Source organism: Halalkalibacter urbisdiaboli (assembly GCF_002156385.1).
GTDB classification, from domain to species: Bacteria; Bacillota; Bacilli; order Bacillales; family Bacillaceae_D; genus Halalkalibacter_A; species Halalkalibacter_A urbisdiaboli.
This window is the reverse complement of sequence record NZ_MVJM01000001.1, coordinates 1,238,491-1,296,161: the sequence shown is the minus strand read 5'-3', so window position 1 is coordinate 1,296,161 and position 57,671 is coordinate 1,238,491. Positions and strand designations below refer to the sequence as shown.

Genomic DNA, 57,671 nt, shown 5'->3' with positions numbered 1-57,671 from the left:
TAATAAAAAGGCTATCAGTAACGGCATTTCCCCGTACTGCTATATATTTGCGTAGCTGTTCTTTCATACGGCTTTGTATAGGTACTAGGCGTTCACGGCAACTATTAACGGAGCAATATTTAGGATAACGTGTATAAGTGCCTTTTGAGTATATTTGTCTTACAGAACCCGATTCCAACATCATTCGAAGACAATTGATTGCGTCGATATTAAGACAGCTAAATTTCATTGATGCTCGGATTATCACCGAAAAAGATTAAACACTTCACAAAAAAGTAAAATAATCCCTATTATATTTGTAGCAACAATCTTTCCGAAAACAGCCTTTTATTTAAACAATTTCCGTAGAGCTTTTCCGGTAGCTTTCCCCGCAATACGACGGCCAACACGCTTACCTACGCGTCCTTTTCGCACCGCGTCAACGTCATTCCATATACGTAAGATTTTATATATTGTTGATTTTAAAGACATAATATCAAGCTCCTTTTACTAAGTTTATTTATTATTATAGCGTCATTCTCCTTGGTTATCACAAGAATTACCGTAACAAATGTCTAAATATTACGTAGGAGGCGATAATATGTGCGGAAGATTCACGCTAGCAACTCCGAAAGAACAAATCGAGGAACAGCTCCAGCTCGAACTGACCGAATATGAACCACGCTATAATATTGCACCAAGTCAGCCGATACTTAGCGTCATATCTGACGGCACTCAAAGAAGAGCCGGCTATTTGCAAGGGCAGTGAAAAAGGGTGGGTTTCCCTTTTTCACTGCCCTTTAAGTAATGTGCGGAGCCGTTGCCAGGTTTTGAAAGCCTTGCTATGAGTGGGTTTCTCATAGCAAGGCGCGCAACGTGCGAAGCCATTACTTCTTCTTTGAGTTACAAGAAGGAGTTTTTCACTGCCCTTCTATTTGCGGTGGGGTTTAGTTCCGTCCTGGGCGAAAGACCCGAAGATTGGCTATAAGATGATTAATGCACGTGGTGAGACGGTAGACGAAAAGCCGGCATTCAAACGCCTATTAGCTCGCCGACGCTGCCTGATTGTAGCGGATGGATTTTACGAATGGAAGCACGTGGACGACAAGAAAATGCCGTACCGAATAACGGTTAATGACGGTATCTTTACTTTTGCGGGGCTATGGGACCGTTGGCAACGTGACGACGAGGAAATCGTGTCATGTACGATAATAACGACCGAGCCGAATGCCCTTATGAGCGACATTCACGACCGGATGCCTGTTATTGTTGGCGAGGAAGACAGAGATACGTGGCTGGACCCGACTATTGCGGATAAGCATATATTAAAGTCGCTAATAAAACCGTATACGGACGAGGAAATGCATGCGTATGAGGTGTCGACGTTAGTGAATAGTCCGCGAAATGATGGGGCGGAGTGTATACAGTCGTTGATATAATTAAGCGGAAATCTGATTCATGGAGAAAAGCGGATCTGTGTCGCACTGAAATTAGAATTTATTTTTGCAAATTTAGAAGTTTAGGTTAACTAGAGTTTTTGACAAACGTATCTTAATTATAATTAAAATAAAACTATATTAAATTAATTCATTAATAGAAATTTGATGGGATAAAATATAACGATATTCATAAGTATAATATATGGTCTTAAAATATAGATCGGAGTTTGTCCTAATCCATATCCAATTTTTTTGAATTATCTTTTTTATTCAATATAATTCTGTATAATTGTAATAACATACTTAAAGGAGGAGATTGACATGCAAAAAAACCTAACATTTTTTTCAAACCAACAAGCAGGGGTGAAAAAATCTGGGTAGGTAGATAAACAAATATTCATAATTATTCACTTCTGCTTGTTTATTAAACATAATAAACATCAAGCAGGAGGAAATAAGTTGAAAAAAGGTACATTAGCTTCACAAAATATTCGTGTTTTATTTTGGGCGGAATTATTTGGGAGTGTTCGATTTTTACAACCCGTACTCGCTTTGTTTTATTTCTCACGTGGACTAGATGAAGCATACATTCTTTGGGTATTGCTCTTTTGGAGTACTGGTGTATTAATTGGAGAAGTCCCGACAGGTATGTTTGCTGATCGTTATGGTGCAAAACTATCATTTATGATTGGCTCTATATTAAGTATCGTTAGTCATGGAATGCTCATCTGGGCGTATGAACCTTGGATGTTCTTCGCAAGCAGCCTCTTGAGTGGATTTGCTGTAACATTTTTTAGTGGGGCAGATGAGGCATTAATCTATGAATCACTAAAAGAATCAAATGAAGAAAATATGTTGGATAGAGCACTGGGAATTATCCAGTCAGCTCAATTTGTTGTAATGGTATTTGTATTGATTTTAGGCGCCATTATTGCAAAGGATTTAACCGATGAACAGTTTATATTGCTTATTGTGTTGGGTGTTGTTTTCCAATCCATTCAAATTGTTCTACTATTTTTTGTTAAGAATCCAACAGGACAAGGAAATTACCGTGAAAATCCTTTTAAGCAAGTAAAAGAAGGAATGCTAGCGATAAAAAGAGCCCCACAAGTGTTATGGATGTTTTTAAATATTACGCTCGTATTTATTCCAACAGCAGCGATATTTGATAATTTTAATGACAAATTACTCAGTGATGCTGGTTTACCAGTCTATTTAATTGGGGGTGTCCTTGCAGGACTTTCCATTCTAAGCTTTTTTGTTTCACGGTCAATTGGATGGATAACATCTCGAATCTCTCGGATTACGGTTTTATATGTAACTGGGGGAATGGGGGTGTTCGGATTATTATTCGTTGCTTTCTATCGAGAAACACTTTGGATTTTACTATTCATAATGGTACTCCTTCGATTTGTGCGAACGGTGCGCTATCCAGTATACGCTCAATTAGCCAATGATATCATTCCATCAAATGTAAGAGCGACAACAATTTCGTTGCTATCTATTATTGATTCCGTTTGTGATTTAGTTATTTTCAGCAGTGTGGCAGGAATTGCGGTATTCGGTTTTGAAAAAATGTTTCTAGCTGCCGCAGCTATTGCATTAATAGGAAGCTTACTGCCAATACGTCCAGTGACGAGATAGTAAACTAGTTATTGTTGCATAAATTGTAAGATTAAAACGGAAAATCTTACTAAATTTCACCCCCATCCAAAACGGATGGGGGTATGCATGTTAGAAGTATTAAACTTATTGCGGGTGGTGACAGCTTCGCTGGTACTACCCCTACTAAGGATACGCTAGATGCATAGGCTACAACTTTGTTTTAGTAAGAATTCCTTTTATCACTGGAACGGATAGAAAAATCTACTTTATGAAGATTGTTATAAACGCGTCTACACGTTCCTTTGGTTATAGACTTCTATCTTGAACAAAAGAAAAATAGCTGAACAAGTTACTGTGCAGTTAATGACTATCTTTTGTAAATTATCCTTCTTCAAGATAAGCAGTCTCTAGTTAAAACGAGAGAATATTAACAAAATTTCATACTGTATTTCACAAATCTAAAATTTGACAAAAAAAGTTATTTATGCTATAATTTACAATTGAACTTTCTGCGTTTATAATAAGATTCTCCTGGCCAGGGGAATCTTATTTTTTTACGGAGGGATAATGGAATGAAGCAAAATGAATCTAGTGTAACTTCCTTAGTATCCGCTTTCGCTCGGGCCTATCATAGTCAATACGATAGCCCAATAATTTTCGATGATTTTATTGCAAAAGATCTTATTTCTCAAGAAGAGTTTTCTATGATTAGAGAAAATATGATTCAAGGAGTATCTTTTTTCAACCATGATATCGGTCGAAGGTTTCGAGATCATCCAGATCAAATTTTAAAATGGATTACACAAATACAACTTTCTCCAACACCTATAGCCCGTGCTGCATTTTGTGAAAAAGTACTACTTAATGAGGTGATGTTAAGAGCAAAACAATACGTGATTCTCGGAGCTGGCTTAGATACTTTTTGCTTCAGACATCCCGAATTAGAAAACAGCTTAGAAATATTTGAAATCGATCATCCAGCTACACAGGAATTTAAAAAGGAAAGATTAGCTAATAAAAACTTTCGAATTCCAAGTAATCTTCATTTTATTTCAATGGACTTCAAGAATAAGTTTTCAAATCAAATCTTAATAGATGAAGGATTTGATGATAACAAAAAAACATTCTTTAGCCTTTTAGGTGTATCTTATTATTTAACGAAAGAGGAAATTTCAAGCTTATTTAATTATTTATTTGCCAAAGTCCCACCAGGAAGCTCAATTGTTTTTGATTATGCAGACGAAGAACTTTTTAAAGAAAAAGGAATGTCAAATCGAGTTGAAAATATGTTGAAAATGGCTTCAGTAGGTGGAGAAACAATGCATTCGTGTTTCTCTTTTGATGAAATGGAGACTATGTTAGAAGATGCAGGTTTACTCATCTATGAACATTTATCCCCAACCTCGATTAATGAGCGTTTCTTTAGCAATCGGACGGATTACTTGACTGCATTTGAAACGATTCATTATATTCATGCTGTAAAGAAATAATTTTCTATTTTCATGCCGCTCAATGCTTAACAAGATTGAGCGGTTTTCCATTATTTAATTTGGCATTTCAGATTATACATCTAATCTTTAAACTACATCTTTCACAAAGACTTCTACAAATAATAATCTTGATACACTGTATTTAGTCTACTACACAGTAGAAGGAAATGATGGTCTTCTTATTCCACATTCCTGCCCTTTAGTTTAACATTAATTTCCTTTTTATTAACATAAAAAAAGCATTCCTGTTAAAGGAACGCTACCTTTTAATGGAAGATCATTATAGCTTTACTTTAGATAGTTTAGTTAACAACGAAAATGAACTTATCTTTTGTTCAAAACTCAACAATATCATTGTATGTAAGTCTCCACTAAATAAATCTAATGCACTTCCTAACAATACGAATAGCCCGAAACACGTTTGTTTCAGGCTAAAGCTGTTTTTTAACACGTATTATCGAAAAATATTCAATGCTTCGTTGCTTTGACAGAAAACAACAACGGCAAATGCTCGTTCTCTTTCATTCGCCATCTCCCCAATTCGTCCTGAAACATGAGACCTGGAAACATATTGTATACGGTGAACGGAAATTCATGTAAAAACTCCAGTTTCAATCCTGATCCAGCGAGTGCACTCACGATTTCTCCAAGGGTATGTTGCCATTGATAGGTGACGGAATGCTCTAGCTTATCATTATCCCCGGTATATGTAGTAGAAGATTCATAGCGTCGTACCTTGTTATCAAAATAAGGATATTTGCTCTTCAGCTGGTTATCCTCTACTTCATACATAAAAGTAAGAGGATGGAGTTCAGCCATATAAAACGTTCCTCCTGGCTTTAGAGATGTGCTAATCAACTCTGCCCATCGGGTTAAATCCTGAAGCCAGCACAGAACTCCATAGGACGTATAGACGATGTCGAACAGCTCTCCTTGAAGCTCCTTCGCAACGTCATAGATATCCGAGCACAGGAAACGAGCGTCAAGCCCCAGTCGTTCGTTCAACGATTTAGCCAAAGCAATCGCATTCTCGGAAAAATCCACCCCCAGCACGTGAGCCCCCATTCTGGCCCAAGATAACGAATCCTTTCCAAAATGACATTGCAAATGTAGCATAGAGAGTCCAGCTACATCGCCAAGTTCGGTCTTATCCAGCCCCGACAAAGAACTTTTTTCTGCTAAAAAATCGTCTATATTGTAGAAATCTGACTTGGCATGAATAGCTGTCCGCTCATTCCAATTCAATCGGTTCATGTTGATGTAATTGGTCACAGTTACCCCTTCTTCCCATTTTTTAGTACCACTTTACTTTATTGTTACTGTTGTGAAGTATTGTACAATTTTTATAAAAAAGTTTGAGCATTCTCTTGACCGTTCTTCAACAAAAGCACCCTTTAGTTTAATTATTTTTGTGTTCACTGATTGTGAAAAAGTCTCCCTCACTTGACCCATGAATAGTCATACCTATAAACTGTCCGTCTTTTTTAAATACATAGTAGCTACCCATTTGTAAATCTTCTTGTATCTTCCATCCCCAACTTTCGATTATTTCATAATAATCTTCCCTAATACCTCCGTTATTGCCTATCGCATTATATAGATATTTTTCATACCCATCTTCTCTACTCTCAGCAAGTTCAGCTTCAACAGGTATAGGAAACTCAGGAAAAGATGAAGAACCTTCAAAATCACTTTCATTACTATTACTACAACCTACAATAGCTATAAGAATTAAAAATAATAGTAGTGTCTTTACTTTTTTCATTTTTTTCACCTCTCTCAAAGGATAACATTATTAAACCAATATTTGGTTATTCAATTATCCTGCCTCGTTACTTTAAGTGTAACATTTCACAATTAGAAAAGTCCTTTGAGGTTCCTCAAAGGACTATTTATAACATTACTTTCATGGTAGTTTAAGAAGAAATTATGAAAGTTTTAGTTAGTTTCTTTATCACTTTGTGAATCTTTATCATACCAAATCTGAAAAACATATATTAAAAGGGCTACTCCGATCATCATTAAATATGTAATATGTGGTGACAATTCGCCTGAAGCTAATTCAAGTTTTCGTTGGATTGGATACCATAAATATATATATACACCATCCAATATTAGGTTTGTTATTAAATAAACAATAAATTTTCCGTAGGTAAACTTAAAAATCCATATTGTTGCTATTAAATAAGCACTGTATACCCAAGGAATATTTGCGACTTTGTCCCAGTCAAACAGCCCAGGTTCTCTCCACCAATTATAATGATATGCAGCTTGGTAAATAAGAGTGTTGACTACCGTAACAAACAATGCAACTGGAAGAAATCTTCTAAGAGTTTTATTTCCAATTAGTACCAGTGATGCAATAGGAATTAGAAACAATAGCCATTGTATTACTTGTTTCACATAAATTCTCCTTATCAATTAATAATTCAATTTATCTAAATATTCCCCACATGTTTAGATTAAATGTATTAATTGGAAAATATATTAAAAAATTCTTATTAAACATAATGCACCGTTACTTTAAGTGTAACATTTCACAATTGGAATAGTCCTTTGAGGTTCCTCAAAGGACTATTTAAAACATTAGCAAAACGGTACATCAATAAAATAAACAGTATGACTTTATTTCAAAGCCACAACAAACCGAATCCGATTTTTAGATAACTGGCTTTATTATCTAAAAATCGGATTTTTGTTGATTGTGTTAGAACGTTCTCGGAGACGGCTTCTTTATCACTTTTTATACCGAAGTCGGAATAGTGTAATTCCAAGTATACTAAGTGTAAGGAAACTGCTAATGAAAGCAGCGCTTATAATTAGAATTGTAATTATCCAATCTAAAGGAGTGAAAGACATGCAGAAGATGGCAATATGCAATCAGTCAGTTGTTGGTATGCTTTACAGGTAATCGGAGAACGGATACGAAGCGACCAATAGGAGGATAGAAGAGATGACGAGATTAAGAGACGAACTGAAATTAAGTGAGCAGCTAAAAGAGCTCAGTTATAAACAGAAAGTCGATCACCTATGGGGATATTACAAATGGCATATGATTGGTACGATTGTGGCACTAATTGTCGTGCTAACCTTTGCCCAGGCACTGATAGGGAAAGAAAAAAGCTTCGATATAACGATAATAGATGGAGAACAGGCAAGGATTGACCCGTTTACCTTAGCAGCTAACTTAACGAACCACTTCAGCGATTTCCATATTTCAGTTGATGTCATACATTCAGGTGAGACGTTCTCAACGATTTCCTCTGATGAATCACAGAAAATGCTAGTCCGAGCCGCTGCAGGTAATATTGACTTATTATTGGTCGATGACAAGATATTTCAAGAATTAATGCAACAAAACGCGTTTGCGCCACTTGAAGATTTTATCGAGCTAGAGACTCTTAATGTAGCAAACGATTCCTATTATTACAATGAATCAAATGATGTTGTTTACGGCATCCACACCTCAAGCATTCAAGCTTTTGAGCCGTTTAGCCCTCTGAGAAATAAGGTATTATGTGTTTTTGAACGAGCAAGTGACGTAAAGGAGATTGAACGATTTTTAACAGTTGTGCTGGAGTGAAGCAAGGGGGGGATCCTCTTGCTTCTTTTTTTCGTAAAATAACGGAAGCGTAAGAACCGTCCCTGTTTCGAAGACAATTAATTGCGTCAATTTTAAGACAGCAACGTCAACGGACGATATATCGCCTCAATGGAATAACAGTACCAAAACCGACCAAAACGCTATCAAATGGAGAAAATGATTATTACAAACGAAAAGAAGTAGCCAAACGTTAGGCGTAAGTGATTAAATGGTTCGACGTATGTGTGATAGAGGAAAATTCCCTGGTGCCTATCAAACCGACGGGGGACACTGGAATATCCCAAAAAATGTCCTCATTACAACAGAGGAGCAAGAGCGGAAAGCAGAACAACTATTCCAACAAATAGATACTAAAAATAAGGAGGCGGGGGATGTAAATGAATTTGCTCTATGATGCCCCAAAATCCCCCGAAAATTTTTATTGAGGTGGTATCATTTTTCATTGCGCAGCAGGTAAAGACCGAACTGGTATCTTAGCCAGGCTGCTATTATGCCTAGCTGGTGTTGAGAAAAAGGATATCTTATCAAATTATGAAATATTGATAGGCATGACTCATGTATTTTTAGTAGATTATTAAATTAATTCTTGTTATGACTCTGGTTGTAGGTTACTATTGTAGTGGTAACTTATGAAAAGGGGTTAGAATATGGATAAACGTGTTTACTTATTAACGATCGTTTCGTTTGTTGTTGGATTGGTTGAATTGATTATTGGTGGAATATTAGATTTGATCTCGAACGATTTAGGAGTAAGCCTTGGACAGGCAGGGTTTCTAATAACGGTGTTTTCACTTGTATTTGCTATTGCAGCTCCCATTTTGTTGAACTTTACGACAGGAGTGGAGCGAAAGCGTTTAACATTGATTTCCTTATTTATATTCTTATTAGGAAACGGTGTTGCGGTAATAAGTTCATCCTATAGTATGTTATTAATCGCCCGTATTATCTCTGCTGCCAGTGGTTCTTTACTTGTGTTTTTATGTGTAACTATAGCTTCGAGTATTGTGGCAGAAGGTTATCGTGCACGGGCAATTGGTGTAGTGTTTATGGGAATCAGTGCTTCTTTAGTGTTGGGAGTTCCAATTGGGTTAATGTTGGGAAATGCATTTGGTTGGCGTGCTCCTTTTATCATGATTGCAGTACTAACACTACTTTCAATCGTCGGTGTGTTTCTCTTTATGGATAAAATTAATCCGAAGCCTTCCATTCCAATAGGTGTACAATTACGTGCGTTGAAGGATAGGAAAGTATTATTTGCCCAATTGACTTCATTTCTATTTTTAGCGGGACACTTAACGTTATATGGATATTTAACACCATTCTTAAAAATACAGTTGGGGCTGGATGGAATGTGGGTTAGTATTGTGTATTTAATCTTCGGAGTTGCTGCTGTAGCGGGTGGAGGGTTTGGAGGTATGTTAGCTGATCGATTTGGTACAAAACCTACAATTCTCTCTGTGATTGTTGTCTTTGGGGTAACGATTTTCTCAATTCCTTACACAACTTTTGCTTTTCCGCTATTTATAGCCGTAATGGTTATCTGGAGTATGTTAAGCTGGGCGATTACTCCAGCGATGCAAAGTTATCTGATCGAGTCGTCTCCTGAAACCTCTGACATACAGCAAAGCTTAAACAATTCTGCCCTTCATTTTGGTATTGCTTTTGGTTCTTTAATCGGAGGAATTGTTATCGAAAAGGCAACCGTTGAATTAAATGCTACAGTGGGTGGTTTATTTATCATCATAGCTTTAGGAGCAGCCTTTATTTCGATGACTAAAGAAAAAGTGCATTCTGGTCATTCTTTCGAAATAGAGAAATAAAACTCTTAGACTATAAATTTTTGTTTTGATGGAGCCATTATCAATCGGTGAAAGGAGGGATTTTAACGAGAGTTTTAATCTAGTTATGGTTTCCTTTGGAAAACGATAAGTATGTGTTTTAATGAAATTTATTTAAGGAGGTGAAAATCATTGCAATTGACTAGCTTTCTCAATTGTAATGATAGATTATGAGTATTCATATTAACGCTAAACAAGGTGAAATTGCAGAAAATATCCTATTACCCGGTGACCCGCTTCGTGCCAAGTATATTGCAGAGACGTTTTTGGAAAATGTAAATTGCTATAACAATGTAAGAGGGATGTTAGGGTTTACTGGCACCTTTAATGGGAAACGTGTCTCAGTACAAGGAACTGGTATGGGGGTTCCGTCCATTTCTATCTATGTCAATGAGCTAATTCGTGACTATGATGTAAAAAACTTAATTCGTGTAGGTACATGTGGGGCGATCCAAAAGGATGTTAACGTCCGTGATGTAATTTTAGCGATGACGGCTTGTACTGATTCAAACATAAACCGTTTTACATTTCCGGGGATAGATTTTGCTCCTTGTACTAACTTCGATTTATTAAGGAAAGCGTATGATGCTGGAGTTGAAAAAGGTTTGTCTGTAAGAGCTGGAAATGTACTAACAGCTGATATTTTTTATCGCGATAGCATGGAAATAATAGAGAAATTAGGGGATTACGGAGTCCTAGCTGTTGAAATGGAAACAACAGCACTATATACTCTTGCTGCAAAATATAGTGTTAACGCTTTGTCCATTTTAACGGTAAGTGATCACATCTTCACTGGTGAAGAAACTACTGCAGATGAACGCCAAACAACATTTAATGACATGGTTATTATGGCATTGGAAACAGTAAATTCCTAATGTGAAATCCTATTAAAAGCGAGGTTGGCCCAAAAGTAATTATGTAACGACCTTTTGAGTCAGCCTCCTTTTCGTATTATTTCATCGCTTCTAATTATAACTAAAAGACTTTTGGGGGAAATGACATGTAAATGTACTAATATCGCAGCCTCATAAGGATATTTCTTATTTCTTCATCATTCATTAATAAATCAAAATGCTTTTCATTAATTTTTGCTAGTGCAACATCATGATAGAAAAACTCGGTGAAAACCTTTATAAATGGCTTGGACATTGTTTTTAAAGCTTGCCAAGATTGCTCTTCCATACCTGCAAAAATGACTTCTCTATCGTCAACTATAATTAATCGAAATCGTTCTAATACCTGATGCTCTGTTGCAGGAATAAGAGTATGAATGTTTGATAAATTCGACTCCAATTTACCTACTACAAGAACTTCGACATCTACTCCATGTTTTTCTTTGTCAATTAACAATGGCAAATATTCAATGAGGTCATCTTTCCAAGCGGAAATTCGGATCGATTTTTTCGCTTCTTGAACAAGCTGTTTACTTTGTGCCTGAATGGATGAATCAACTTTTAAACTCCAAACATGTTCATCGTAATAGGATTTTTTTTTGAAGTTTGTGTTTTTTAATTGTTTAACATTGTTCTGAAATTCAGTGGTAAGTTTTTCAATTGCAAGAGGCAGTGGCAACCCAGTATAAAGCTTTTTATTTTCAGATATAGAATCTAATACCATACCTTTTTCAATCATGCGTGATATAACTTCATATATTTTTGCTTTTGGAACTCCTGAATACTTTACAATGTTTGTTGCGTCCAGTGGTTCCTCACTAGACACAAGGACTTCGTAAACTCTACTTTCATATTGAGAAAACCCGAACTTTTGTAACATAGTTCCTCCTATATGTTTTTATTTGTGAATAGATAAAAGATTCCACTACTGTTATTTCCCCTTATAAATAAAAGGGGGGCTCTATCACTAATCATGATAAAGGAAAACTAAAACCAATTCCACATAATTTACTGGTTTGAATTCATATGACATTCTCCGTGTGTTCATACGATAGGTGCTAATTTATACTTCTATATTATTATAAATTTTTGATTTTTTTTATTGACAAATAGGAACGCTCTGAAGTACGATTATTTTGGTTACTCTATTAGTGGTAACCTTTTATTGGGATTCGATTGAAAGTGATATCAAAGTAAGCAGGTCTAATGAAAAAGGGAGAAGAGGAGAGATGTCGATGCAGTTTGCATACCGGAAATCTTTTTAGAGTATTTCTTGAATATTGTAGTTAATCAAGCTTACTTCAGGTCATGATGAAAAAATTGTTAAGTCTAAAATAAAATGAAAGGGATTTCAACAAGTTATTTAGTTTAAAAAAATATTAGGGGGAACATTATGAATTTTCTATGGGGAGTTTTGGGTGTTATTTCTATTTTAGGTATTGCATTTTTATTATCAAATAATAAAAAAGGAATTAATATTCGTACGGTTGTGGGAGGACTTTGTATTCAATTCTTTTTTGCTTTAATTGTTTTGAAATGGGAAGTTGGGCAAACCTCTCTTAAATGGTTTTCTTTAAAAGTTCAAGATATTATCAACTATACGAATGAGGGTATTACGTTTTTATTTGGTGGTTTAATTGGGAATGAAAGCATAGGTTTTATTTTCGCCTTCCAAGTGTTAACTGTGATTATTTTCTTTTCGTCACTCATTTCTGTCCTCTATTATCTTGGAATTATGCAATGGCTTATAAAAATAATTGGTGGCGGGCTTTCAAAGTTGTTAGGGACAAGTCAAGCAGAATCAATGTCTGCAGCTGCAAATATTTTTGTTGGACAAACAGAAGCCCCTCTTGTTATTCGGCCATATATTGCAAAGATGACACAGTCTGAACTTTTTGCTGTTATGACAGGTGGCCTGGCTTCAGTTGCAGGCTCTGTATTAATTGGTTATTCATTAATGGGAATTCCACTTGAATATTTAATAGCAGCAAGTTTTATGGCAGCGCCAGCCGGTTTAATTATGGCAAAAATCATGGTTCCTGAAACGACAGCCTCTGCAAAAATTGAAACCGCTGCAACCGTTGAATCTATTGAGACAGCTGATACACCTCAAACGTCTACTGAAATCAAAATTGAAAAAGATGAAGAAGTGACAAATGTTATTGATGCAGCAGCACGAGGAGCATCAGATGGTTTAAAACTTGCCCTTAATGTAGGGGCTATGTTGCTTGCTTTTATCGCATTAATTGCACTAATGAATGGAATATTAGGTGGTGTAGGTAGCTGGTTTGGCTTTGAGTCATTATCAATTGAAATGATTTTAGGTTGGGTGTTTGCACCAATTGCTTTTATGGTTGGAGTACCGTGGGCAGAAGCATTTCAAGCTGGCAGTTATATTGGCCAAAAACTTGTACTAAACGAATTTGTAGCATACGCTGCGTTTGCACCAGAGATGACAAACTTAACACCAAAAGCAAATATAATTATAAGTTTTGCCCTTTGTGGCTTTGCAAATCTTGGTTCACTGGCCATTCTTTTAGGCGGATTAGGCGGGCTTGCTCCAACCAGAAGATCAGACATTGCTAATCTGGGTGTACGTGCTGTTTTGGCCGGGGCATTGGCTTCACTATTAAGTGCCGCAATCGCTGGAATGTTACTTTAATGTCTGTCTTTCATGTATATGATGAGAAACGATAATGAAAGCGATTTCAAAAATGGTGATATAGCGATTTTAATAGATAACACAAAATATAAATATTTTCTTAGTCCAAATAGAAATTCCTAGATAGAGGTTTGGTGTCCTACGAATAGTTTTTTATGTGGAAGATTGATAGTTTTTCTTACTTGAAAATTATAAGTGGAAGGTGAACTTTATGTTGAAATGTATAAATGGTTGTAAATTTCAGTTTTTTTTATTGTTAATCTTAACAACTTCAATGGTTATAGGATGCTCCAATGAAAGCATAGATAACGCTCTTTCAAATGGGGAAGAACAAGAAAAAGAAGAAAAGAAACATGTAGAAGAGGAAACAACTATTACAATTTTACATGATACGCATTTTCACGGTTCGTTTGGTGATGATGAAGTAAATTTAGCTAAATATGTAGATTTTATCAATTCAATTCGTTATGAAAAAGAAAACGTTCTTTTTGTGGGTGCAGGAGACGAAATATCACCATCTCTTATGGCTGGGTTATGGAATGGTGAGCATATGATAGAAGCCTTGAATGCCTCTGGATTGGATGTAACAACATTTGGGAACCATGAATTTGATTACGGGCCTGAAAACTTGGAAGCGCTGGTGTCAAAAAGTGAATTTCAATGGGTCAGTGCCAATATAATCGATAAACAAACAGGAGATGTGTTTGCTAAAGACCAGGGGGCAAGGCGTTATATTATTAAAGACATTGATGGTGTCAATCTTGGTATTACAGGCTTAGCCCCAAAGGATATGGGAGATTTCACTTCGTTAGGGGAGACGGTAGAAGAGATAGATTTTATTGAAGCTATGAAAGCTGTTGTTCCAGAAATGAAAGATGCAGGTGCTGATATTATCCTAGTATTATCACACTTGGCTAATTATGATGCAGAAGAATTAGCAGATGAAGTTAATGGTATTGATATCATAGTAGGAGACCATAATTCTAAAGTTAATGACGAGCCAAAGTATATAAATGATACGATCGTATCGTTTGCTGGAGATGAGTATGATTATTTAGGTGAAATCAATATACAAGTAACAGGTGGAAAGATAGCAGATTGGTCCTATACATTACACACTGTTGAGGAACATGTTGGCTATAATCAAAATGTACAGACGATCATCGATCGATATAACAAAGAGTTGGAGGAGCAATTGGAGGTTGAAATAGGAAAACGTACAGTTGAATTTGATACACGTCTTGAGTCAATAAGGTATAAAGAAACAGCTGTAGGAAATTTTATCGCTGATACTATACGAGATTGGGCAAATGCGGATGTTGCTATTCAAAACGGTGGTGGTCTTCGTGGGAATCAAGTATGGGGGGCGAATGAGTCTATTACACGTAAGGAAATCCAAGAAATTTTGCCGTTCCGCTCCTTTGCATCGAAACTAGAAGTGACTGGGGAACTATTGCTAGAAGTTCTTGATTATAGTGTATCTAACGAAGGTGAAGGGGCCTTTCTACAGGTTAGCGGAATTGAAATGAAATACGATCCTTCTAAAGATGCAGGTGAGCGAATTGTAGAGATTAAAATTAATGGGGAACCTTTAGATGTTAATAAAACTTATACATTAGCAACAAATAACTTCCTTCATACTGGAGGAGACGGTTATAGTATGTTGTTAAAATCAAAACCAATCATAGTAGAAGAAGCCGGACCGCTTTTATCTAATCTGATCATAAAAGCTATAGAAGAAGTTGGGGTTGTTTCTACTGAAATCGAAGGTCGCATTGTTAAAGTCGATCAATAGAACTATGTGCAATTGTTAATAGAGAAGAATTCTTTTTAATAAAGAAGATAATTATAGTTATAGCTTATCCAACGTCTAACAATTAATAGGGTATAAGTAGATGACTAAATGGGGTATCTGACATAGATGGCTAATATTAAAATCAATAGAGTTGACGAAAGGTAGGTAGTAACACTAAATGAAACAGTTTCAACGTGTGTTTTTGATTGTAATGGATTCTGTCGGGGTTGGAGAAGCCCCTGATGCCGATAAATTTAATGATAGTGGAGCTGATACATTAGGACATATTGCTGAGAGGATGGGAGGATTACATTTGCCGAATCTTGCGAGCCTTGGTTTAGGTCATATCCATGAAATCAAGGGTATAGAAAAGGTAGAACAACCAAACGGTCACTATGGAAAAATGCAAGAAGCTTCTAATGGAAAGGATACGATGACAGGACATTGGGAAATTATGGGCCTGAATATCGAGCAGCCATTTAAAACATTTCCTGATGGCTTTCCAATAAAATTAATAGAAGAGTTAGTGAACAGAACAGGAAGAAAAGTAATAGGTAATAAGGCTGCATCTGGAACTGATATTTTAGAAGAGTTAGGAAAACTTCATTATGAAACAGGGGACTTAATTGTCTATACATCGGCAGATTCGGTTTTACAGATTGCTGCTCATGAAGATGTTGTTCCACTTGACGAACTATATCAAATTAGTGAAATTGCAAGAGAGTTAACATTGGATGAAGAATATATGGTTGGTCGTGTAATTGCTCGGCCGTTTAGCGGTCAACCTGGTAATTGGAAACGAACAGTAAACCGTCATGACTATGCACTTAAGCCTTTTGGTAGAACAGTAATGAATGAGTTAAAGGATAGAGGCTTCAGTTCTATTGCTATTGGTAAAATATCTGATATTTATGATGGAGAAGGAGTAACAGAAACTATTCGAACGAATTCAAATATGGATGGGATAGATAAGTTATTAAAGGTCATGGAACAGGAATTTATGGGATTATGTTTTCTAAATCTTGTTGATTTTGATGCGCTTTTTGGACATCGTCGAGATCCAATTGGCTACGGAAAAGCATTAGAAGAGTTTGATGCTCGTTTGCCAGATATTCTTAAGAATCTTAGAGCAGACGACCTATTAATTATTACTGCTGATCATGGTAATGACCCTGTACATTATGGGACAGATCATACACGTGAGTACGTACCATTACTTGTTTACAATAAACGTCAATCGATATCAAATAATTTAGGGATTCGAAAAACATTTGCTGATATAGGGGCAACGATTGCTGAAAACTTCAATGTGGAACTTCCATCACATGGTATTAGTTTTATGGAAAAACTCAACTAAATAGGGGTACCGTCAGGAAAACGCGGATTTACAACGCTAAGCCTATTTTCCTGACGATTCTCCCGTTATATTCTTCGAATGATAAACTAACTGATAACCTCGTATTTCCCTTCGTTTGATTCCATGTATCCTCTGAAAACAAATATTCCTCAAAATCTCTATATTGTCTACTGCCCACAATGGATACATCACCAGCCCGAACATGTTCCCTTAGTTCTGTTAAGATGGCCATTTCATAATAATGACGATTGATTGTACCGTCATCCTCATATAAGTGTTTTTTCCAACGCTTTGAGATAAAGTCCACAGGTGAGTCGTCAGGTACTTTTCGCTTTCCAGATTCGTTCATTCCTCGGATAATCTCTACAGCTTGTATAAGTGATTCATTTGCCTTTGTAGAATGAAAGTCCAATACCCTTAATAGCGTTGGCGTATATTTTCTAAGTGAATAAAATCGTTTTTGCAGTAAGTCTAAATAATCATAGTCGGCAGGACGTGCAAGCTCCTGAGCTTCTTCCACCGAAGAGACAAAAGAATTCCATTCAATAACGGATTCTAAAACCTCAAATATGTCTAATTTTCCCTCTTTTGCTTTGATTAAAGCTTGTCCGATGTTCGTAAAGTGTATAACCTTTTCATTCAGCTTTTTACCGTTTTGTTTCTGAATTTCTTCTTGAGCCTTACGGCCTTTTGATAACAGACTGAGTATTTGTCTGTCATGAATTTCAAAAGCTTTATCCGTTAACTCCTGAGTAAGATGTAATAAATAGACGGTTAATATCGAATATCGTTTATTTTCTTGAAAGTCACGAAATGCATAAGGCTCATATCTTGAACCTAAGCGAGATAGCTGTAACAGACGATTGCGATGCAAATGACTAATTTGTACTGTTTCTAATTCCATATCTCGTATGTATTCGAGTCGTTCTATTACTTTTAGAAATGTTTCGGGTGAAGGATGACCCGGTGGTTCTTTTAACCAACCTAATATCGTTTTATTAGATTCGGATGGATGCTGCGAAGTAATGATTTCTTCAAGCTTTTCTTTTTGCTCATTTGTCAGAGATTGACTAACCGTATTAAATAGCTTCTTTTCAGCCATTGCCCTTGCCCTTGCCTCCCACACAATTCTCTCAAGTGTAGTGATAGCAGGCAGTATGATTTTGTTTATTCTTAGAAAATTAATGCATTCATGTAGTAGCTGAATGGCATCACCATTTTCCAAAGCTAATTGATGAAGATGCTTAAATATCATTCGATATTCTTTTAGAGTAAAAGTTACAAAGTCGTATTCACTTCGAATTTCTTTCAAATGATCCCAAAGTGTATTTTCTCTTTGAGGATAAAGACTAAGCGAAGATGGACTGGAACCGATTTGTTTCGATATATAATGTATGAATGAATCCGGGATGCTTTTGATATGAGTGTATGGTCAACCGGGATACCGAAGAACGGCTAATTGAACGGCGAACCCTAAACGGTTTTCTTCTCTCCTTCGTTTATTTATAATTTCTAAATCTCGTTTGGAAAAAGTGTAGTAGGTTCCTAGCACCCACTCATCTTCAGGAATTTGCATAAGGGCCTGCCGCTGTTCTGGTGTAAGCAATTCTCTACCTCTCGCAATTTTCATACAGTATCATCTCATTTCTGTAATTATTCAGTTAATTAGTTCAATTATATATCAATAGAGTGTACTCTATTGATACAAGTGTGGGAGACTGATAAAATCATAGTTAAGAGCGTCTCATAAGACTTGTCTCAAAAATGAGGTGATATTTTGCGAAAAATCGGTTATATACGTGTCAGTTCAACTAGCCAGAATCCTTCAAGGCAATTTCAGCAACTGAACGAAATCGGAATGGATATTATTTTTGAAGAAAAAGTTTCCGGAGCAACAAAAGATCGTGAGCAACTTCAAAAAATGTTAGAGGATATACAAGAAGGTGACATCATTTATGTTACGGACTTAACTCGGATTACTCGTAGTACACAAGATTTATTTGAATTAATCGATAACATACGGAGTAAAAAGGCAAATTTAAAATCCTTAAAAGATACATGGCTAGATTTATCAGAAGATAATCCCTACAGCCAATTCTTAATTACGGTTATGGCGGGTGTAAACCAATTAGAACGTGATCTTATCCGTATGCGGCAGCGTGAAGGAATTGAACTGGCTAAGAAAGAAGGAAAGTTTAAAGGTCGGTTAAAGAAGTACCATAAAAATCATGCAGGAATGAATTATGCAGTAAAGCTTTATAAAGAGGGAGATATGACTGTAAATCAAATTTGTGAAATTACAAATGTGTCTAGGGCCTCATTATATAGAAAGCTATCGGAAAGGAACAGTTGATGAGTTATACCAAAAATCGGAAATATATAATAGAAAATAAATTTCATATAGAGGTGGAATTATATGCCTAAAATTGACAATATGTTAGCAATTCTATGGATGCTTCGTTCAGGTGAAAAAATTACTGCAAAACAAATTTCAGAAAAGTTAGAGATGAATATAAGGACTGTGTATCGTTATATTGATACAATTTCAACAAGTGGCGTACCTATAATTTCAGAACCAGGACATAACGGTGGATACACTTTATTGAACAATTTTATTGAGGCTCCTCTTTTTTTTGATTTTGAGGAGCAAACTTCACTATTTCACGCTGCTGTTTTTGCAGAAGAAGCCGGATATTATGGAGGTGAAGCACTAAATAGGGCCATTTCAAAACTAAGTAAATACTCAAATCAAGAGCAGGAAACAAAGATAAACCAACATTTAACTAGTCTTGAAGTAATAAGTCGATTAAGTTCACTCTCTATGGAACCTTTTTTGAAGGAGTTGGAGCAGGCCGTAGCTGACGGGTACTCAGTAAAAATTCTTTACCATAAAAGTGGCGAAAAGCAATTAAATTATAGATTGGTCGATCCGTACAGAATTATCTATTGGAATAATAAGTGGTATGTGATTGGATTTTGTCATCTTAGGAATGATATCCGTAGTTTTAGAGTAGATCGAATTGAAAGTCTAATGCTAACCGAAAATAAGTTTAACCGGCCAGAAAATTTTTCAGCACGTGACTTTTTTATAAAAAGTCTTCTTCCAACTATAGAAGATAAGGAAGGGATTATTTCTTTGGTTATTAATGGGGATAAAAGTGTATTGGCTGATATTTGCCAACATTGGTTTTTAGGACATTATTTACAAGAACGGACTTCAAATCAAGCAGTTTTTCTTCTTGAAAAAGATATGATACATACATATGTACCTTATTTACTTTTACCGTACAATAAATCTATTAAAGTTATTGAGCCAATAAGTCTTAAGAAGAGACTTATTGAAGTTCTGTCGGAATTAATAAAATTTCATCAAGTATGATAACTTCCCTGACGTTAACTGTCAGGGAAGTTATATTATAATAGCTATATCAATTGTGATTGGAGTGTTATTGGATGCAAACAAAAAAAGTTTTTCTATATGTATTTAATACAATGTCGGACTGGGAATATGGATATTTAATTGCTGAACTAAACTCAGGAAGATATTTCAAAAAAGATTTAGCACCTTTAAAAGTAATTACAGTAGGAGCTAATAAAGAAATGATTACTACTATGGGAGGACTGAGCATAAAACCAGATATTTCCCTTGATGAATGTACTCTTGAGAGTAAAGATCTTTTAATTTTACCAGGAGGGACTACTTGGAGTGAAGAAATTCATCAACCTATCTTGGAAAGAATTGGCCAAGCTTTAAAGCTTGGCACTATTGTTGCTGCAATTTGTGGTGCAACTGAGGGCCTCGCGAATATGGGATACTTAGATACTAGAAAGCATACAAGTAATAACTTAGAATATACTAAAATGGTATGTCCTAACTATAAAGGAGAAAAGTTCTATGAGTTGGGATCTGCGGTATCTGATGCGAATTTAGTTACTGCATCAGGAATAGCTCCTCTGGAATTTGCAATGGAGGTACTGAAAAAAATAGATGTATTTACACCAGATGCATTACATTCATGGTATAACCTAAATAAGACTCATAAACCTGAATACTTCTTCCAGTTAATGAATTCAATAAATAAATGAAGTAACTGAAAAGCTCAATTTCTCTATTTTGATTTGTAGAGAAGTTGGGCTTTTTAATTTGGAATCCGCATTTTCCTGACGCTACCCCAAATAGTACTGTACAGTTGAAACTGAAAATAATTATGATCCTAATGCTGTTTTAATTTATACTAATGAAGGTAAGTTATTAGGGTATGTACCCGGTTTTTGTGCAAGGGGAATTTCAGCATTAATCGTAAATGGAGCAAATCCGAATGTTCGAGTTTCTTATATTAATGAAAAATCAACACCCCATTGGTGGGTTAAAGTGAAATTTGAAAGTGAAATACCGCCAAAACAAGAAGTATCAAATGATATACAATCCATTATGGCAAGTAACCTGTAAAAAAAGTGGACCACGAAGACATAAGTACAATCTACGTGGTTCCTTTTTTATTAAGAAATTGAATGTAATTTGATAGACGGAAACTGTAAAATAATAAATAGAATGATTTTTAAACTTTTAAAATTTATCCATAATATTAAATTAATTGGATATTTGTACGTGGATTTAGAGTGATAATTTTAATTATTGATGTTGAAACATTAATAAAAGCCGAACTTCTCTTTAAATTTTTGAGAGAAGTTCGGTTATTTTTTTATCTTGGCAGTTTTGTTTTTAAGAACGCTTATTGTTGTAAATATCTTTGATAAAACTCTACGCGGTTCTCTTTCTCTAATTCTGGTTAACTTAATAAGAATCCATAGTTAATCATTCACGTATCGGCAAAAAGAATTTCCGTCATTTATCTATCTCAAATATCTCTCCAAGGGTTTCTGATATTTCTCTGGAGTTCTTTTTTTGTTTGTGCCATTGAAATGTACCACCTCTAACATAGCATTTACCACAAAATGACAAAAAGTATCCCGAAGAATGACAGACTGTTTACCACTGCAATTCTTCTGGTGATAAAAGATGTAAAACCATAGTTTGGTGAAAGAAATGTTAAAAAAGTTATTGTTTTCAATAAGAACAGTCTTCTGCCAAACGGGCCAGATTAACTCTGTTATTACGTAGTAGACTAAATACGGTACAACAAGAAACGTCTTTAGTCTATATGAAAAGAATTTATACCTATCAAGTAAAGGTGTTCTTTTTTATAAGTGTTAAGGATTTTTGAATTACTGATAAGTCTCCAACTGGATATTTATGTTAAACTTTATATAAGTTTGTGAAACAGTGTACTTAAAGTAACGGAGCAGATTAACGCAAGAAGCAGAATGAAAGGTGGCTACAATTTGTTTAAGGAAAGCATTAGATTTCCGTTAATATTTTTTGTAGTATCAGTTATTTGGCAGGTAACAGCTAAAAATGAGGTTCAGTGGATTGATAATATAGGAGTATCTTTTATAATGTTCTTGATCTTTCTACTTTATAATTGGTCAAAGAAACCCTATAAGTGGAAGAAAGAAAGTGAGAAATAAGTATTTCCTAAAATGATTTTGTTACTACTAAAGGGTGCAATGATTTAGTAAATCATAAAAATCAGGTAAAATCCTTATTGAATTAACGGGAGCAATAGCTGAACAAGGAGTTGTCGATGGCAGCTCCTATTGTTTATTGTGTTAACGAGGCAGTTTAATTGAAGAAGGAATATATAATTTTGAGAGGTTATTTTTGCTTAATATCGAAACAAGGATTATGGGATTAGTCTTTTTATTGGGGGATATGTAATGCACATAAAAACAAAAAGGTTATTGATACGTAAATTTAAATTCAAGGATTGGCAAGCTGTCTATGAATATACTTCTGATGTAAATGTGATGAAATATATACCAGAAGGTGTTTTTACTGAAGAAGATGTAAAAGAGTTCATAAATAAAAACATTAGTGATACGGCTGAGAAATTTGCTGTTGTATTAACAGATGAGAATATTGTTATTGGACACATTGTTTTTTATAAGTATTTTGGTGAACATACTTATGAGATTGGGTGGGTGTTTAACCCAAAGTATTACAATAGAGGGTATGCTTCTGAAGCAGCACAAGCGATTTTAAAATTTGGTTTTGAAAAAATGAAGTTACATAGGATTATCGCAACGTGTCAGCCAGAGAATATCCCATCATATCGAGTTATGGAGAAGAGTGGAATGAGAAGGGAAGGCTATTTTAAAAAATGTATTCCTAAGGGAAATGAATGGTGGGATGAGTATTATTACGCTATTTTAGAAGAAGAGTGGAAAAGAAATAGTATAAATTTATAAGTGATTGTTATTCAACTACCACGATGCTGCACTAAATTTTGATTTGCATTGTGCAATATACTTATGTTCATTTAGTAAAACTTACATGGTATGTCAAAGGAAACAAAAGGAGATGCTACCTTAAAATTGAGTCGCTAGAGCAACTCATAACTGAATTGCTTCAAAACAAAAAAGAAATCTCTGGTCATAGAAAGCAAAAGCATGTATCGTAGATTCGATAGGAATTTACGATACATGCTTTTTAATTTAATAAAACTTAAAATGAAATGATAGGGGGAATCACATGAATATCCTAGTTGTCGAAGACGATCGCACCATAGCTTCCGGATTAATATATTCGCTGCAACAAGAAGGTTTCCACACAATTTTGTGCCATACAGCGGCTTCAGCAAAAACTGCAATCGAACAACAGCTCAGCGACATTGATTTATGTTTGCTCGATTTATCTTTGCCAGATGGAAGCGGCTATGATTTATGCACGCTGGCTAAGACGAAGCGAGACATTCCTGTCATTTTTCTTACGGCGTTTGATGATGAAGTGAACGTGGTCATGGGCTTAGACATGGGAGCCGATGATTACATCACTAAGCCATTCCGCATACGTGAACTTCAATCGCGCATCAATTCGGTGCTGCGCCGCTACCAGCACAAGAGTCCATCTAAATCTATCATGCAACTGGGAGATGTCCAAGTGGACACAGTGAATGGGAAAGTACGTAAAGGCGGCAACGAAATTTTTTTAACGGCTTTAGAGTATCGGCTGTTGTTGATTTTTGCTAACCACGTCGGACAGGTTATCACGAGAGCTCAGTTGCTTGATCGGATCTGGGATGTCGGTGGAGATTTTGTCAACGACAATACATTGACGGTTTATATCAAGCGATTGCGTGAAAAACTCGAGGTCGATCCCGGACAGCCCACTCTCATCAAGACCATCCGAGGTATGGGCTACAAGGCAGGTGATTGAGCTTGCTACGAAATCGTGAAATCCAACTATTCTTAACTGTACTTGCTTTTTTTAGCTTAGCTGGTGTGTTGCTTGCAGCTATTTTCGGTTCTGCTGCAGCCAGTTGGAGTGTGTTTGCCATCTCCATAGTATTGATTGCAACTACTGGAATTTTCACGTGGTGGCGCTATAAGGAGATCGATAGGCTGTCAGGCTATCTACAAAAGATCAGCAATGGCGATTACCAGTTGGATGTTCGGGACAATACTGAAGGAGAATTGAGCTTGCTTAAAAGCCAAATCTACAAAGTAACGACAAGATTATCAGAGCAAAGTACCACACTTCATGAAGACAAAGAAAAACTGACGAACGCTATCTCTGATATCTCCCATCAATTGAAAACGCCACTCACCTCCATGATGGTCATGGCAGATTTGTTAAGTGACAGCCGTCTCGGTGATGAAAAACGCACTGAATTCACTCGGAATTTGAATATTCAGTTGAAACGGATGGAATGGCTTGTTTCGTCGCTCCTCAAGTTATCAAAAATTGATGCCGGTACTATTGCTTTCAAGAAAGAGCCAATAATGGTTATGAAGCTCATCGAAAAAGCGATCGAACCCCTTTTGGTGCCAATGGATATTAAAATGCAGCAAATAGACATCCAAGGGGACAACCTTACTACATTTTCAGGAGATCTGAACTGGACCACTGAAGCGCTAATCAATATTTTGAAAAACTGTGTTGAACATACCGCCCCTGGTGGAAAGCTGTCTATTCGTTACACCGAAAATATACTTTATACTGAAATTATAATAATGGATAATGGGAGCGGCATATCAAAACAGGACTTGCCGCATATCTTCAAACGCTTCTACAAAGGTAGGAATGCAAGCGATGAGAGTGTCGGCATTGGTCTTGCCATGGCTTATAGTATCATCACTAGCCAACAAGGAGATATCGAAGTGAGGAGCGAACCGGAGATGGGCACGGTCTTCCATATTAAATTCTACAAGCAGGTAGTTTAAATTGCTCCTGCTTTTTTGTGTATTTTGCAAAGTGACCGAACTGTCACCTTCGAGTCACCTCGCAGTCATGTAGTCTCGTTATACTGAAACTAGAGATTGACATAATGGAGGTTTTCTAATGACGATTGTAGAAGTGAAGAATCTATCAAAAGTATACGGTGAAGGCGAAACAGCTGTGGCTGCGCTTGATGATGTGTCGTTTTCAGTGAACAAAGGTGAGTTTATTTGCATTATCGGTCCATCGGGTTCGGGAAAATCGACATTGCTCCATTTGCTGGGCGGAGTCGATCAGCCAACGAGTGGAAATGTATCAATCGACCAAACGGACATTTATGCGTTGGACGAAACCCAACTTGCCATTTTCAGGCGTCGGCAAATCGGTTTGATCTATCAATTTTACAATTTGATTCCGATTTTGACCGTCGAAGAAAATATTACCTTGCCTATGTTGCTGGACGAGCAAAAAGTTGATCCGCTGCAATTCAACAAAATTTCGAACGCATTAGGGCTTGAGAACCGGTTGTCCCACCTGCCTAATCAGCTCTCCGGCGGCCAGCAACAGCGGGTATCAATCGGGCGGGCACTTATCAGCAATCCATCAATTATGCTAGCAGATGAACCGACTGGCAACCTTGATAGTAAAAACAGCGAAGAAATAATGGATCTGTTGAAAATGTTCAATAAGACATACAAACAGACTTTGATAGTGATCACTCACGATGAGCGCATCGCTCTGCAGGCCGACCGCATTATTTCCATAGAAGACGGTAAAGTAGCAAAAGATGAGGTTATCCGACTATGAATATCATCAATAAAGTCACCATCCGTCATTTAAAGCAGAACAAACGCCGCTCGCTTGTGACAATTATCGGGGTCATCATTTCTGTTGCAATGATCACAGCAGTGGCCACACTGGGGGTATCGTTTCTTGATTTGATGGTTCGCAAGGAAATTGAGAAAAACGGCGAATGGCATGTCCAATACGAAAATGTGACGGAAGAGCAGATCGAAGTGATTGAACAGGATAGTGACACAAAAAAAGTGGTTTTCTCAAGCGACGGATACGCGAACTTGAAAGGTTCCGAAAATGAGTACAAGCCGTATTTGTATTTCAAAAACTACGATGAAGAGGGAATGGCACAGTTTCCGATTACTGTCTCTGAAGGACGTTTGCCGAATACGGAAGAAGAAGTCGCTATTTCAGAGGTGATTCAAGATAATGTTGAATTACCTTTTGAAATCGGCGATCAGCTGACTGTTGAAGTCGGTGAGCGGGTCCAGATAAACGATAACAAGCTGTTATCGCAAATGGACTCACTTCAAATCAACGAAGGTGAAATCTTTGAAAAGCTAGATAATTTAGAGTCCAAAACTGTAACAATTGTAGGTGTGATTAAACGGCCTGATTGGGAACCAGCTTGGTCACCAGGCTATACGGTGATTGGATATGTAGATAAAGCCAGCGCTGCTGAGGGACAGGCACTTGACGTTTTTGTGCTTGTTTCCAAGCTGGAATCAGAACTTTTTGACCATGCCAATATACTGGCGAATATGAATGGGATTGATGGCGTTCAGTTCAATTCCGAGCTGCTTCGCTACTACGGCTTGACAGATAATGACAATCTGCGAGTTACGCTTTTTTCTTTAGCAGCTATTATTATGCTGATTATTCTAATCGGCTCGGTGGCATTAATTTATAATGCATTTGCGATCAGTGTGTCTGAGCGAGCCAGACATCTAGGCATGCTATCGAGCGTAGGGGCGACGAAAAAGCAAAAACGAAATTCTGTATTTTTTGAAGGCGCAGTGATTGGGATCATCAGTATTCCGATTGGCCTTTTGGCCGGGCTTGGAGGAATTGGACTGACATTTGTCTTTATCAATCCACTGATCGAAAATGCACTCAATATTACGGAAAAGCTGGAACTGGTTGTTACACCGGCTTCTCTGATTATGGCAAGCGGTATTTCGATTCTAACCATTTTCATCTCTACTTATGTACCCGCAAAAAAGGCATCCAAAATATCAGCAATTGATGCCATGCGCCAAACTCAGGATATCAAGTTGGCTGAAAAAAATGTCAAGACGTCCAAATGGGTCCGGAAAGTGTTCGGTCTTGAAGCGGAGATCGGATTGAAAAACGTCAAACGAAACCGCAAACGCTATCTGGCGACCGTGTTCTCACTTGTCATCAGCATCGTATTATTTTTATCTGTGACTTATTTTACTGACGGTTTGAAAAAATCTTTGGAAATGTCCCAAAAAAACAATCAATTCGATCTTCAAATCAGCGGAAATGATTTAGACGAAGTTGACTTGATGAATTATGCACAGTTAGAGCAAGTCAAAAAGACATCATTGATCAAATATGCACAAGCAGAAGCATTTATCGAATCTGATCGGCTCCCTGAACAACTAACAGCGCAATGGGAAAACAGTGAAACGGTCCTTGAAGATGGGAAATACCGTTATTATGTCGATCTTCAGGGGTTAGACGAGGCAAGCTTCAAAGCCTATGCTGAAGAAATAGGCTTTGAAGCGGATACGTTTGCAGACAATCTGAAGGCAATTGTAATCGACCAAATATCTTACGACGACGCAGCTTCTGGTAAAATCATTGAAACTAAAACCATCAATACCGAAGTAGGAGATGAGCTCGAATTGCATAAGATCCTTTACAGTGAAACAGATGAGCCGCTTGAAGGAGAATTGTTGACTACATTTGAAATTGCCGCTTTGACTGATCAAGTGCCAATGGGAATCCAGAAAGCGGGACTTGGCGGTCTAACAATTATTATTCCAAAAACGACGTTTGATCAATTGAATTATGCTGAAGAAGAAGGGTTGACTTCCATATATGCAACTAGTTCTGATCCGATGGCAACTCAGGCAGTAATTGAAGAACAAAACGATACAAATATCCAAATCTATAATATTTATCAACAGCGCCAACAGGAAGAGCAGATGATTATACTGATGTCCGTTTTTACCTACGGTTTTATTACACTTATTTCACTCATTTCTATCGCGAATATCTTTAACACAATATCCACAAGCATTTCCCTTCGGAAAAGAGAGTTTGCTATGCTGAGATCGGTCGGTATGACACCAACAGGATTTAATAAAATGATTTGCTACGAAAGCCTTTTTTATGGAGGAAAAGCATTGGCTTATGGACTGCCTATCAGTATAGCAGTGATGCTGGCAATGCACCGTTCGTTAGGCTACACGTTCCAGTATGAATTTTCTCTTCCGTGGATGAGTTTTCTTTTTACTATTGTGGTAATTTTCCTGATTGTTGGAGCAGCAATGCTGTATTCAATTATCAAAATAAAGAATGCGAATATCATTGAAAGTCTGAAGCAGGAGAATGCGTAACGCACGAAAATAAAGGATAGATTTTATAACAATAGGTAGGGAAAGACACAGGAGCAATAAAGAAAAGCAGTAGTTTACAAATGAGCGATTATCGGAAGAGAGGAAGCCAAAAAAGCTTCTTCTCTTTTCTTATTAGACTCCTATAATACATAAATAGTTTTTGGAAATAGAACATTCATTAATTAAAATGAGTATAATAAGAACAAATGTTCTTATTGGAGGGGAGAATATGACAGAAAGAAACAGTGTTAGTGAAAATAAGGGAAAAAGGCATACACAGTGGGATGGACTTTTCGTTTCGCAGCATGCGTGGGATTCTGATAATGTCGTGAGTGATCCGCAGCCGATGCTCAGTGCCGATGAACAACAAGCCATTATGAATATGCTATTTGTAGCCTATGAGCGTAAATGCACCGTCTTCATCCAATCGTGGCAAAATCGGCATTTCCATTTTCATCGCTGCACAATTCGAGACCTGGACTATACCCAGGGCATAATCACCTATGAAGATCCATTTGGTGACTGGCAGCTTGAAATCGATTCAATTACTTCGTTGCATATGTTGGACTAAACAAAAGATTCCACGGCCCACTCATGTTCCAGATTCAACAGTATAAGATACGAGGGAGTGCATAACTTAGTAGTTGTGCTTCCTTAGATATTTGTTCGCAAAATATCAATTTCAAGTAACAAATGATAAATTTTGTGAAATATTGCACTTAAAGTAACGGGTTGCAATCCTTGAACAAAGCAGGGGTTCTTATTAAAGTGACGGGCATGACAGTTTCAAAAGGAGGTATTATAATGTATAGAGATTTTCTAAATAAGAGAGTAAAGGTTGTTGTAGATAGACCATGGGTTCAAAGCACCTTAAATACAATTTCAGTTATCCAATAAACTATGGCTACATCCCTAATACAAAAGCAGAGGATGGAGAAGAGATAGATGCCTATATTCTTGGAGAGAATAAGCCTTTATTTGAATATGAAGGAACAGTAATTGCAGTTGTAAATAGAAAAATGACGATGAAGATAAACTTGTCGTGGCTAATAGGAAACTTAGAGGGGGATATTATGTTAAAAAACAAGCTATATTTAGCTCTTGTACTCTTATTGGGTATAAATTTAGTAGGGTGTAGTGGTTCAGATACAAACAATAACCAACCAGACGAAGCTGAAGAAGTGTTCAAACCTACCAAAGTTGAATTAACAACAATAACAGTTGAAGTACGCACTGAAGAAGGATATACGACCCTAAAACTGGTTAATGATACTGATGAATTAAGAACAATCTTAGACATATTAGAAAAAGCAGACTGGGAGGAGAATATACAAGTAGAAATGGCACTTCCGCCAGAATATAGATTTAGATTAAATTCATCTAATTACGCAATATGGATAACACCTAATGGAGATAGATTAGAGATTATAATTGAGGGTGAAGCAAAATATATAAAACTACCTCAAAGTCAATCGGAAATCTTATTTGAAATAATAACTGGTAATGAATTAAATAAACAAAAATTGTTCTTAAACAAGCGGGTGCGATTGCTCAACAAGGGCAGTCGCTTCTTGTGCTAACGGAGCAGTTTAGTGAAAGAAGCCCGTATGATAAAAGGTTAAAATTATTAATTGAAATTATGGTAATTTCAGGTTATGATTTATGGAAATATTTTAAAATATATATATAAAGTTAGGATAGGAATTAGTAGTTACTTATCTCCCTGTAATAGAGAGCTGATGGGTGGTGGGAATCAGTACAAAGGGAAGAGCGAATTACCTCCTTGAACTTTCTTTACGAACATAGAAGTAGTAAAGAACGGACGGACCGTTATTCGTAATGAGTGGAAGAGTTATCTTCAATAAGGGTGGTACCACGTTAACCACGTCCCTTTTATTAGGGGCTTGGTTTTTTATTTTATATAATTGGGGGTAGAAATAAATATGGATATATCTATTCGAAATGCCGAGCAAAACGATTACGATTTTTTGTTGCCTTTATTTAGACAGGTTCATAAATTTCACGTTTTTGTAAGACCAGATTTGTACAAAGAGAATTCCACTCCAGTCGAACAAGATTTTTTTGAAAGCCAGTTAATTGACGACAAACAGCATATTTTTGTGGCTACCATCGGCAATGAAATAGTGGGCTTTGTAGTGACAAAGGAAGAAGAAATAAATGAAAATTCTTTTGTTAGAGCAAGGAAAGTATTATTTATAAAAAGTTTATGCGTTGCTGAAACGCATAGAAAGAAAGGTATTGGAAAAAAACTAATTAAATACGTTTTTGATTTTGGAAGGAGCCTCAAAGTTGATAGTATTGAATTGGGGGTATCCGAGGAAAATACATCTGCCATTGAATTTTATCGGTCAATTGGGATGACAACAAAGGGTAGAAAAATGGAGATGATATTGAACTAAAGGGTGCATTTCTGCAGTAAGCAGGAGTGCCTTTTCTATTTTTAATCCATAACCGCAATTAGGAAATTAATGTTAAAATAAAAATGAGAGGTATTTGGAATTTTATGGTGAAGCATACTTGGAGGAGGGATTTTGTTTATGAAGACATATTTAATAATTGGTGTCGTCATTTTAGGTCTTTTTGTTGCACTACCGTTTTTCGGAATTGCAAGCTCAATTCTTCCTAGTTTAATTGAATGGTCTACAAAATTTATATTACCTTGGGTATTTTTGTATTGGTTAATCAGAGCAATAAAAACATTAGAGAAAAAAAGATAAATACACTCTTATTCAAGTAATTAGGAGCATTTCTTTCACAAGGGATGTTTTTTCTTTGTTAATAAAAAGGAAATTAATGTTAAACTAAAGGTGCAGGATTATTCAATAATGTGGTGGTATTTGACATGATATATGTAATTAGACATGGACAAACAGACTTGAATAATGAACGTAAAATGCAGGGGAGATTGGGTTTACCATTAAATGAGTACGGAATAGAACAAGCAAAGGCTTTAAAAGAGAAATTACGGAATATAGATTTTGATTTTGTATTTTCTTCTCCACAAGAGAGAGCTGTACAAACAGCAGAAATTATTACTGGAAAACCAGCTGTATTGGATGATAGATTGGATGTCTTTGATTTGGGAGAAGCAGATAGATTACATATTAATGAAGTAAAGATGGCTGGTCCATTACCTGATTCTTCTGTCTATCAAGGGGTTGAAGAACCAAATAGATTTGTTAAAAGAGTATTTAGCTTTATGAAAGAACTTGAAAACCAATATGGAAAGAAAGAACTAAATATTCTTATATCTGGTCACAGATGTACCACAGGTTGTATAGGTGCTTTCTTTGAAGGGATACCTGAATGGGGATATTTTGAAATTATCCTCTGATACTGGTGATTATAAAACTTTCGATTTTAAGTAGTTCGGTTTATGTGAAGAGTTGTATTTAAACTACGCTTACGGGTGCATGAGAGGAACAAGAAGTTGTCATCAGGCAACTCACATCTTGCTAAAATGGGAGTATAGCTGAGATAGGAATTTCCGTTCCAACTAATGAAATAAATCCTTAGGTTTTTATTTAGAAAAGGAGAGAGGTAAGTTGGACGTTAATCAAATTATTATTAATAATCTTTTAGCAAAGTTTGAACAAATAAAAAGTAGAATGTTGTCTGTAATAAACCAACTTTCTGATGAAGATATTAATTGGAGACCGAATGGAGAAAGTAACAGCATTTCAAATTTGGTAATACATATTGCAGGTAATATTCATCAAAGAATTGAGTCAGGTATCTGTGGTCTGTCAGATAAGAGAAATAGGGATGAGGAATTTAATAGCAACAACGTATTGAGTAAAAAAGAGGCAGTAGAAATCATAGAAAATAATTTTAAAATTCTAGATGAAACAATTAAAAATCTAAGTTATGAGGATTATTAAAGACCACAAAAGGTACGAGATAACGAAGTAACGATATTAGATGTTTTATTACAATGTACATCTCACTTTTCGGAACACCTGGGACAAATCTTGTATATTGGAAAAATGAAACTAGATAAAGAATATACAACAACTTCAATCCCAAGAAAAAAATAATAACACTGTTTGTTCCACTAAAGGGAGCTAATCTTGAAGAAGAAAGACGAAAAAACAACAGATCCATTTATTGCGCAGTCCAACGATACTGGCAATACACAACCATTAAGAGACGATTATGCTAAGCGTAGTCGTCTTTCTTCTGCATAAAGAATATCAACCCTAGCAAGATACGGAACTATCCTATACGTTTAATGTATTTTGGGCACTTGAATAGGTAATCCTTAGTTTACTAAAAAATCTAAGGAGAGTTGATTATTATGAATATAGGAGAGCAAATATTATCAGATTTAGTGGTAGCATTAAAGGAGTTGTACCCTAACATCGAAGTAGAAAATACGAAGAATAAATGGTCTACTGTTCTATCAAAGTATATATTCAAAGAGTAGAGCTAGGCGAGGAAGGATTAAGTTCTATTACCGACTTCCTAAAGCTTTATCAGTCGAAGAACTGGAAATGTTAAGGGAAGCTTGTGAAACAGTAACCCTTATTGTTCTATTTCTTTGCACTTTTATTTGTTTATAGTAAAGATTATAATGAGGAAAATTTTCTATCGTTTGAAAAAGTGTGCTTAAGAATGGTATAAGTGTAAAAGAAGCAGAGATATCTTCGCTTTTTATTTTTTGGGCTCATATCAGGAATTGTCCTGATGCCCCGATAATGAAAGGATTTGAAATTGAATATGACCGATAACTTTTGGCGTGATCTACCACGACCGTTTTTTATATTGGCACCAATGGAAGAGGTGACGGATGTTGTTTTCCGCCATGTAGTAAGCGCGGCAGCTAGACCTGATGTGTTTTTTACAGAGTTTGCAAACACGGTAAGTTATTGTCATCCAGAGGGAAATCATAGTGTACGTGGGCGTTTGACTTTTACAGAAGATGAACAACCCATTGTGGCCCATATATGGGGGGATAACCCCGACAATTTTCGGCAAATGAGTATTGGAATGGCGAAAGAAGGTTTTCGCGGTGTTGACATCAATATGGGCTGTCCTGCACCGAATGTCGCACCGAATGGAAAGGGATGCGGTCTGATCCGTCGTCCAGACGTTGCAGCAGAGTTAATACAAGCAGCAAAAGCAGGAGGATTGCCCGTAAGTGTGAAGACAAGGCTTGGTTACACAGATGTAGACGAATGGCACGGCTGGCTTACACACGTATTGAAACAAGACATCGCTAACCTTTCTATTCACCTACGTACAAAAAAGGAAATGAGTAAAGTGCCTGCTCATTGGGAACTGATTCCCGAGATTAAAAAACTTCGTGACCAAATTGCACCCGATACACTTTTGACGATTAACGGGGATATTCCTGATCGTCAAACTGGCTTGGATCTCGTTGATCAATATGGTGTTGACGGGGTTATGATTGGGCGCGGTATTTTTAAAAATCCATTCGCCTTTGAAAAGGAGGCGAAAGAGCATAGTAGTCAAGAATTGCTGAATCTCTTAAGGTTGCATCTTGACCTCTATGATCACTATTCAAAGCAATTTATAACACGTCCATTCAAATCTCTTCATCGTTTTTTTAAGATCTATGTCAGTGGGTTTCGAGGGGCGAGTGAATTAAGAAATCAATTGATGAACACAGAGTCAACTGATGAAGTACGTGCATTGCTTGATAACTTTGGGTGAAAGAATATTAATACTAGTATATTGTAGTTAAGATATTGATGTTTGGACAATCCATACATGTAGTAACGGTGGGGGACTGACGGTACTGATAAAGCACTCACAGATGTTGATATATCAATGTTTGTGAGTGTTTTTGTTTATTTTGGGAAAAAGGTATGAACTGAATTATTTTTCACATTTTTAACAACACAGGGAATTACCTTTTAAGTTCAATTATTATTCTCAAGAGATTTTGTAAAGACGATTAAAGACAGATTTCCGTTAAGAAACGTTACTTATAATAATAATTAACTCTTTGATTGCATAGGAGACTAAATACAACGGTTATTTAAGTAAAGGTGCAGGTTAGGTGAATAAATAAAGTAATTCCAGCAAATAATAACAGTTACTGATGTTTTTTGGAAGGTGATGATTATGACCGAACCGAAAAAATTCTTATCCAAAGACTTATTTCCAAGATTATTTAAAATCTCACTAATTGCCTCCGTTATTCATACATTATGTTTTGTTATATCAGTATTTAAAGATATAAAGGATCACGAGAATTATATCCCATATATCTTTATTGATTATTTATTGGGTGGATTTTTATTATATTTTTTTATGTGGATTCCGTTGTCTCTTTTAATAGAAAAGTTTACCAAGTTTCAAATTAAAAATGCTTCTAATATATTCTATAGTTGGTTGCATAGGGTTATTTATTGTAGAACTTTTCTTGTATGGGTTCAGCGATTTTAAAAATCTTCTGTTAGATTGTATAGTGTTTGGAACAATAACAGCAATCATTTTTTATCATACAATGATTTACTTTAATATGACGTATTACAAGCTACCTAAAACCGAAATAAAAAGAGTTGGATATTCTTTTCTTTGTTTTTTAGTAATCATAATTATTTTTCAGACATTTTATTATGAGTTCCAGATAATTGCATAGGTTGAGTGTTATTAAACAAACGGGTGGGATTGCTGAACAATAAGCAATCCCTTCTTTTGCTAACGAGACAGGATAGTAGAATAAAGAGGATGGGTATCCCGATTGCGATTTATTGGAATAACAACAAGAATAGGACTTACCCCTATATGAAGGGGTGGGACACCTATGCCTATCGAGAACTGGGACTTACAAATTAAATCTTTCACCAATAAAACTAATATTAATGCGGTAGGACCAGATGCAACGAAATGAAGTACACTACAATTTCAGATATCTCTTTGTCAACAATATTAAAGTCTTGGTCTGAAATTGGGAAAGTTAAGGCCACTGTCAAAGAAGAGGATGGAATTGTCATAAAGAAAGAGGTAGATCTACGTACGTTATCAGGCATCGAGATGTACTCTACTACTGTTACACTACCAAAGACATGGAAGCAACAAAATGGATATTTATGTTAAACTTTATATAAGTTTGTGAAACAGTGTACTTAAAGTAACGGGGCAGGATTGTTGAATAACGATAAATAACATTAAAGAACATAATATGATGTTTAGGGGGAGCGTCAGTGAGGAAAATTACATTATCTAATGGAAAAACAGTAGAAGTTGAATGTTTAAGTTGTGCTTTGACAAGCGGACTTATTGAACCTGAAGGTGGTGTAGTGGTCGAAACTGAATATTTTCATGCACATCAAGATGTTGCATATCCAATAAGGGGCTTAATAATATTAGCCTCAAAACGTCATATAAAATGTTTTGATGAACTAACCGAAGAAGAAAGAAATGACTATATAAACATTCTTTCAAAGATTAGAAAGGTTCAAAGAGAGATTTTAGATATAGAACACGTTTATTATTTTTACAATGAAGATACAACACACCATTTTCATACTTGGATGGTTCCACGCTATGAATGGATGTACGAATTCGGACGTTCGATAGAGTCTGTTAGACCTGTTCTTCTTCACGCAAGAAACAATATGAACAGCGAAGAAAATACTAAAGAAGTAATGAGTGCAATTAAAGCCTTAACTAATGCATTAAGATGTTAGCTTATTCAACAAACGAGGTGCGTTGCTTGAAAAAGAGAAATGTGGAACTTTGTATATAAGTTAGCGTCTTATTTATAAGGAGGGCAAAATTATGATTACAAGCAAAAATTACTTTGCTATACCCCTGTTAATTGGAGTAGTTACTTTAGCTGGTTGTAGTGCTTCCTATATAGATAATGACCAACTGGTAGAAGCAAAAGAGACTGTTCAAGAAACTAATATGGAAGTTAAGTTGATAACAGTTGAAGAACGCACAGATGAAGGGTACAAAATTGTTAAAGTGATAGATAATGCGGGTGAAATGAAAACTGTTGAAGAAATTTTAGAAAATGCAAATTGGGAGGAAAATGTATTTGTATCTATGGCTACACCACCTGAGTACCGATTTAGAATAAACCCATCCAATTACGCAGTCTGGGTTACACCTAATGGAGATAAACTTGAAATAGTTATAGAAGGTGAAGCGAAGTATATAAAACTGCCTGAAAAAGTATCAGAAACCTTATTTGAACTCATAACTGGTGATAAATTGAATTAATATGTAAGGCTTCTTTAACTAACAGGTGCTTGAGCGAAAGAGTGGGAGATGTCGTAACGGCAGCTTCTTTGGCTTATTGCGCTAACGTAGCAGTTTAGTTAAAGTAGCAATGCTCAGATTGTTTTATTTCTTGGTAGGAAGTAAGGCTCTTTTTGTTGAATAAATCACCTTAAAGAGATGAGTTGGAGGAGACAATAAAATGGATAAAAATTATGATGAGTATATTAACAATGCAATTGACTGGGCTAAAGGTCATCTGAATTCTAAAGAATATTGTTTTATTTGTTTGGCTTTTGTAGAGGATGCATTAGAAAGAAGTAATGACATTGAAATCTTTGGTGGAGATTTTGCAAAAGAATCCGCAGATTTATACGAGGCTAATAAGCAAACAGGTATACCTCCAAAAGGAACCTTTGTTTTTTATGATTGCATAGGAGTAATTAATGGTGAACGGAAAAATTGGGGGCATGTAGGCTTATCTATTGGTAATGGAGAGGTTATTCATGCTTGGGATAAAGTAAGGATTAATAATTACCTTGATGTAGAAAAGTTAACTGTTGCTCCAGGTTGGGAAAAACCAAATTTTATTGGATGGGTTCCACTTGAACGTATTATGGTTGGGTTTCAAAGGAAAATTTATAAAAGAATGTGAAAAATGTACTTAAACAAACGGAGTGCGTTAGCTGAATATAGGTGTGGTTTAATCTCAAAATAATGACTACTGAAAGTTGGAGGTACGCTGGTGGAATTATGGGATGTGTATGATATAAATCGAAGAAAAACAGATCGCACATGGGTTCGCGGTAAAGAACTTGAACCTGGGGATTTTCATTTAGTTATTCATGTATGTATTTTTAATTCAAACGGGGAAATGCTCATTCAACAAAGGCAGTCCTTTAAAGAGGGTTGGCCTAATCTGTGGGATCTCACTGCAGGAGGGAGTGCCATAGCTGGGGATACAAGTCAAACTGCTGCGCAAAGAGAATTACATGAAGAGATTGGTTTGAAAGTAGATTTTCAGCATATACGACCTCACTTAACGATTAACTTTGAGAATGGATTTGATGACATTTATTTAATCCAAGAAGATGTGCAATTACATACGCTCACTCTACAGTATGAAGAGGTTCAAAACGTGAAATGGGCAAGCAAGGAAGAAATTTTGACGATGATCAAAAATGAAGACTTTCTCCCATACTACGAAAGTCTTATCCACTTACTATTTGATTGCCGAGACAAGCGAGGAACTATTCAAGGGTAAAAGTCTTTGCTGCAGGCACTGTTGTTACGAAAGAAGTCCCTTCTAATGTGATAGTAGCTGGAAATCCAGCAAAGATATTAAAAAATATTTAAAGATCCTTATTGAATTAACGGGAGCGATTACTGAGCAAGAAGTAATATGTTTCACCCTTATTTTATATGATTTTCTTCGATTTTGGTCTTGATAATCAAACAAAGTTTGATTATTTAAAATAAAGTTGTTCATTTGTAATAAAGATTGATAAAAAATCCTGTAGTATCCTAAGCAACAGGATTTTTTCTATTTTAACAGGCCAAATACTTGAATAAAGGGTTTGGATATTTATGTTAATATATAGAGTTTGTGAAAAGATGTACTTAAAGTAACGGGGCAGTTTAGTTGAATAAGATAACCTTTTTTAAAGGAGTTTTAATAATGTAAAAAGAAGTATTAGATATGTCGGTAAATAGAAAAAAAAAGAGGTATCTATGAAATTAGAAATTCAAACAGTTAGTTGGAAAATTAAAAATATTTTTTTTAATTCTCTGCTTTATAACGAATTATCAGAGGTTAAAAAGCTTTCAGAAGGTCAAGAGGCTGAAATATTTATTTTAATTATTGAGAGTGAGTATAAATGTATAATCAAAAAGTGGAGGAAAGGTTTTAGGGTAAATGTTAAAAAACAGTTCGCTTTTTTGGAAAAAGGTTTGTTGAGTGGACTTCCAGTACCTTTTCCATATACCTGGGGAATTGATGAAAATGGTGTTCAATATCTTGTTATGAGTTATGCTGGTTCTACGATTAAAACACCTTCAGATAATCAAATGAAATTATTAGCTTCTGTACTTTCCTCAATACATCAAAGTTCTTTTACATTAAATGAGGTAAAAAATGAGTGTAATCTATTTAATGAAATGATTAATGATTATTTTCCAAGTTTAGACACTCAATCAGACATAGCAAATCTTATTCAACAGTTAAAAAATGAAATTCCTATTAGAAAACCAACTTTGATACACGGAGATTTTAATCTTGGTAATGTCCTTTTTAGGGAAAAAGAAATAACTGTCATTGATTGGACAAATGCCAGAATAGGTGATTTTCGCTATGATTTTTCGTGGGCTTATTTCCTTTTGTGGCTTTATAGTGGAGAAAAACCATCTTGTATATTTGCAGATACCTATAAATCTCTATTAAATTATACTGTTATACCTTTGGAATTTGAAAGTTTTGAATGCATAGCAGCTTTACGTTGGTTGTTGTTAAACCGATTGTTTTCTTTACCTCAAGGAATTGAAAAACAAGAGTTAGTTAAGAGGTTTATTAAAGAAAGAATACCTGAAAGATTAGGGGGAGATTTCGATGTATATTAGGCTTCCGAAGGAAAACAAAGACAAAATTATTAGTAAATTGCAAGATTATTTTTACAATGAACGGTCTGAAGAAATCGGTAATTTGGCAGCAGAAAACCTACTTGATTTTGTATTAAAAGAAATTGGTCCTTATTTTTATAACCAAGGTGTAAAGGATGCAAAAGAGGTGTTCGAACAGAAAATGTTGAGTATAGAGGAAGATATACTTTCTCTTGAAAGACCAATTTTGACCAACAGGAACTAAACTTCCTTTATGAACTATCTGAAATAACGCAGAAAATCTCTTCCTAAATGGAAGGGATTTTTTAGATAATAACAGGATAGTTTATAAAAACTTATTTCTAATAAATGTGAAGAAGAGACTAACGAACTGTTGTGGTGAGTTTGTGAAGGATTGTACTTAAAGTAACGGGTGCAAGAGTTTAAGTGTGGTTTTAAAAAGAAAGTGAGGTATATGGATGTTAAATGAAAAACAAAAGCAATTGTTTCATGCTTTGAAAAACATTAAAGATGGGGGCGTTATTACTTCACTAAGTAAGTTAGAAAAAGGGTTGGAAAACATTGATTTAAAAGAACAACAGAATGAAATTATCGAGTCTGTTCTTTATTCAGTAATGGAACTCATTGATGGTTATAACGATAATTTAAGCTTTCCAATAGACTTAATTGAAAAAGATTCTGGACAGTCATTGAAGGGAGATACTGAGCTTCATGATAAATTTATGGACTACCTAAACGAGGTGGAGAATAAATAGCTTACTTCACGAACGGGTGCTTTACTTAAATAGAGATTTTATTCACCACCCATTTATTGGTAATGTGTGTTAGGGTTAAAATGAAACATTAAAAAGTATTCGTTATGGGGGATTGATAATGTATAAATACATAGGAATAGGAATTGTTATATCTACACTATATCTATTACAAATAAACTTTGCGAGTTTTAGAAAAGAGGAAATGCTTGCGGGATTATTGGCAGTTATAGCTGTCGGTTTGTTTGGGCTAATTTGGAAAAATGAAACGGAATCAAACCATATAAACTCAGTTGTAGGAATAAGTATTTTTGTTTTCATTGTCTTCTTTTTTTTATCTGACAATACGTTTGTTGGTGGAGAAAAAATGACTGCAATTGCACTAAGTTTTATAGTTGCAGGAGTTTTTGGTTTGTTAAAAAAAGCTTAATAAGACAGTCTGTTTTATTCAAGTAAAGGGTTGCAATCCTTCAAGAAGCAGGGATTGTCTCTTTTCTTATTGAAGTATAGGTGCAGTAATGTGGAAGAAGGAAATAAGGCTCTCATAAGCCTAAAAGAATAAAAAGGAACTTTAAGGGGGAGATTTATTGTCTATTAAAGCATTTTTTTTAGATTTTTATGGAACTGTTGTACACGATGATGGAGAGATAATTTCAAACATATGTAATCAAATAAAAGAAAATTCAAAAACTGAAGCCACTTTATCTGAGATAGGAGGCTTTTGGTGGAAGGGATTTTCTAAGTTATTTGAAGAGAGTTACGGCGAAACTTTTAAAACCCAAAGAGTATTAGAAACTATCTCTCTAAAAAATACACTTTCCCATTTTGGCTCAACGTTAGATGAGAAGGCATTAAGTGAATTAATGTTTAATCATTGGATGAAACCCTCTATTTTTAATGATTCTTTAGAATTTTTTAGACACAATACCATTCCCATATACATACTCTCTAATATTGATACTTTTGATATAAAAACTGCAATTGAGTTTCATAAATTAAAAGTCAATGGATTGGTAACAAGTGAAGATGTAAAGTCCTATAAACCACGCCAGGAAATGTTTGAAAAAGCTCTAAAGTTAAGCAATCTCTCAAAAAATGAGGTTATTCACGTTGGTGACTCTCTTTCAAGTGATGTAAATGGTGCGAAGAATATGGGGATTAAGAGTGTTTGGATAAATCGAAATAAAAAGGAAATTAAAGGTGAAGTTAAGCCAAGTTATGTTATAAATCAGTTAGATGAATTGCTGAAATTAGAGGTGCAAGTTTAAACTTATATGAATTCCTTGTTCAACAAACGAAGGCACTCCTTTAAGAAGAGATGCCTTTTTCTTCGTCAATAAAAAGGAAATTAATGTTAAACTATAGGAGCATTTGGGTTTAGTTAAATAAAATATATGAGGGGGATTTCAATGAAATTCGTATATAAAACTTTCGATAGTTCTTTTTATGATACCGTTTGTGATTTCTTAATTGAATTATCAAAAGATGACAGCAAACATATCAATTGGAATTGGGCAAGGTGGGAATGGATGGTATTTCATCCTGAATTTGATAATAGCTTGGCTGATAAAATAGGTTTATGGTTTTATAATAATGAATTGGTAGGTATGACAACTTATGACCATTACTTTGGAGAAGCCTTTTATGCAGTTAAGAAAGGCTATGAAATGCTGGAAAAAGAGATATTAGAATATGCTATTACAAACTTTAGTAACGAAAATGGATTAGGTATTGCAGTAAATATCACTGATAGTCATACAAAAGATTTATTGCTTAGTTATGAGTTTGTTAAAGATAAAAACACTGAAAACATACTTGAGAATATATTTGAAGAAAGAAGTTTTGATTACACGCTTCCTAAAGGGATAGAAGTAAGAAACCTTGATATCAAAAATGATTTGTATAAGCATCATAAAGTATTATGGTATGGATTTGAAAACGATGGCGATTTGCCCATTGATGAACAAACTATTGATAAACAAAAAAGAATGTTATCTGCTTCCCATTTAAACTCATATCTGCATGTAGTCGCAGTGAATGAAGATGGCGAATATGTTGCTTACTGTGGATGTTGGTACAATTCCAAAACTGATTATGCTTATGTAGAACCTGTATGCACAGTTCCTCATTACCGCAAAATGGGGATTGGGAAAGCTTTAGTTTTGGAAGCGTTAAAAAGGTGTTATTCCGAAGGTGCTAAGAAAGCATATGTTATTTCCGATGCCCCTTTTTATAAATCTTTGGGATTTGTTCAACATTCTCACTACAATTTTTACTGGAAAAACTAAATAAGCATTCTATTATGAAAGCCATTTGTGATCAAATTCACTTAAACTAAAGGGTGCTTTCCTGTCATAAACAGGGAAGCTTTTTTCTTTATGTAACACACAAAAGGAAATTAATGTTAAAATTAAATTGACAATTATTCAAGTATCGGTGCAGTTTAGTGAAACTTTTTTATTCCTAAAACCGTAAAGAAGCAATAAGAAAAGTCGTATTATAAGGGGATAAAGATGGATATAGGCTCTTGGATTGGAATCGGTATTGCTGTGGCTGTTGCGTTAGGTTTATTTGGAAAGTCAAAAAAGAATAAATAAATTTATTTCATCGATATGAAGGGACGCTCTATTTTGCTAACGGGTGCGTAGCTTAAATGAGGCGCTGGTTAGACCTTCCTCACTAATCTATATCTGTTCTAACCTATTTTCATCATCTTCGGTGAAGTCATTTTTTGCTTCATGGATGACTAACGGGGCATTCCTTCAAAAAGGGGTGCCTTTTTCTATGTCAACAAAAAGGAAATTAAAGTTAAACTATAGATGGCATTTAGTATGATTAAGAAATTTTCATGTTGAACATCTACTTGCCGAAGATTTTTGGGAGAATGATGACGGTGCAATACATAACAGGTTTTTTTATAAAATAACTGTCTCAAATGTTTCAGATGAATGGGATTACGAACCAACAGGTGGTGGAGAAGAGGACGGACTAACATTCCATTTCTTTTGGATTTCATCTGCAAATGAGGTTGAACTTATAAGAGGACATGGAGATTATTTGAACCTTATTTTCAACTAAATCTTCATTAGCTGAACGGGTGCTTGAATAATAACTGGAGTTGTCGCAGCGGCAACCCTTTCTTGTGCTAAAGGTGCAGGTTTGTGAAAGAAGGAGTAATTAAAGGCAATATAGAAATAAATAGCGAACCTAAATTTTAAGAGGAGAAAGTAGAATGAAGAACTTATTATTAGAGTCACATTGTATATTCCCAACATCAGATATTATAAAAACTGCATATTTTTATGAACAAAAGATGGGATTTAAGGCTGTACAATATTTGGATGCAAATGAACCACATATTTGTTTGTATCGTGATACAACAGAAATTATTTTAACTAAAACTAAAGGACAAAAAGTAATTCCAAATAGAGAGTTATATGGTTATGGCTACGACGCTTACTTTATAACAAAGAATCAAGAGGAACTTCAAAATGAGTTAATCAATTCTAATGTGAAAATTGTCCGTTCTTTAGATAATACTGATTACAATAATAAGGAATTTGTAGTTGAAGATATAGATGGAAGATGGATAGCATTTGGAATTAAAGTAGGTTAAATAGATAAAGTTTAACTTTGTGAAGGAATGTACTTAAAGTAACGGGAGCTAATCTTGAAGAAAAAAGACGAAAAAACAACAGATCCGTTTATTGCGCAGTAAAACGATACTGTTTAAAAATTACCTATCTAAGAGACGATTACGCTCGGTGTGATCGTCTTTTTCTTATTTGACACATACTTTACAACAAGAAAAGCGCAAGCGTCTTGTCGCGGCTAGGCGCTGGAGCTAGACAGTTATCCACAGAACCAAAATCGATAGTTTCCTAGACAATAAAAAAAGCTGGCATTTACCAGCTTTAAAATCAATCATTTTTTAATTCAGAGCAACACAACTGTTACTTACCTTGATGTGCTTCTTTTAATTTTTCTATGTCAAATTTTTTCATTTGAAGAAATGCTTTTGTTAATCGCTCCATTTGTTCGTTCGTCCCGTCTGCCATCATTTCTCCCATAACCTCTGGCCAGATTTGCCACGAGACACCGTACTTATCTTTCAACCAACCACATTGTTCAGCTTTTGGATCTGAGGAAAGTTTTTCCCAATAGTAATCTATCTCTTCTTGATTTTCACACCGAACTAAAAGTGAAATGGCTTCATTAAAATTGAAGGCATGTGGCCCGGCACTGTCCATTGCCGCAAACCATTGATTCTCAATCATAAAATCTGTAAACATCAATGTCCCTTCCTTGTCTGGTTCCATGCTAGCTGGATAACGAGCGATTTCCCCTCGTTGTGAATCATTGAAAACAGAAAGATAAAAGTCACTGGCTGCTTCTGCTTTACCACACACTTCTTGAACATACATCATTGAAGGTATGATAAATGGTCGTTTCTTACCTTCTGGATTTGTGAGGATCAGCTGCCATGTCAGGCCATACTTATCCTGTATCCATCCGTAGCGTTTACTGAACGGATATTCTTGAAGTGGCATAAGTGGTGTCCCATCTTGGGAAAGCTTTTCCCACAGTTGATCTAAATTTTCCCTTGCGTTCTTATCTATTGAAGGATCAAAATTGACAAAAAAAGAAATCGAAGGATTGAACTGAAAATTTGGGCCTCCATTTATGGCCATGAATGAATATCCTGATATATTAAAAGAAACGACATCGCAATCTCCAGATGGCGTGTTGCGAAGTGTTGTGATATTGGTGACCTTTGAATCAGGAAAAATGGATGTGTAAAATTGAGTAGCTTCTTTTGCTTCATAATTAAACCACAGATGGGGGACAATTTTTTGAGTAATAATTGATATTTCCTCCTTTTTAATTATGAATTATAGCTTCTGTTTTTGAATATGCGTGTTTTAAGTAATATCTTTATTTGATCTCGTTCAGATGCTCTTCCAGACGGTTCCAAGTTTCGGTGATACCTTGTAGCATGCCCATGTCCATAACGGATTTGAGAGCTTCTGCAGACACATATTCAGCACGGTTAACTAGCTTCGTTTTCCCATCTAGGTCAATGAATTCCAATGTGACCTCGGTTGATGGCATATCCTCGTTGATATTGCCTTCTGCATCCGAGAAATAATCGGTGTAAACGATTGTCTCTGGCTCGATAATATCCTTATAAACGACTTTGCCCCAAGATTCCATTCCGTAAAATTCACCTTGATTTCTGTCCATGCACTTCATGCAATAGTGCCATATACCGCCCGGTCGGAAATCAATGTGGCAAACTGGAAGTTCCCAACCATTAGGTCCCCACCAATGCTTGAGGTGCTCATGATCTTTAAACATTTTGAATACGAGATCGCGTGGTGCATCGAATATGCGTTCTAGTATTAATACGCGATCGTTCTCTACTCTTGAACTTATTTCGTTGATTAACATCTTAACTCCTCCAGTCAAGTAAATGATCTTTTTTTCATTATTTTTTTCAAATAGGGCAAAATTGAATGCTCATCCAAAAAGGGAAATTTATTTACTCTGCTTATCTAAACATCAATTAAGTGGTTTTTTTCCCTGTAATACTTTGAGATAATCGTCCAACCGATCCATCCGAGGTTCCCAAACTCGACGGTAGGATTCAAGCCAAGTATCTAACTCTTGAAGCGGTTCTGGTCTCAGTCTATAAATACGACGATTAGCTACTTGCTTCACTTCGACCAGACCGGCATCGCTTAATACACGAAGGTGTTTCGAGGTTTGGGGCTGGTTTAACTTTAGCTGCTTGGCAATTTCTCCTACTGGAAGCGGTTCGTTTAGAAGAAGTTCGACGATATCAAGTCGATTGGGTTCAGACAGGGCACTGAAGATTTGCACGTTCATGTTGAATACTCTCCCAACTGTGTATTTTTCTTAAGGATATAAGCGCATGTGACTACATTAAGGACACCACCTCCGAAATTCCACAATTACTATGTCATACCTTGTTGTTTATTACATTATTCCATATGAGGAATATTCCGGTCAAGGAATATTTAGATTTTTTTTTATCGCTACATACTATCGGTAATTTTAATTATAGGCTTAAAAACAAAGCCAGATAATAAAATGAAACAAAATAAGGTCAACCAGAAATATCTGGCTGACCTTATAATACGAACGGGTGCTTATGTGTAATAAGAAAAACAAAAAAAGTCATTGCTGCGCAGTACAAATATACTGTTTGACTAAGAGACGATTACGATCGGTGTGATCGTCTTTTCGCATTTGACTAAATACTGTGTAACAATTATCTATTCTTAACGCGCAGTAAAAAAATAGTGTAATGAAGAATTTCACATAAACGGTCCAGATTGTTTAACAATAAATTTTTTATTATATGTTGATTGATAATTATTTTTGTTTTATATATGAAACTAAGATACTTAATTAAATAAGATATTGTATAAAGTATGAAAACGATGTTAAAATGACCGTAGTCAAATAATGACTATGGTCATTTTAATTGGAGAGTGTACAAAATGTTAAGAGATGAACGGAAAAAGGAACTAAAACAAAAAATATTTTTAAAGTCTATTGAACTCTTTAAGGAGCATGGGTATGACAACGTAACAGTTGATAAAATTGTTTCTACTTGTGGAATTGCTAAGGGGACGTTTTTTACTTATTTTCCAAAGAAAGAGCATGTGTTATTACATTTAGGTAATTCACAGAATGAATTAGTAAAGGAAGTCATTCAAAAGCACCAAGAGGCAAATCTGAAAAAAAGGTTACAACTCATTTTTAATCATCTATTCACAGTCTATTTGGAACATCGAGATTTACTAAAACTAACATTATCTGAAACCATTCGTTCTGCTTTAAAGGAAGAATCAACAAATATAGTAAAGTTTAAAGATGCTCTTACAGACATCATTCATGAGTCAATGCAAAATGGAACCTTTCATAGTCGTTTTGCTCCTCAACATATTGCTTCAGTTCTAGTTGGAATCTATTTCAACACACTTATTACGTGGTCAATTGCAGAATCAGAAGAAGATCTAAAAGATATTTTTCATACACAATTTGAAATCGTATGGGAAGGAATTGTAGCACAATAGTTAATAAATGTAAAAAGAGTAGAGTGAGGTTAAAATATCATTTTTAGTCTATTCATCAGTAGTAATGCTAACGTTAATTAGTTTCATCCATTTATATTGGGTATTTGGAGGAAGATGGAGTTTTATTGTTTCAGTACCCGAAAAAGTGAGAGTTGGTTTTTTGTTTACTCCTAGGATCATTTAAACATTCTACATTCGCTAAGTATGATATTAAATACTATTGTCCTCTATGTCTTTATTAAGAGGCTTCATTTTTACTTGTGTGGTTATAGGTTTTACCACTTTTATGAAATGAGGAGAAAATATGAAGAAGAAAGTACTTATTATTGGAGCAGGGGTTAGTGGATTAGCGAGTGCCCTTATGCTTGAAAAAATCGGCTATGCACCAGTAATCTTTGAAAAGTCTGATGGTCTTCGAAATGATGGTGGTGGCTTAACCTTATGGTCTAATGCAACAGATGCACTTCATTCGATGGGTCTATTAGAAGAAATTTATCAAAACAGCAAAATCATGAGTGAAACAGCCCTTACAACATCTTCAGGAAAAACACTTGCCACAATACCACTAGAAGAGCTTGCAACTAAATATGGTACTCACACAGTAGGTATTTTAAGAGCCAACCTTCATCATATATTAGCTAGTAAATTAAAGCAGACAGAAATAAAAATAGGCTATAAGCTAGTAAATCTAAAAGAAACTAATGATGAAGTGATCGCACGTTTAGAAAATGGGCATGAAGAAGCAGGGGACCTTTTAGTAGGAGCAGATGGTATTTATTCAGCAGTAAGAAATAAGTTATTTCCTAATCATGCCTTGCGCTTCAGTGGATATGAAGCTTGGAGAGGTATCGCTACTTATACAAATCAATATACGAAATCTGGTTTTACGTTTGAAGCATGGGGGAATGGAATGCGATTTGGGTTCGTTCCTATGTCGAATTCACTAGTCTATTGGTATGCGACAAGAAAGACCTCGGAAAATCTCAGTAAAAATCAGATATCCAAAGAACAATTGATACATTCGTTTAGAGAATTTGCCGAACCTGTTCCAACCGTAATTGAAGAAACAAAAGAGAAAGACATCACTAGAAAAGTGATCTATGATCTAAAGCCATTACAGAATTGGTCAAAAGGAAGAGTAGTGCTAATTGGCGATGCAGCACACGCTACAACACCTAATTTAGGACAGGGAGCATGTATGGCATTGGAGGATGCCGTAATTCTTGCACAAACTCTAGAACAAGACAACTCAATTTCACAAGCTGTCAAGACCTTTGAAGACATGCGTATGGATAGAGCTAAGTTAATTGTAAATAGTTCTTGGATGTTTGGGAAGATTGCTCAAATTGAAAATACATTTTTGTGTGATGTTAGGAACATGCTAGTAAAAATAGGATCTTCAATAAAAAGAAACAGTAATTTAAATAGAATTATTGGCCATAAAATTTGATTCATGGTGAAGTAAGTAATTTATATGGTGATATGGAAAAGGCATTACATTGTTTAGCTTCAACAATATGGAATTATTGTTGAAGGGTTTTCTCTGGTTTATTAAAGGCTAGATTTAGTTAAACAAGAACTGTCGTTTATAACAGGATCTTTTGTTGCGCGGTACAAGGATACTAGTAACGGAATATTATTCTTAAAGACGGTCACTTCAAAGTGATCGTCTTTCTTAGTTGACTCATACTTTACAACAAGAAATGTCTTTAGTCTTTATGAAAAGAATTTATACCTATCAAGTAAAGTAGTTCTTTTATAAGTGTTAAGGATTTTTGAATTACTGATAAGTCTCCAACTGGATATTTATGTTAAAATTTATATAAGTTTGTGAAACAGTGTACTTAAAGTAACGGGGCAGATTAGCTAAAGAAGGATATTATTACCAACATATAGAATATCTAAAAATATTTAATGTTATATGGAGGTTAATTTTGTGACAAACAAACTTGAAGATTTTTATTGTGATGAGGTCCTTAGTGGGAATACACCTGTAAAAACTGTATTAGAAACGGAAAATGTACTTGCCTTTTATCATACTCGTCCTTTTCATGAAGAACATATTGTGGTAATACCGAAAAAGCATATTCCATCTATAATCGCAGTACAGCAAAATGAAAAGGATATTATGATGGAAATATTTAATGTTATCAAAGAAGTTGCAATAAAAATGAATACCAAATTCGGTGCATGTACTGTTTCTACTAATATTGGTGAATATCAAAGCAATAAGCATATGCATTGGCATGTATACTATGGGAATCGTATTAGAGACTAATAATATCTACTGGGGGGAATTATGGCTGGATATACAAAGGAAATAAGAGAACTCGTAGGGAGTAAACCATTAATTTTGGTTGGTTCAACTATCATTGTTATGAATGATAAAAAAGAGATATTATTTCAACATCGTTCTGATACAAAGGAATGGGGTTTGCCTGGTGGAGCAATGGAAATTGGAGAAAGTTTAGAGCAAACCGCTGATCGTGAGCTTTTTGAAGAAACGGGATTAAAAGCAAAGAATTTTAAGTTTATTGATGTTTTATCAGGAAGCAATCTTTATTATAAATATCCTAACGGTGATGAAGTATATAATGTTATTTGTGTTTACTTAGCAGAAGATACAAAAGGTGAGTTAGCTATGAATGACGGTGAAAGTTTGGATTTAAAATATTTTTCCGTCAATGAATTACCTTCCCAACTTGATGAAAGAGCAAAGATAATTATTGAAAAACATTTTATTTAGGATTTGATTTTCGGTTGCGATTCTTTTAACGGAGAATCGCCATTTTGGTTGCATTGAATGAATTATAAATTGTGAAGTAGTGTACTTAAAGTAACGGGAGCTATTCTTCAAGAAGGAGAATGGCTTTTTCTTATTGAAGTAACGAGGCAGTAATGTTTAATAAGAACATTGGTTTCGGGGAAATTAAAATAATAATGTTTATTAAAGGATGATTAAAATGACATTGTTATTTCAAACACTTGGTTTTGGTTTTTTATTCGGAATAGTTATGTTACTTGTAAATCACGATAAGCCAAGGAAGGTTCAGGTTTTTTTAAAATATTTTTTTATAGGCACAGGTGGATATTTTTTATACGAGTGGATAATGAAGAGTATTTTTATCTAATGGATGCATTACTTATTTAAGTGAGGTAATTGATATGAGTGAAGGTTTTTTGGATATTATCGGTTTAGAAAGAAACACAAGAGAAAAAGCAAAATTAAAAGTGTTAATTGAAAATCCTTCAGGTGAACCCAACAAAGAAATTTTGTCTAATATATTTGATTTTATAAAAAAAGTATATGGAACTGAAAGGTGTACTATTCTCTGGTGGGATGGTCAAACAAATCCTTCCACAAAAATAATAAGTTTAGAAGATATTGAGTTCTTGCAGAATTTGTGGTTAAGGATTGCGGGCAACTACCTTTTATTTCTACCGATACAATTTGATGTAGAACAAATTGTTCAAAAAGATGAAGAAGAGTTTATTGGATTGATTTTAATAACATATTCTCATTTGATTTTGAAGTCACCAGATGCGTATGAAGTATTATATTTAACCCTGAATAAATGAAATGTATTTATGCTGATTTTATTAAACTAAAGGGTGCAAGAGTGGAATAAGGAGTTGTCGATAGCTCCTATTGTACTAAAGAAGCAGTTATCTTTAAGAAGGAGTAACAAACATTTATCTTGAATAGTCTCAAATAAATCTGAATTATACAGGGAGAGAGTTGATTTGAAAATGCCATTGTTGCGAGCTGAAGGAATAATAATAAACAATGATAGAACAAAAATACTTGTGCAATGCGATTTAGCGGAAAGTTTTTATCGTTTCCCTGGTGGTGGTATTGAGTTTGGTGAAACAGCATCAGAAGCAATTAAAAGGGAATTGATTGAGGAATTTGATTTGGAAATAGATGTTGGTAATCTTGCATGTATCAATGAAAGTATAGTTGAGTATGATGGGAAAAAGAGACATGACTGCACCTTAATCCATTGGTGTTCAGGTGGAAACAAGGTAAAAAGCCCATTAATACATAATGAAAGAACAGAGGTGCAACTTGTTTGGCGCAACATAGAGCAGTTAGAGCAAAAAATAACTTATCCAGAAGGGATTATTGAATTTATCTCTTCTGGAAGCGACAAGATTAAACATCTTATAGTTAAAAAGTGTTATAAATAATAAAAAACATCAATTATTCCTTATTTAATAAGTGAGGTGTTATATATTAATAAAATAAATATTGATTATAAAAATCCTAAAAAGATATTAACTCCGACTAGTGGTTTTTTATATGAATATAGTCATTCATTAAATCCCTATTCAGGTTGTTCATTTGCGTGTTCTTACTGCTATGTGAGACAGAGCCCAATTGGTCTTTTTAGAAAACAAGAGTGGGGAACATGGATCGATGTAAAACAGGAAGTTAAAGGAAAAATAGTAAAAGAGATAAGGAATTTAAAGAAAAGGAATAAACAAGTCACCATTTTTATGTCATCAAGTACGGATCCATATCAACCAATAGAATATAAAGAAAAAATAACAAGATTCTTACTTGAAGGAATGATAGAAATGCCACCAGATTTCTTATTTGTTCAAACAAGAAGTCCCTTAGTCACAAGAGATATTGACTTATTTGTGCAATTGAAAGATAAGCTAAGAATTAGTATGACAGTTGAAACAGATGATGAATTTATTCGTAGAAAGTTTTCTCCATATGCTCCCCCAATTCAAGCCAGAATTAAAGCAGTTAGTCAACTTCGAGAAAATCATTTACCCGTACAAATAGCAGTAGCGCCTGTTTTACCGTTCTCAAGTATGTTTCCAGAGGTACTCTCTAAAGTTGTAGATCGTATTGTTATAGATGATTTTTACACAGGTGATGGTAGCAAAGGAAAAAGAACTAAAAAACTAAAAATTAATGAGTTTTATGATGATGAAGAAATTGAAATGTGGTATGGGGAAAATACTCATTTATTAGCATTGCAAAAACTAAAAGAACATTTTACAACAGATCAACTTTTAATAAGCCAAGAAGGTTTTAAGCCTTACTACTAAAATGTTACATTTTAGTATATCCATTACCTTTAGTAAAGTAATTTCTTCTTCAATATACGGGGGCTAATCTTCAAGAAGGAGATTGGCTTTTTCCTGTTGAAGTAACGGGCAGATTAACGCAAGAAGCAGAATGAAAGGTGGCTACAATTTGTTTAAGGAAAGCATTAGATTTCCGTTAATATTTTTTGTAGTATCAGTTATTTGGCAGGTAACAGCTAAAAATGAGGTTCAGTGGATTGATAATATTGGAGTATCTTTTATAATGTTCTTGATCTCTCTACTTTATAATTGGTCAAAGAAACCCTATAAGTGGAAGAAAGAAAGTGAGAAATAAGTATTTCCTAAAATGATTTTGTTACTACTAAAGGGTGCAATGATTTAGTAAATCATAAAAATCAGGTAAAATCCTTATTGAATTAACGGGTGCGCGCGACAAGTTCTGTTATAAGCGCTAATCAGCGTGAAAGACAGGAAGTTTATTAGATTTAAGCTTTAACTTTACTACGGAGGATAGGAATGACGAAACCATGTTTTCTGAAACTATCCCATCAATACTCCTGCATGCGTCCTGACTGACAGGTCATGGGGTGTGAAGCACAGGTAGATTCGGCAGAAGGAAGGCTAGAGCCATTCCACAGGAAAAGGTATGCCAACTGATATGCCGCATGGCTGAAAAACTAGATAGGGTGAGAATGTTCCAACATAAGGAACTGACGAACTTCTGAATGTACGGGTCTAAAGTTAGATCATAGAGGAAACCTATGTCCCATCCATCGATGGGGTGAGTGGTGTAGAGTAAAAATGCACCCTCTGAAATACACTATACCGAACAATGGCGGTATCCAGCTCACAGGCTTACAGGAAGCACCTACGTCTAGAATGTATAGCTACGTTGTAAGGTACTTGGAAAGCAAGGAACGTTGAAACAAGAGCTGTCACTCGAAACGTTTGCTATAAGGCATGGTTGAAAAGCATTTATCCTTGTGAGGGTAGGGGTATGACTGAAGAACCTCCTGTAATGGGAGTGGAGGAATAGCCCCAAGTCTAGCGAAATGGAATGATTATTTTCCAAGCGTTCATCGCACCGATCGGGTAGGAATGTGGGGATTTCCACAGTGCGAGCTCTTAGTAGGAAGGCATAAGACAACTCCTGTCTATGGGTAACGAGGAACTTATAGTCTAGACAGACCGTTAGATGGAGCGCGAAATGACGGGAAACTGTCATGTTTCGTGTGGAGCAGGGGAAAAGCTGGAGATAACTTCAAACGCTTACCTATTGCTAACATTCCTTTAACAAGGGATGTTCATTTTCTTATTGAAGTAACGGTGCAGTTTAATGGAATAAGAAGGTATTGTTGGGGTTGTATAATTAAGTAAATATCCAGTTAAATCCAATAATAATAGGTGAATTAATTTAAATTGAGGGGTAATAAAATTGAGAATAACAGGGTTAATCTTGGGAGTTATAGCTGGTCTATTCAGTATTTTTTTGTGGATTGTATTAGTTTTTTATAATCCTTATACAACTTCAAATTCTGAAGCTATGGCAGGTACTACATTTGCTATGTTATTTCTTCCCTGCTTGTTTAGCAATTATTTCTTCTTTAATGCATAAAAAATATCTCATGTTAATCGCATTTATTTGGTCTTTGCCAGTCAGTTTGTACTTAATGTTTACACCTGGAATCTTTGCTTGGTTTATTGCCTCATGTATTATTTATTTCATTTGTTTTCTTATTATGCTATTAACCAAGAATAAAAGCGTAATCAATTCATCAAGTATATTCAAATAATGGGTCGATTGCTCAATTAGGGCATTCGCTTCTTGTGCTAAAGGGCAGTAATCTTCAAGGAGGGGAGTTTTTGGGTCTAAATATCAAATTGCCACTAACACATGAGGAAAAATTAAAACTTAGAAAAGCTAAAGTCAAAATAAGCGAAATACATACTCTTAGTGAAAAACAAATAGTTCATATGTTAAGCATTTCACTAGAAAAAGCTCAGGTTTTAAAGGGGTTGGCCGAATTTCAAACTGTCCCTTCTATTGGTTATAAATTAGCTGAAAAGTTGGTTTTTAAGTTGAGTGTTTTTTCTTTATCGGATATTAAGGATAAGAATGGTGCTCAACTTTTTGACCAATTAGAAAAACAATTAGGTGTATGGACTGACGGTTGTGTTGAAGACCAAATTCGTTGTGTGATTAACCATGCCAATAACCCCAAGAGTAGTAAACAGTGGTTTGATTTCACTGAAGAAAGAAAAGCATATCGAGAAATAGTAGGATATCCAGAAAATAGACCTATAAAGGCTTGGTATGAGAAAAATGAGATTTAAAATTGAAATTGAAGAAGCTTTTTATTAGTAAATACTATTGAGGAGGAAAGCAAAATGAAAACAAGACTTTTACATGTACGTGCTAATGTTAAAGATTTAAAAAGGTCTGTAAACTGGTATAAAGAAGTTTTAGGTTTTACAGTTGCAGCTTCATGGCCTCCTGAAAAACCTAATTACGTTCATTTTGAACATGAAGGGGGAGCGATGTTTTCTGTAATGGAGCATGAAAATAATCCTTCGCCTGGACGTTTTAATTTCTATGTAGATAATGTAGATGAACTGTGGGATAAATTAAAAGATAAAGCTGAAGTATTAGAAGAATTATTCTCAACACCATATGGGAGTAGGAAGTTTACTATACTTGATATAGATGGAAATGAATTGGGCTTTGTACAAGATAATATTTCAAAGTGAAGAGTTATTGTATTTAACTAAACCAGTTGATAGAAGCTCCTCTTATTTCACTAAAGGGTAGCTTATCTGGAATAAGAAATTATACCTTTGTTCAGGTAAAGGTGCAGGTTAGTTGCAGTAGAATTAATGTTTAAAGGAAGGAATAATAATGAATATAAGACTTGCTGAAGCAAAGGATTTTGAGCAGTTAACAAAAATGAGATGGGATTTTACAATTGAATACGATGAAAGTAAAAAAATTGCCCAGACTCCATTTGATGATTTTGAAAAAGAATGCCAATCTTTTTTAGAGAATGCACTTAATAGTGGTCAATGGTTTATCTGGGTTGCCGAGGAAAATGGAAAAATCGTATCGCATATATACATAGAATTAATACATAAAGTACCACGCCCTGGTAGAGTAACATATCCATTTGCTTATATGACTAACGTATTTACTATTAAAGAATTTAGAAACAAGGGTATTGGGAGTATGCTACTTTCCAGAATAAATGAGTGGACTAAAGAAAAGAGATATGAATTTATCATCGTATGGCCAAGCGATTATAGCATTAATTATTATAAGAAAAATGGTTATATTCATTGTACAGAGCCTATGGAATATTTTCCTTCTTGAACAAACGATGCAGGGATGTTGAATAAGTTATATAAGGAATATTAATAAAACAGTGCTAAGAAAGGTATTCTAATTTGCAATTGTAAATAAATGATATGATTTAAAGGCAGACGTAATTTGTGTGCCAATTTTTTTGTGATTTTTTTGTAACAAAACCCCTTTAACGTAGTCATATTTATGAAAGGAGGTAGAAATGTGGCAGAATTTGAGGGTATATACTTCAAATATTTTAGAGATGTTTATTCGTTTGTATTATCACTAAGCCATAATGAAAAGGTTGCTGAAGAGATAACACAGGAAACATTTTTTAAGGCATTAAAGAGTATTGATAATTTCAATGGCAATTGCAAAATAAATGTATGGCTATGTCAAATAGCCAAAAATACCTACTTTACCCATCTCAACAAACAAAAACGTTATGATACAGATTATGTAGAAGAGAAAGCAAGTGAGAATAGTATTGAAACGATGATACTAAATAAGGAGGAGACTTTCCGCATTCATAAGGTCTTGCATTGCTTAGATGAACCTTATAAAGAGGTATTTACTCTAAGAGTTTTTGGTGAACTATCCTATAAACAGATAAGCCAGCTCTTTGAGAAAACGGAGAGTTGGGCAAGAGTCACATTTCATCGAGCTAAACAGAAAATTCAAAGTAAGTTAAAGGAGGAATGTAAATGAGTAAGTTCTCATGTGAAATAATTAAAGATTTACTTCCATTGTATTATGATAATATATGCAGTGAGGATAGCAAGAGAGTGGTCGAAGAACACCTTGTTGAATGTGATGGGTGCAAAAGAGAACTGGATAGAATAGAAGATGAAATTATAATTCCCAAAAAAGAAATTGAAAAAAATAAAAATGATGGCAACGCTATTAAAAACATATATTCTATGTGGAAACGTTCAAATGTAAAATCCTTTTTCATAGGAGTAATTATCAGTGCTTTACTGTTTTCTCTTATTATTGGGGTATTTTGGTTTGTTACAGGAATATCATTATTGTATGTACCAACCAATGCGGTAGACATAAAAGTCATAAAATATTTATTATTAACTTCATTTGTAATTTCGCTGTTTTTTGATTGGAGAAAATATAGAAAGAATGTTGAAAAAGCAAAAGGTGAAGAAGAAATAAGACAGAAATTCGTGCCATTTTTAATGTCAATAATTCTATTTCTTATTTTTCTTGTAACACTTATTTATTAAGCTAAAGGAAGCGATAACGAAAGAAGCTGTCGCTACTTCTGTTCCAGTAATGGCGAATGTAGCTTACTTTTATGACCATGAAACCAGCCAAATTGAACCCACTGAATATAAAAATCTTAATTCTTATTTAATTGACTTAGGCTTGACCCCATATTAAATTCTTGATTGTGTACTCGATTTGTGAATTATTACACTTCAACTAAAGGGTGCGTTACTTTAATAGCAAATCGACTTTATTTCCATATAAGAAGCCATTCTTAAGTAAAAAGAATGGCATTAAAGTCTTTGTGTATGAATTTCAATTATTGATACAATTTCGTTAAATGTATATTTATGATTCACAACATCGACAGTAATTAAAGGGTGCTTTCCTGTAATAAACAGGGAAGCTTTTTTCTTTTTGTAAACACACAAAAGGAAATTAATGTTAAAATTAAATTGACAATTATTCAAGTATCGGTGCAGTTTAGTGAAACTTTATTATTCTTAAAACCGTAAAGAAGTAATAAGAAAAGTCGTATTATAAGGGGATAAAGATGGGTATAGGCTCTTGGATTGGAATCGGTATTGCTGTGGCTGTTGCGATAGGTTTATTTGGAAAGTCGAAAAAGAAAAAATAAATTTAATTCATCGATATGAAGGGACGCTCTATTTTGCTAACGGGTGCGTTGCTTAAATGAGGCGCTGGTTGAACATTCCTCACTAATCTATACCCGTTCTAACCTATTTTCATCATCTTCGGTGAAGTTATTTTTTGCTTCATGGATGACTAACGGGGCATTCCTTCAAAAAGGGGTGCCTTTTTCTATGTCAACAAAAAGGAAATTAAAGTTAAACTATAGATGGCATTTAGTACGGTAAAAGAACATTGAGAGAGGTGAGTAAAATAAGGTTTTTAGAAATAGTAGCCTCAATAACTATTGGAAGCATTATTATGTATATTGGTGTATCGCTAACGGGCTTGCTGCGTTTATATTATTATTTATTTTTACTTCACTAAGAATTTTGGAGAACCTGA

58 protein-coding genes, 6 pseudogenes and 1 other annotated feature (1 of these 65 running past the window's edge) are annotated in these 57,671 nt (G+C 35.0%); of the genes and pseudogenes, 54 read left to right on the top strand and 10 right to left on the bottom strand.

Translation table 11 applies throughout. The features are described from left to right. On the bottom strand, positions 1–181 hold the 5' end (the start) of the coding sequence (locus B1R93_RS23355; RefSeq protein WP_280949467.1) for a tyrosine-type recombinase/integrase. It extends 182 nt beyond the left edge of the window; 181 of the gene's 363 nt are visible here — the first part of the coding sequence; its start codon is at positions 179–181; its stop codon lies beyond the left edge, outside the window. 146 nt (positions 182–327) lie between these two features. After that, a complete protein-coding gene (locus tag B1R93_RS22935) occupies positions 328–471 on the bottom strand; it encodes a hypothetical protein (RefSeq protein WP_165763745.1) in 144 nt (47 codons plus the stop codon). 109 nt (positions 472–580) lie between these two features. On the opposite strand from B1R93_RS22935, the gene B1R93_RS22680 reads away from it, so the two are divergent. The 4 genes and pseudogenes from B1R93_RS22680 (at position 581) to B1R93_RS06455 (ending at position 4,513) form a co-directional block, all read left to right on the top strand. Next, positions 581–748 (top strand): SOS response-associated peptidase family protein, encoded by a 168-nt coding sequence (locus B1R93_RS22680; RefSeq protein ID WP_133058610.1) that lies wholly within the window; start codon positions 581–583, stop codon positions 746–748. A 166-nt stretch (positions 749–914) separates the two neighbouring features. Continuing rightward, positions 915–1,418 (top strand): annotated as a pseudogene (locus tag B1R93_RS06465) (SOS response-associated peptidase); the annotation flags it as partial. Between the two features lie 459 nt (positions 1,419–1,877). Continuing rightward, positions 1,878–3,062, top strand: a complete 1,185-nt coding sequence (locus B1R93_RS06460; protein ID WP_088103106.1) for an MFS transporter — start codon at positions 1,878–1,880, stop codon at positions 3,060–3,062. 533 nt (positions 3,063–3,595) lie between these two features. Continuing rightward, positions 3,596–4,513, top strand: a complete 918-nt coding sequence (locus B1R93_RS06455; protein WP_088103105.1) for a class I SAM-dependent methyltransferase — start codon at positions 3,596–3,598, stop codon at positions 4,511–4,513. Positions 4,514–4,981: 468 nt separating this feature from the next. Here B1R93_RS06455 and B1R93_RS06450 read toward each other — a convergent pair whose 3' ends face one another. The 3 genes from B1R93_RS06450 to B1R93_RS06440 all read right to left on the bottom strand — a co-directional run bounded on the left by B1R93_RS06450 (position 4,982) and on the right by B1R93_RS06440 (position 6,916). Then, entirely contained in the window at positions 4,982–5,785 is an 804-nt protein-coding gene (locus tag B1R93_RS06450; protein WP_088103104.1) for a class I SAM-dependent methyltransferase, read from the bottom strand. A gap of 127 nt (positions 5,786–5,912) precedes the next feature. Further along, positions 5,913–6,278, bottom strand: coding sequence for a hypothetical protein (locus tag B1R93_RS06445; protein WP_088103103.1), 366 nt, complete (start codon positions 6,276–6,278; stop codon positions 5,913–5,915). Positions 6,279–6,451: 173 nt separating this feature from the next. Beyond that, positions 6,452–6,916 (bottom strand): hypothetical protein, encoded by a 465-nt coding sequence (locus B1R93_RS06440; RefSeq protein ID WP_088103102.1) that lies wholly within the window; start codon positions 6,914–6,916, stop codon positions 6,452–6,454. Between the two features lie 550 nt (positions 6,917–7,466). Between B1R93_RS06440 and B1R93_RS06435 the strand changes: the two genes are divergently transcribed. From B1R93_RS06435 to deoD, 5 genes are all read left to right on the top strand, one after another. Further along, positions 7,467–8,096 (top strand): hypothetical protein, encoded by a 630-nt coding sequence (locus B1R93_RS06435; protein ID WP_088103101.1) that lies wholly within the window; start codon positions 7,467–7,469, stop codon positions 8,094–8,096. Between the two features lie 229 nt (positions 8,097–8,325). Then, positions 8,326–8,511 (top strand): hypothetical protein, encoded by a 186-nt coding sequence (locus B1R93_RS06430; RefSeq protein WP_088103100.1) that lies wholly within the window; start codon positions 8,326–8,328, stop codon positions 8,509–8,511. A gap of 37 nt (positions 8,512–8,548) precedes the next feature. After that, positions 8,549–8,695, top strand: a complete 147-nt coding sequence (locus tag B1R93_RS23615) for a tyrosine-protein phosphatase (protein WP_088103426.1) — start codon at positions 8,549–8,551, stop codon at positions 8,693–8,695. A 69-nt stretch (positions 8,696–8,764) separates the two neighbouring features. Continuing rightward, positions 8,765–9,937 carry an MFS transporter gene (locus B1R93_RS06420; protein WP_088103099.1) on the top strand — a complete coding sequence of 391 codons (1,173 nt, stop codon included), beginning with the start codon at positions 8,765–8,767 and terminating at the stop codon, positions 9,935–9,937. A 188-nt stretch (positions 9,938–10,125) separates the two neighbouring features. Next, a complete protein-coding gene (gene deoD, locus B1R93_RS06415; RefSeq protein WP_088103098.1) occupies positions 10,126–10,830 on the top strand; it encodes a purine-nucleoside phosphorylase in 705 nt (234 codons plus the stop codon). A gap of 136 nt (positions 10,831–10,966) precedes the next feature. Here deoD and B1R93_RS06410 read toward each other — a convergent pair whose 3' ends face one another. Continuing rightward, the gene (locus tag B1R93_RS06410; RefSeq protein ID WP_088103097.1) at positions 10,967–11,728 is read right to left on the bottom strand and encodes a TrmB family transcriptional regulator; all 762 of its coding nucleotides are present in this window, start codon (positions 11,726–11,728) and stop codon (positions 10,967–10,969) included. Between the two features lie 513 nt (positions 11,729–12,241). Here B1R93_RS06410 and B1R93_RS06405 point away from each other — a divergent pair. The 3 genes from B1R93_RS06405 to deoB all read left to right on the top strand — a co-directional run bounded on the left by B1R93_RS06405 (position 12,242) and on the right by deoB (position 16,662). Further along, positions 12,242–13,510, top strand: coding sequence for a NupC/NupG family nucleoside CNT transporter (locus B1R93_RS06405; protein ID WP_088103096.1), 1,269 nt, complete (start codon positions 12,242–12,244; stop codon positions 13,508–13,510). A 211-nt stretch (positions 13,511–13,721) separates the two neighbouring features. Then, complete coding sequence (locus B1R93_RS06400; RefSeq protein WP_088103095.1) at positions 13,722–15,305, top strand: bifunctional metallophosphatase/5'-nucleotidase; 1,584 nt, start codon at positions 13,722–13,724, stop codon at positions 15,303–15,305. Positions 15,306–15,483: 178 nt separating this feature from the next. After that, positions 15,484–16,662, top strand: a complete 1,179-nt coding sequence (gene deoB / locus B1R93_RS06395; RefSeq protein WP_088103094.1) for a phosphopentomutase — start codon at positions 15,484–15,486, stop codon at positions 16,660–16,662. 67 nt (positions 16,663–16,729) lie between these two features. Here deoB and B1R93_RS06390 read toward each other — a convergent pair. Continuing rightward, positions 16,730–18,292, bottom strand: a pseudogene (locus B1R93_RS06390) (DUF4158 domain-containing protein); the annotation flags it as partial. Between the two features lie 147 nt (positions 18,293–18,439). Between B1R93_RS06390 and B1R93_RS06385 the strand changes: the two are divergent. The 30 genes and pseudogenes from B1R93_RS06385 to B1R93_RS06230 all read left to right on the top strand — a co-directional run bounded on the left by B1R93_RS06385 (position 18,440) and on the right by B1R93_RS06230 (position 43,524). Continuing rightward, positions 18,440–19,015 (top strand): recombinase family protein, encoded by a 576-nt coding sequence (locus B1R93_RS06385; RefSeq protein WP_033728358.1) that lies wholly within the window; start codon positions 18,440–18,442, stop codon positions 19,013–19,015. A 63-nt stretch (positions 19,016–19,078) separates the two neighbouring features. Further along, the gene (locus B1R93_RS06380) at positions 19,079–20,041 is read left to right on the top strand and encodes a helix-turn-helix transcriptional regulator (RefSeq protein WP_047155544.1); all 963 of its coding nucleotides are present in this window, start codon (positions 19,079–19,081) and stop codon (positions 20,039–20,041) included. Between the two features lie 74 nt (positions 20,042–20,115). Then, on the top strand, positions 20,116–20,748 hold the full coding sequence (locus B1R93_RS06375) for a type 1 glutamine amidotransferase family protein (protein ID WP_038182224.1): 633 nt from the start codon (positions 20,116–20,118) through the stop codon (positions 20,746–20,748). Positions 20,749–20,866: 118 nt separating this feature from the next. After that, a pseudogene (locus B1R93_RS23905) lies at positions 20,867–21,112 on the top strand (HIRAN domain-containing protein); the annotation flags it as partial. A 1,328-nt stretch (positions 21,113–22,440) separates the two neighbouring features. Further along, complete coding sequence (locus B1R93_RS06360) at positions 22,441–22,971, top strand: GNAT family N-acetyltransferase (protein ID WP_088103092.1); 531 nt, start codon at positions 22,441–22,443, stop codon at positions 22,969–22,971. Positions 22,972–23,254: 283 nt separating this feature from the next. Then, positions 23,255–23,938, top strand: coding sequence for a response regulator transcription factor (locus B1R93_RS06355; RefSeq protein ID WP_088103091.1), 684 nt, complete (start codon positions 23,255–23,257; stop codon positions 23,936–23,938). Positions 23,939–23,940: 2 nt separating this feature from the next. Continuing rightward, on the top strand, positions 23,941–24,945 hold the full coding sequence (locus B1R93_RS06350; protein WP_088103090.1) for a sensor histidine kinase: 1,005 nt from the start codon (positions 23,941–23,943) through the stop codon (positions 24,943–24,945). A gap of 118 nt (positions 24,946–25,063) precedes the next feature. Continuing rightward, entirely contained in the window at positions 25,064–25,747 is a 684-nt protein-coding gene (locus B1R93_RS06345; protein WP_088103089.1) for an ABC transporter ATP-binding protein, read from the top strand. Then, positions 25,744–28,323: an ABC transporter permease gene (locus B1R93_RS06340; protein ID WP_088103088.1), complete on the top strand. Its 2,580-nt coding sequence runs from the start codon at positions 25,744–25,746 to the stop codon at positions 28,321–28,323. Before B1R93_RS06345 ends, B1R93_RS06340 begins: the two co-directional genes overlap by 4 nt. A 229-nt stretch (positions 28,324–28,552) precedes the next feature. Then, positions 28,553–28,894, top strand: coding sequence for a YolD-like family protein (locus tag B1R93_RS06335; protein WP_165763744.1), 342 nt, complete (start codon positions 28,553–28,555; stop codon positions 28,892–28,894). Between the two features lie 283 nt (positions 28,895–29,177). Beyond that, entirely contained in the window at positions 29,178–29,903 is a 726-nt protein-coding gene (locus B1R93_RS06330; protein ID WP_088103086.1) for an inorganic diphosphatase, read from the top strand. 105 nt (positions 29,904–30,008) lie between these two features. Continuing rightward, positions 30,009–30,218 (top strand) — a binding site (T-box leader). Positions 30,219–30,266: 48 nt separating this feature from the next. Next, a complete protein-coding gene (locus B1R93_RS06325; RefSeq protein ID WP_088103085.1) occupies positions 30,267–30,743 on the top strand; it encodes a GNAT family N-acetyltransferase in 477 nt (158 codons plus the stop codon). A 138-nt stretch (positions 30,744–30,881) separates the two neighbouring features. Beyond that, a complete protein-coding gene (locus B1R93_RS06320) occupies positions 30,882–31,061 on the top strand; it encodes a hypothetical protein (RefSeq protein ID WP_088103084.1) in 180 nt (59 codons plus the stop codon). 125 nt (positions 31,062–31,186) lie between these two features. After that, positions 31,187–31,712 (top strand): annotated as a pseudogene (locus tag B1R93_RS06315) (histidine phosphatase family protein). Between the two features lie 177 nt (positions 31,713–31,889). Continuing rightward, a pseudogene (locus B1R93_RS23350) lies at positions 31,890–32,381 on the top strand (DUF1572 family protein). Between the two features lie 260 nt (positions 32,382–32,641). Then, positions 32,642–32,770, top strand: a complete 129-nt coding sequence (locus tag B1R93_RS23610; RefSeq protein WP_280949458.1) for a hypothetical protein — start codon at positions 32,642–32,644, stop codon at positions 32,768–32,770. Positions 32,771–33,063: 293 nt separating this feature from the next. Next, a complete protein-coding gene (locus tag B1R93_RS06300) occupies positions 33,064–34,020 on the top strand; it encodes a tRNA dihydrouridine synthase (protein WP_088103082.1) in 957 nt (318 codons plus the stop codon). A 1,182-nt stretch (positions 34,021–35,202) separates the two neighbouring features. Continuing rightward, positions 35,203–35,412: a hypothetical protein gene (locus B1R93_RS06290; RefSeq protein WP_088103080.1), complete on the top strand. Its 210-nt coding sequence runs from the start codon at positions 35,203–35,205 to the stop codon at positions 35,410–35,412. Positions 35,413–35,519: 107 nt separating this feature from the next. Then, entirely contained in the window at positions 35,520–36,005 is a 486-nt protein-coding gene (locus B1R93_RS06285) for an HIT family protein (RefSeq protein WP_088103079.1), read from the top strand. 91 nt (positions 36,006–36,096) lie between these two features. Continuing rightward, positions 36,097–36,543 carry a hypothetical protein gene (locus B1R93_RS06280; RefSeq protein ID WP_088103078.1) on the top strand — a complete coding sequence of 149 codons (447 nt, stop codon included), beginning with the start codon at positions 36,097–36,099 and terminating at the stop codon, positions 36,541–36,543. Between the two features lie 199 nt (positions 36,544–36,742). Beyond that, entirely contained in the window at positions 36,743–37,195 is a 453-nt protein-coding gene (locus B1R93_RS06275; protein WP_088103077.1) for an NlpC/P60 family protein, read from the top strand. Positions 37,196–37,285: 90 nt separating this feature from the next. Then, positions 37,286–37,804 carry an NUDIX hydrolase gene (locus tag B1R93_RS06270; RefSeq protein WP_088103076.1) on the top strand — a complete coding sequence of 173 codons (519 nt, stop codon included), beginning with the start codon at positions 37,286–37,288 and terminating at the stop codon, positions 37,802–37,804. Positions 37,805–37,806: 2 nt separating this feature from the next. After that, positions 37,807–37,896, top strand: a pseudogene (locus B1R93_RS23345) (sugar O-acetyltransferase); the annotation flags it as partial. A 375-nt stretch (positions 37,897–38,271) separates the two neighbouring features. Continuing rightward, the gene (locus tag B1R93_RS06265; RefSeq protein ID WP_088103075.1) at positions 38,272–39,156 is read left to right on the top strand and encodes a phosphotransferase family protein; all 885 of its coding nucleotides are present in this window, start codon (positions 38,272–38,274) and stop codon (positions 39,154–39,156) included. After that, positions 39,146–39,400 carry a DUF2164 domain-containing protein gene (locus B1R93_RS06260; protein ID WP_088103074.1) on the top strand — a complete coding sequence of 85 codons (255 nt, stop codon included), beginning with the start codon at positions 39,146–39,148 and terminating at the stop codon, positions 39,398–39,400. Before B1R93_RS06265 ends, B1R93_RS06260 begins: the two co-directional genes overlap by 11 nt. Before the next feature lie 214 nt (positions 39,401–39,614). Continuing rightward, the gene (locus tag B1R93_RS06255) at positions 39,615–39,911 is read left to right on the top strand and encodes a hypothetical protein (protein ID WP_088103073.1); all 297 of its coding nucleotides are present in this window, start codon (positions 39,615–39,617) and stop codon (positions 39,909–39,911) included. Positions 39,912–40,029: 118 nt separating this feature from the next. Further along, a complete protein-coding gene (locus tag B1R93_RS06250; RefSeq protein WP_088103072.1) occupies positions 40,030–40,338 on the top strand; it encodes a hypothetical protein in 309 nt (102 codons plus the stop codon). 157 nt (positions 40,339–40,495) lie between these two features. Beyond that, entirely contained in the window at positions 40,496–41,176 is a 681-nt protein-coding gene (locus tag B1R93_RS06245) for an HAD family hydrolase (protein ID WP_088103071.1), read from the top strand. 141 nt (positions 41,177–41,317) lie between these two features. Continuing rightward, positions 41,318–42,196 carry a GNAT family N-acetyltransferase gene (locus B1R93_RS06240; protein ID WP_088103070.1) on the top strand — a complete coding sequence of 293 codons (879 nt, stop codon included), beginning with the start codon at positions 41,318–41,320 and terminating at the stop codon, positions 42,194–42,196. A gap of 944 nt (positions 42,197–43,140) precedes the next feature. After that, the gene (locus B1R93_RS06230) at positions 43,141–43,524 is read left to right on the top strand and encodes a VOC family protein (protein ID WP_088103069.1); all 384 of its coding nucleotides are present in this window, start codon (positions 43,141–43,143) and stop codon (positions 43,522–43,524) included. A 337-nt stretch (positions 43,525–43,861) separates the two neighbouring features. Here B1R93_RS06230 and B1R93_RS06225 read toward each other — a convergent pair whose 3' ends face one another. The 3 genes from B1R93_RS06225 to B1R93_RS06215 all read right to left on the bottom strand — a co-directional run bounded on the left by B1R93_RS06225 (position 43,862) and on the right by B1R93_RS06215 (position 45,797). Continuing rightward, the gene (locus B1R93_RS06225; protein ID WP_342587517.1) at positions 43,862–44,746 is read right to left on the bottom strand and encodes a VOC family protein; all 885 of its coding nucleotides are present in this window, start codon (positions 44,744–44,746) and stop codon (positions 43,862–43,864) included. Positions 44,747–44,843: 97 nt separating this feature from the next. Continuing rightward, the gene (locus tag B1R93_RS06220) at positions 44,844–45,359 is read right to left on the bottom strand and encodes an SRPBCC domain-containing protein (RefSeq protein WP_088103067.1); all 516 of its coding nucleotides are present in this window, start codon (positions 45,357–45,359) and stop codon (positions 44,844–44,846) included. Positions 45,360–45,470: 111 nt separating this feature from the next. Next, entirely contained in the window at positions 45,471–45,797 is a 327-nt protein-coding gene (locus B1R93_RS06215; protein WP_088103066.1) for an ArsR/SmtB family transcription factor, read from the bottom strand. Between the two features lie 638 nt (positions 45,798–46,435). Between B1R93_RS06215 and B1R93_RS06210 the strand changes: the two genes are divergently transcribed. The 12 genes from B1R93_RS06210 to B1R93_RS06150 all read left to right on the top strand — a co-directional run bounded on the left by B1R93_RS06210 (position 46,436) and on the right by B1R93_RS06150 (position 56,653). After that, the gene (locus B1R93_RS06210) at positions 46,436–47,014 is read left to right on the top strand and encodes a TetR/AcrR family transcriptional regulator (RefSeq protein WP_088103065.1); all 579 of its coding nucleotides are present in this window, start codon (positions 46,436–46,438) and stop codon (positions 47,012–47,014) included. Between the two features lie 304 nt (positions 47,015–47,318). Then, positions 47,319–48,464 (top strand): FAD-dependent monooxygenase, encoded by a 1,146-nt coding sequence (locus B1R93_RS06205; RefSeq protein WP_088103064.1) that lies wholly within the window; start codon positions 47,319–47,321, stop codon positions 48,462–48,464. A gap of 486 nt (positions 48,465–48,950) precedes the next feature. Beyond that, positions 48,951–49,292 carry an HIT family protein gene (locus B1R93_RS06200; protein ID WP_245308202.1) on the top strand — a complete coding sequence of 114 codons (342 nt, stop codon included), beginning with the start codon at positions 48,951–48,953 and terminating at the stop codon, positions 49,290–49,292. Positions 49,293–49,313: 21 nt separating this feature from the next. Beyond that, positions 49,314–49,760 (top strand): NUDIX hydrolase, encoded by a 447-nt coding sequence (locus tag B1R93_RS06195; RefSeq protein WP_088103062.1) that lies wholly within the window; start codon positions 49,314–49,316, stop codon positions 49,758–49,760. Between the two features lie 419 nt (positions 49,761–50,179). Beyond that, on the top strand, positions 50,180–50,593 hold the full coding sequence (locus B1R93_RS06190; protein ID WP_088103061.1) for a hypothetical protein: 414 nt from the start codon (positions 50,180–50,182) through the stop codon (positions 50,591–50,593). A gap of 171 nt (positions 50,594–50,764) precedes the next feature. After that, a complete protein-coding gene (locus B1R93_RS06185) occupies positions 50,765–51,205 on the top strand; it encodes an NUDIX domain-containing protein (RefSeq protein ID WP_342587516.1) in 441 nt (146 codons plus the stop codon). Positions 51,206–51,250: 45 nt separating this feature from the next. Then, complete coding sequence (locus B1R93_RS06180; RefSeq protein WP_245308231.1) at positions 51,251–52,081, top strand: SPL family radical SAM protein; 831 nt, start codon at positions 51,251–51,253, stop codon at positions 52,079–52,081. 1,863 nt (positions 52,082–53,944) lie between these two features. Next, positions 53,945–54,415 carry a helix-hairpin-helix domain-containing protein gene (locus B1R93_RS06170; protein WP_088103058.1) on the top strand — a complete coding sequence of 157 codons (471 nt, stop codon included), beginning with the start codon at positions 53,945–53,947 and terminating at the stop codon, positions 54,413–54,415. Positions 54,416–54,469: 54 nt separating this feature from the next. Beyond that, the gene (locus B1R93_RS06165) at positions 54,470–54,829 is read left to right on the top strand and encodes a VOC family protein (RefSeq protein WP_088103057.1); all 360 of its coding nucleotides are present in this window, start codon (positions 54,470–54,472) and stop codon (positions 54,827–54,829) included. Between the two features lie 148 nt (positions 54,830–54,977). Next, positions 54,978–55,445 (top strand): GNAT family N-acetyltransferase, encoded by a 468-nt coding sequence (locus B1R93_RS06160; RefSeq protein ID WP_088103056.1) that lies wholly within the window; start codon positions 54,978–54,980, stop codon positions 55,443–55,445. A 195-nt stretch (positions 55,446–55,640) separates the two neighbouring features. After that, positions 55,641–56,126: an RNA polymerase sigma factor gene (locus tag B1R93_RS06155; RefSeq protein WP_245308201.1), complete on the top strand. Its 486-nt coding sequence runs from the start codon at positions 55,641–55,643 to the stop codon at positions 56,124–56,126. Then, the gene (locus B1R93_RS06150; protein ID WP_088103054.1) at positions 56,123–56,653 is read left to right on the top strand and encodes a zf-HC2 domain-containing protein; all 531 of its coding nucleotides are present in this window, start codon (positions 56,123–56,125) and stop codon (positions 56,651–56,653) included. Before B1R93_RS06155 ends, B1R93_RS06150 begins: the two co-directional genes overlap by 4 nt. Positions 56,654–57,671: the final 1,018 nt, after the last annotated feature.

Bases quoted from the DNA above. Each gene is read 5' to 3' on its own strand.
- B1R93_RS22935 (WP_165763745.1), bottom strand. From the start codon at position 471: ATGTCTTTAAAATCAACAATATATAAAATCTTACGTATATGGAATGAC.
- B1R93_RS22680 (WP_133058610.1), top strand. From the start codon at position 581: ATGTGCGGAAGATTCACGCTAGCAACTCCGAAAGAACAAATCGAGGAA.
- B1R93_RS06455 (WP_088103105.1), top strand. From the start codon at position 3,596: ATGAAGCAAAATGAATCTAGTGTAACTTCCTTAGTATCCGCTTTCGCT.
- B1R93_RS06445 (WP_088103103.1), bottom strand. From the start codon at position 6,278: ATGAAAAAAGTAAAGACACTACTATTATTTTTAATTCTTATAGCTATT.
- B1R93_RS06435 (WP_088103101.1), top strand. From the start codon at position 7,467: ATGACGAGATTAAGAGACGAACTGAAATTAAGTGAGCAGCTAAAAGAG.
- B1R93_RS06430 (WP_088103100.1), top strand. From the start codon at position 8,326: ATGGTTCGACGTATGTGTGATAGAGGAAAATTCCCTGGTGCCTATCAA.
- B1R93_RS06420 (WP_088103099.1), top strand. From the start codon at position 8,765: ATGGATAAACGTGTTTACTTATTAACGATCGTTTCGTTTGTTGTTGGA.
- deoD (WP_088103098.1), top strand. From the start codon at position 10,126: ATGAGTATTCATATTAACGCTAAACAAGGTGAAATTGCAGAAAATATC.
- B1R93_RS06410 (WP_088103097.1), bottom strand. From the start codon at position 11,728: ATGTTACAAAAGTTCGGGTTTTCTCAATATGAAAGTAGAGTTTACGAA.
- B1R93_RS06405 (WP_088103096.1), top strand. From the start codon at position 12,242: ATGAATTTTCTATGGGGAGTTTTGGGTGTTATTTCTATTTTAGGTATT.
- B1R93_RS06400 (WP_088103095.1), top strand. From the start codon at position 13,722: ATGTTGAAATGTATAAATGGTTGTAAATTTCAGTTTTTTTTATTGTTA.
- deoB (WP_088103094.1), top strand. From the start codon at position 15,484: ATGAAACAGTTTCAACGTGTGTTTTTGATTGTAATGGATTCTGTCGGG.
- B1R93_RS06380 (WP_047155544.1), top strand. From the start codon at position 19,079: ATGCCTAAAATTGACAATATGTTAGCAATTCTATGGATGCTTCGTTCA.
- B1R93_RS06375 (WP_038182224.1), top strand. From the start codon at position 20,116: ATGCAAACAAAAAAAGTTTTTCTATATGTATTTAATACAATGTCGGAC.
- B1R93_RS06360 (WP_088103092.1), top strand. From the start codon at position 22,441: ATGCACATAAAAACAAAAAGGTTATTGATACGTAAATTTAAATTCAAG.
- B1R93_RS06355 (WP_088103091.1), top strand. From the start codon at position 23,255: ATGAATATCCTAGTTGTCGAAGACGATCGCACCATAGCTTCCGGATTA.
- B1R93_RS06345 (WP_088103089.1), top strand. From the start codon at position 25,064: ATGACGATTGTAGAAGTGAAGAATCTATCAAAAGTATACGGTGAAGGC.
- B1R93_RS06340 (WP_088103088.1), top strand. From the start codon at position 25,744: ATGAATATCATCAATAAAGTCACCATCCGTCATTTAAAGCAGAACAAA.
- B1R93_RS06335 (WP_165763744.1), top strand. From the start codon at position 28,553: ATGACAGAAAGAAACAGTGTTAGTGAAAATAAGGGAAAAAGGCATACA.
- B1R93_RS06330 (WP_088103086.1), top strand. From the start codon at position 29,178: ATGGGTTCAAAGCACCTTAAATACAATTTCAGTTATCCAATAAACTAT.
- B1R93_RS06325 (WP_088103085.1), top strand. From the start codon at position 30,267: ATGGATATATCTATTCGAAATGCCGAGCAAAACGATTACGATTTTTTG.
- B1R93_RS06320 (WP_088103084.1), top strand. From the start codon at position 30,882: ATGAAGACATATTTAATAATTGGTGTCGTCATTTTAGGTCTTTTTGTT.
- B1R93_RS23610 (WP_280949458.1), top strand. From the start codon at position 32,642: ATGAATATAGGAGAGCAAATATTATCAGATTTAGTGGTAGCATTAAAG.
- B1R93_RS06300 (WP_088103082.1), top strand. From the start codon at position 33,064: ATGACCGATAACTTTTGGCGTGATCTACCACGACCGTTTTTTATATTG.
- B1R93_RS06290 (WP_088103080.1), top strand. From the start codon at position 35,203: ATGAAGTACACTACAATTTCAGATATCTCTTTGTCAACAATATTAAAG.
- B1R93_RS06280 (WP_088103078.1), top strand. From the start codon at position 36,097: ATGATTACAAGCAAAAATTACTTTGCTATACCCCTGTTAATTGGAGTA.
- B1R93_RS06275 (WP_088103077.1), top strand. From the start codon at position 36,743: ATGGATAAAAATTATGATGAGTATATTAACAATGCAATTGACTGGGCT.
- B1R93_RS06265 (WP_088103075.1), top strand. From the start codon at position 38,272: ATGAAATTAGAAATTCAAACAGTTAGTTGGAAAATTAAAAATATTTTT.
- B1R93_RS06260 (WP_088103074.1), top strand. From the start codon at position 39,146: ATGTATATTAGGCTTCCGAAGGAAAACAAAGACAAAATTATTAGTAAA.
- B1R93_RS06255 (WP_088103073.1), top strand. From the start codon at position 39,615: ATGTTAAATGAAAAACAAAAGCAATTGTTTCATGCTTTGAAAAACATT.
- B1R93_RS06250 (WP_088103072.1), top strand. From the start codon at position 40,030: ATGTATAAATACATAGGAATAGGAATTGTTATATCTACACTATATCTA.
- B1R93_RS06240 (WP_088103070.1), top strand. From the start codon at position 41,318: ATGAAATTCGTATATAAAACTTTCGATAGTTCTTTTTATGATACCGTT.
- B1R93_RS06230 (WP_088103069.1), top strand. From the start codon at position 43,141: ATGAAGAACTTATTATTAGAGTCACATTGTATATTCCCAACATCAGAT.
- B1R93_RS06220 (WP_088103067.1), bottom strand. From the start codon at position 45,359: ATGTTAATCAACGAAATAAGTTCAAGAGTAGAGAACGATCGCGTATTA.
- B1R93_RS06215 (WP_088103066.1), bottom strand. From the start codon at position 45,797: ATGAACGTGCAAATCTTCAGTGCCCTGTCTGAACCCAATCGACTTGAT.
- B1R93_RS06210 (WP_088103065.1), top strand. From the start codon at position 46,436: ATGTTAAGAGATGAACGGAAAAAGGAACTAAAACAAAAAATATTTTTA.
- B1R93_RS06205 (WP_088103064.1), top strand. From the start codon at position 47,319: ATGAAGAAGAAAGTACTTATTATTGGAGCAGGGGTTAGTGGATTAGCG.
- B1R93_RS06195 (WP_088103062.1), top strand. From the start codon at position 49,314: ATGGCTGGATATACAAAGGAAATAAGAGAACTCGTAGGGAGTAAACCA.
- B1R93_RS06190 (WP_088103061.1), top strand. From the start codon at position 50,180: ATGAGTGAAGGTTTTTTGGATATTATCGGTTTAGAAAGAAACACAAGA.
- B1R93_RS06185 (WP_342587516.1), top strand. From the start codon at position 50,765: ATGCCATTGTTGCGAGCTGAAGGAATAATAATAAACAATGATAGAACA.
- B1R93_RS06165 (WP_088103057.1), top strand. From the start codon at position 54,470: ATGAAAACAAGACTTTTACATGTACGTGCTAATGTTAAAGATTTAAAA.
- B1R93_RS06160 (WP_088103056.1), top strand. From the start codon at position 54,978: ATGAATATAAGACTTGCTGAAGCAAAGGATTTTGAGCAGTTAACAAAA.
- B1R93_RS06150 (WP_088103054.1), top strand. From the start codon at position 56,123: ATGAGTAAGTTCTCATGTGAAATAATTAAAGATTTACTTCCATTGTAT.